The sequence below is a fragment of the Luteolibacter yonseiensis genome, assembly GCF_016595465.1.
In the GTDB taxonomy this organism is placed as follows: Bacteria; Verrucomicrobiota; Verrucomicrobiia; order Verrucomicrobiales; family Akkermansiaceae; genus Luteolibacter; species Luteolibacter yonseiensis.
On sequence record NZ_JAENIK010000008.1, the window covers coordinates 1 to 57,671 of the forward strand.

The 57,671-nt window shown below is 62.8% G+C and carries 38 protein-coding genes (1 of these 38 running past the window's edge); 17 read left to right on the plus strand and 21 right to left on the minus strand.

Translation table 11 applies throughout. The annotated features are described in order from the left end of the window. From JIN84_RS06345 to JIN84_RS06375, 7 genes are all read left to right on the plus strand, one after another. On the plus strand, positions 1 to 1,499 hold a 1,499-nt coding region (locus tag JIN84_RS06345), incomplete at its 5' end, for a ShlB/FhaC/HecB family hemolysin secretion/activation protein (protein ID WP_200350193.1). A gap of 52 nt (positions 1,500 to 1,551) precedes the next feature. Continuing rightward, positions 1,552 to 3,408: a MotA/TolQ/ExbB proton channel family protein gene (locus tag JIN84_RS06350; RefSeq protein WP_200350194.1), complete on the plus strand. Its 1,857-nt coding sequence runs from the start codon at positions 1,552 to 1,554 to the stop codon at positions 3,406 to 3,408. Between the two features lie 79 nt (positions 3,409 to 3,487). Continuing rightward, positions 3,488 to 3,892 (plus strand): ExbD/TolR family protein, encoded by a 405-nt coding sequence (locus JIN84_RS06355; protein WP_200350195.1) that lies wholly within the window; start codon positions 3,488 to 3,490, stop codon positions 3,890 to 3,892. A 101-nt stretch (positions 3,893 to 3,993) separates the two neighbouring features. After that, complete coding sequence (locus tag JIN84_RS06360; RefSeq protein WP_200350196.1) at positions 3,994 to 4,707, plus strand: energy transducer TonB family protein; 714 nt, start codon at positions 3,994 to 3,996, stop codon at positions 4,705 to 4,707. Between the two features lie 18 nt (positions 4,708 to 4,725). Then, positions 4,726 to 6,537, plus strand: coding sequence for a putative porin (locus JIN84_RS06365; protein ID WP_200350197.1), 1,812 nt, complete (start codon positions 4,726 to 4,728; stop codon positions 6,535 to 6,537). A gap of 9 nt (positions 6,538 to 6,546) precedes the next feature. After that, the gene (locus tag JIN84_RS06370) at positions 6,547 to 7,206 is read left to right on the plus strand and encodes a hypothetical protein (protein WP_200350198.1); all 660 of its coding nucleotides are present in this window, start codon (positions 6,547 to 6,549) and stop codon (positions 7,204 to 7,206) included. Between the two features lie 324 nt (positions 7,207 to 7,530). Next, complete coding sequence (locus JIN84_RS06375; protein WP_200350199.1) at positions 7,531 to 18,744, plus strand: filamentous haemagglutinin family protein; 11,214 nt, start codon at positions 7,531 to 7,533, stop codon at positions 18,742 to 18,744. 700 nt (positions 18,745 to 19,444) lie between these two features. Here JIN84_RS06375 and JIN84_RS06380 read toward each other — a convergent pair. The 6 genes from JIN84_RS06380 to proS form a co-directional block, all read right to left on the minus strand. Then, the gene (locus JIN84_RS06380; protein WP_200350200.1) at positions 19,445 to 20,743 is read right to left on the minus strand and encodes a hypothetical protein; all 1,299 of its coding nucleotides are present in this window, start codon (positions 20,741 to 20,743) and stop codon (positions 19,445 to 19,447) included. 66 nt (positions 20,744 to 20,809) lie between these two features. After that, positions 20,810 to 21,592, minus strand: a complete 783-nt coding sequence (locus tag JIN84_RS06385) for a hypothetical protein (protein ID WP_200350201.1) — start codon at positions 21,590 to 21,592, stop codon at positions 20,810 to 20,812. Between the two features lie 104 nt (positions 21,593 to 21,696). Continuing rightward, entirely contained in the window at positions 21,697 to 22,857 is a 1,161-nt protein-coding gene (locus JIN84_RS06390) for a hypothetical protein (RefSeq protein WP_200350202.1), read from the minus strand. 53 nt (positions 22,858 to 22,910) lie between these two features. Then, positions 22,911 to 23,783, minus strand: a complete 873-nt coding sequence (locus JIN84_RS06395) for a hypothetical protein (protein ID WP_200350203.1) — start codon at positions 23,781 to 23,783, stop codon at positions 22,911 to 22,913. 275 nt (positions 23,784 to 24,058) lie between these two features. After that, on the minus strand, positions 24,059 to 24,730 hold the full coding sequence (locus JIN84_RS06400; RefSeq protein ID WP_200350204.1) for an LURP-one-related family protein: 672 nt from the start codon (positions 24,728 to 24,730) through the stop codon (positions 24,059 to 24,061). A 140-nt stretch (positions 24,731 to 24,870) separates the two neighbouring features. Next, complete coding sequence (proS, locus tag JIN84_RS06405; RefSeq protein WP_200350205.1) at positions 24,871 to 26,394, minus strand: proline--tRNA ligase; 1,524 nt, start codon at positions 26,392 to 26,394, stop codon at positions 24,871 to 24,873. A 217-nt stretch (positions 26,395 to 26,611) separates the two neighbouring features. Here proS and JIN84_RS06410 point away from each other — a divergent pair, with 217 nt between their 5' ends. Then, positions 26,612 to 27,193, plus strand: coding sequence for a hypothetical protein (locus JIN84_RS06410; RefSeq protein WP_200350206.1), 582 nt, complete (start codon positions 26,612 to 26,614; stop codon positions 27,191 to 27,193). Between the two features lie 203 nt (positions 27,194 to 27,396). Continuing rightward, positions 27,397 to 27,717: a thioredoxin gene (gene trxA / locus JIN84_RS06415; protein WP_200350207.1), complete on the plus strand. Its 321-nt coding sequence runs from the start codon at positions 27,397 to 27,399 to the stop codon at positions 27,715 to 27,717. 81 nt (positions 27,718 to 27,798) lie between these two features. On the opposite strand, the gene JIN84_RS06420 is transcribed toward trxA, so the two are convergent. Genes JIN84_RS06420 through JIN84_RS06435 form a run of 4 tightly spaced genes read right to left on the minus strand, consistent with a single transcriptional unit; the run spans position 27,799 to position 31,913 of the window. Beyond that, positions 27,799 to 28,359: a hypothetical protein gene (locus tag JIN84_RS06420; RefSeq protein ID WP_200350208.1), complete on the minus strand. Its 561-nt coding sequence runs from the start codon at positions 28,357 to 28,359 to the stop codon at positions 27,799 to 27,801. A gap of 18 nt (positions 28,360 to 28,377) precedes the next feature. Beyond that, positions 28,378 to 28,848: a hypothetical protein gene (locus tag JIN84_RS06425; RefSeq protein WP_200350209.1), complete on the minus strand. Its 471-nt coding sequence runs from the start codon at positions 28,846 to 28,848 to the stop codon at positions 28,378 to 28,380. A 29-nt stretch (positions 28,849 to 28,877) separates the two neighbouring features. Then, entirely contained in the window at positions 28,878 to 31,463 is a 2,586-nt protein-coding gene (locus JIN84_RS06430; protein WP_200350210.1) for a VIT domain-containing protein, read from the minus strand. An 18-nt stretch (positions 31,464 to 31,481) separates the two neighbouring features. Beyond that, on the minus strand, positions 31,482 to 31,913 hold the full coding sequence (locus JIN84_RS06435; protein WP_200350211.1) for a PadR family transcriptional regulator: 432 nt from the start codon (positions 31,911 to 31,913) through the stop codon (positions 31,482 to 31,484). Between the two features lie 133 nt (positions 31,914 to 32,046). Between JIN84_RS06435 and JIN84_RS06440 the strand changes: the two genes are divergently transcribed. Continuing rightward, positions 32,047 to 32,544: a hypothetical protein gene (locus JIN84_RS06440; protein WP_200350212.1), complete on the plus strand. Its 498-nt coding sequence runs from the start codon at positions 32,047 to 32,049 to the stop codon at positions 32,542 to 32,544. Between the two features lie 52 nt (positions 32,545 to 32,596). Then, complete coding sequence (locus JIN84_RS06445; protein ID WP_200350213.1) at positions 32,597 to 35,104, plus strand: beta-L-arabinofuranosidase domain-containing protein; 2,508 nt, start codon at positions 32,597 to 32,599, stop codon at positions 35,102 to 35,104. A 21-nt stretch (positions 35,105 to 35,125) separates the two neighbouring features. Here the strand turns inward: JIN84_RS06445 and JIN84_RS06450 are convergent, their stop codons facing one another. From JIN84_RS06450 to JIN84_RS06475, 6 genes are all read right to left on the minus strand, one after another. Further along, complete coding sequence (locus JIN84_RS06450; protein ID WP_200350214.1) at positions 35,126 to 35,872, minus strand: hypothetical protein; 747 nt, start codon at positions 35,870 to 35,872, stop codon at positions 35,126 to 35,128. A gap of 82 nt (positions 35,873 to 35,954) precedes the next feature. Continuing rightward, positions 35,955 to 38,738 (minus strand): ABC transporter permease, encoded by a 2,784-nt coding sequence (locus JIN84_RS06455; protein ID WP_200350215.1) that lies wholly within the window; start codon positions 38,736 to 38,738, stop codon positions 35,955 to 35,957. Then, positions 38,735 to 39,487, minus strand: a complete 753-nt coding sequence (locus tag JIN84_RS06460; RefSeq protein ID WP_234043241.1) for an ABC transporter ATP-binding protein — start codon at positions 39,485 to 39,487, stop codon at positions 38,735 to 38,737. Before JIN84_RS06460 ends, JIN84_RS06455 begins: the two co-directional genes overlap by 4 nt. An 83-nt stretch (positions 39,488 to 39,570) precedes the next feature. Continuing rightward, a complete protein-coding gene (locus tag JIN84_RS06465) occupies positions 39,571 to 41,679 on the minus strand; it encodes a TonB-dependent siderophore receptor (RefSeq protein ID WP_200350217.1) in 2,109 nt (702 codons plus the stop codon). Next, on the minus strand, positions 41,676 to 42,866 hold the full coding sequence (locus JIN84_RS06470) for a PepSY-associated TM helix domain-containing protein (RefSeq protein WP_200350218.1): 1,191 nt from the start codon (positions 42,864 to 42,866) through the stop codon (positions 41,676 to 41,678). Before JIN84_RS06470 ends, JIN84_RS06465 begins: the two co-directional genes overlap by 4 nt. A 120-nt stretch (positions 42,867 to 42,986) precedes the next feature. Then, positions 42,987 to 43,676 (minus strand): GDSL-type esterase/lipase family protein, encoded by a 690-nt coding sequence (locus JIN84_RS06475; RefSeq protein ID WP_200350219.1) that lies wholly within the window; start codon positions 43,674 to 43,676, stop codon positions 42,987 to 42,989. 108 nt (positions 43,677 to 43,784) lie between these two features. On the opposite strand from JIN84_RS06475, the gene dprA reads away from it, so the two are divergent. The 5 genes from dprA (at position 43,785) to JIN84_RS06500 (ending at position 51,119) form a co-directional block, all read left to right on the plus strand. Next, positions 43,785 to 44,888 (plus strand): DNA-processing protein DprA, encoded by a 1,104-nt coding sequence (gene dprA / locus JIN84_RS06480; protein ID WP_234043242.1) that lies wholly within the window; start codon positions 43,785 to 43,787, stop codon positions 44,886 to 44,888. A 207-nt stretch (positions 44,889 to 45,095) separates the two neighbouring features. Further along, a complete protein-coding gene (locus JIN84_RS06485; RefSeq protein ID WP_200350220.1) occupies positions 45,096 to 45,281 on the plus strand; it encodes a CsbD family protein in 186 nt (61 codons plus the stop codon). Positions 45,282 to 45,295: 14 nt separating this feature from the next. Continuing rightward, positions 45,296 to 45,808 (plus strand): YciE/YciF ferroxidase family protein, encoded by a 513-nt coding sequence (locus tag JIN84_RS06490; RefSeq protein ID WP_200350221.1) that lies wholly within the window; start codon positions 45,296 to 45,298, stop codon positions 45,806 to 45,808. A gap of 223 nt (positions 45,809 to 46,031) precedes the next feature. Next, on the plus strand, positions 46,032 to 48,560 hold the full coding sequence (topB, locus tag JIN84_RS06495; RefSeq protein ID WP_200350222.1) for a DNA topoisomerase III: 2,529 nt from the start codon (positions 46,032 to 46,034) through the stop codon (positions 48,558 to 48,560). A gap of 120 nt (positions 48,561 to 48,680) precedes the next feature. Further along, a complete protein-coding gene (locus JIN84_RS06500; RefSeq protein WP_200350223.1) occupies positions 48,681 to 51,119 on the plus strand; it encodes a tetratricopeptide repeat protein in 2,439 nt (812 codons plus the stop codon). 148 nt (positions 51,120 to 51,267) lie between these two features. Here JIN84_RS06500 and JIN84_RS23215 read toward each other — a convergent pair whose 3' ends face one another. Both JIN84_RS23215 and JIN84_RS06505 read right to left on the minus strand, forming a co-directional pair. Then, positions 51,268 to 51,393: a hypothetical protein gene (locus tag JIN84_RS23215; protein WP_267908182.1), complete on the minus strand. Its 126-nt coding sequence runs from the start codon at positions 51,391 to 51,393 to the stop codon at positions 51,268 to 51,270. A gap of 310 nt (positions 51,394 to 51,703) precedes the next feature. After that, entirely contained in the window at positions 51,704 to 53,176 is a 1,473-nt protein-coding gene (locus JIN84_RS06505; protein WP_200350224.1) for a DUF1501 domain-containing protein, read from the minus strand. 62 nt (positions 53,177 to 53,238) lie between these two features. Between JIN84_RS06505 and JIN84_RS06510 the strand changes: the two genes are divergently transcribed. Next, entirely contained in the window at positions 53,239 to 53,454 is a 216-nt protein-coding gene (locus JIN84_RS06510) for a hypothetical protein (protein WP_200350225.1), read from the plus strand. 68 nt (positions 53,455 to 53,522) lie between these two features. Here JIN84_RS06510 and JIN84_RS06515 read toward each other — a convergent pair whose 3' ends face one another. The 3 genes from JIN84_RS06515 to JIN84_RS06525 all read right to left on the minus strand — a co-directional run. Next, the gene (locus JIN84_RS06515; RefSeq protein ID WP_200350226.1) at positions 53,523 to 56,117 is read right to left on the minus strand and encodes a DUF1800 domain-containing protein; all 2,595 of its coding nucleotides are present in this window, start codon (positions 56,115 to 56,117) and stop codon (positions 53,523 to 53,525) included. A 72-nt stretch (positions 56,118 to 56,189) separates the two neighbouring features. Beyond that, a complete protein-coding gene (locus JIN84_RS06520; RefSeq protein WP_200350227.1) occupies positions 56,190 to 56,660 on the minus strand; it encodes a Dps family protein in 471 nt (156 codons plus the stop codon). A gap of 154 nt (positions 56,661 to 56,814) precedes the next feature. Next, on the minus strand, positions 56,815 to 57,671 hold the final stretch of the coding sequence (locus tag JIN84_RS06525) for a phospho-sugar mutase (RefSeq protein ID WP_234043243.1). It continues 1,066 nt past the right edge of the window; only the last 857 of its 1,923 coding nucleotides appear in the window; its start codon lies off the right edge, out of view; the stop codon is at positions 56,815 to 56,817.

Here is a 57,671-nt window from a genome sequence, read left to right on the forward strand (position 1 = left end):
TCAACATCCGTGAATATCGCGTCACGGGCCCGGCGCGGCTGCCGCGGCTGGCGGTGGAGGAGGCGGTGTATCCGTATCTCGGGCCGGGGCGTTCGGCGGATGATGTGGAGGCGGCGCGGGTGGCCTTGGAAAAGGCGTATCACGACCGCGGTTTCCAGACGGTTTCGGTGGTGGTGCCGCAGCAGGATCCGCGGCGCGGGGTGATCCGGCTGGAGGTGGCGGAGGCGAGGGTGGGGCGCCTGCGGGTCAATGGCGCGCGGTTTTTCCTGCCGAGCCGGATCAAGGCGGACGCTCCGTCGCTGGCGGAGGGGAACGTGCCGGACATGAAGCGGGTGGAGAAGGAGATCGTGGCGCTCAACCGTCTGGCGGACCGCCGGGTGACGCCGGAGCTGCGCGCGGGGGTGGTGCCGGGGACGGTGGACATCGATCTGAACGTGGAGGACAAGAATCCGCTGCATGGTTCGCTGGAGCTCAACAACCGTTACAGTTCGAACACGACGCCGCTGCGGTTGAACGGGTCGCTGAGCCATGGCAATCTCTACCAGCTGGGGCATACGGGTGGTTTCAATTTCCAGGTGGCCCCGGAAAACACGGATGACGCGAAGGTGTTCTCGGGTTATTATCTGGCGCGGGTTTCGGACAGCGTGAGCCTGATGCTGCAGGGCACCAAGCAGGACAGCGATGTGGCCATCGTCGGCGGCTCGGCGAGCATCGGCCGCGGCCACACGGTGAGCCTGCAGGCGCTCATCGACCTGCCGTCACAGGACAAGTTTTACCAGACGCTGTCGCTGGGCCTCGACTACAAGCATTTCTCCGACGAGGTCGTTTCCCTGGGGAAGAAACAGTTCACCATCGATGAAACCGCCATCGAGTATTGGCCGCTTTCGGCGAATTACGGGGCGACGTGGCTGGCGGAGAAGGCGTTCACGGAGGCGAATACCTCGCTGAACCTGCACCTGCGGGGCATCGGCAGCGGGGAGAGGGATTATGCGAACAAGCGTTACAACGCGGACGGGAGTTATGTGTTCCTGCGCGGGGATGTGGCGCACACGCGCGATCTGCGGGATGATTCGCAGCTTTTCGGCAAGGTGCAGTACCAGCTGGCGGACAAGCCGCTGGTGAACAACGAGCAGATCTCCGGCGGCGGCCTGGGGACGGTGCGGGGTTACCTGGAGGCGACGTCGCTGGGTGACAACGGTGTCTTCGGCACGGTGGAGTACCGCACGCGGCCGCTCACCGGCGGGTCCGAAGCGAAGCCTGGGACGACGCCCAACGAGTGGCGGTTCCATGGTTTCGTGGATGCGGGGCTGGTGGGGATTTATGACCCGCTGCCGGGCCAGCGGAAGCGTTTCGGTCTGGCCAGCGCGGGCGCTGGGACGCGCTTCAAGTTCGCGGATCATTACAACGGCTCGGTGGACCTGGCCGTGCCTTTCATCAGCCAGACGGACACGGAGTCCGGAGACGTCCGGGTGACCTTCCGTGGCTGGGCGGACTTCTGACCACCCCTTGCCCGCATCCGCCGACCTCCTTCATTTTCCTCATTTTTCCCACATGAAACATCCCGCCCTCATTCTCCCCGTTTCGCTTCTGCTCGCCCATGCAGGCATCGCCGCCGGCGATGCCGGAGCCGCGTGGTGGAACCCCGCCTGGACGAAGCGCCAGACGCTCACGCTCGACACCTCGGGTGACGCCGCGGCTCTTCCCGGATCGCCCGGCACGGCCACGGTGCTGGTGCGTTTGTCGGACGGGAACTTCCCGTTCGCCAGCGCCCGCGAGGATGGCAGCGACCTGCGCTTCATCGCCGCGGACGGGAAGACGGCGCTCAGCCACCAGATCGAGAGTTATGACAACCTGCTCAACGAGGCGTTCGTGTGGGTGAAGGTGCCGGACATCGGGGCGTCGGGGAAGACGACGATCCATCTTTATTCCGGCAATCCGGCGCCGGACGCCGGCCCGAAGGCGGCCGAGGCGTATGACGCGGACACGGCGCTGGTCTGGCACTTCGCCGGACGTGGCGCGGCCCCGGCCGACACCACGGGGAACAACAACAGCGCGACGGCCCCGGCGACCACGGCGGAGGGCTCGCTCATCGGCAACGGCCTGCGCCTGCTGGCCACGCCGGTGACGCTGCCCCAGTCGCCGTCGCTCGAGTGGAAGGCCGGCCAGGCGCTGACGCTCTCCACCTGGATCAAGCCCGCCGCGCTGCAGGACAACGCGGTCCTGCTCAGCCGTGGCGAGGGTGCGTCCTCTTTCCAGCTCCTGCTCAACCAGGGGGTGCCGGTGATCAGGCTCGGCACGCAGGCCAGCGCCGCCGGAGCGCCTGTCGCGGCGAATACCTGGAGCCACCTTGCGCTCGTCGCGGATGGCGCGAAGCTGCAGCTTTTCGTCAACGGCGCGCCGTATGCCACGCTTGCCGCCGGCCTTCCCGCGCTGGCGGCGCCGATCACGCTCGGCGCGGAGAACTCCGGGTTCGCCGGCGAGGTCGACGAGTTCACGCTCTCCACCACCGCGCGTTCCGAGGCGTGGATCAAGCTGGCCGCGGTGAACCAGGGTTCCACGGACGCGGCCCAGCGGACCGTGGTGCTGGGAGCCGGCGAGGGCGGCGAGGGCGGCGAGGGCGGCGGCGAGCAGAGCCACCTCATGGAGCACCTCTCGCTGTTCGGCGACATCGCCAACAACATGATGTTCGACGGCTGGATCGCCATCGGCGTGTGCGCCATCATGATCGTCATCGGCTGGACGGTGGCCGTCCGGAAATTCCTTTATCTCAACTCGATTGAAAAAGGCACCAAGGTCTTCCTCGAGCGATGGAAGCACCTGTCCACCGACCTGACCGCGCTCGACCACGGCGACCGGTCCAGCATCAGCACGCTCGGCGGCAAGACCGGCGAGGACGAGCAGCACCTCATCGAGAGGTCGCCGCTCTACCACATCTACCAGATCGGTTCCGAGGAGATCCGCCACCGCCTCGACAAGGGCGACGCCCGCGGGCAGGGGCTCAACGGCCGCTCCATCCAGGCCATCCGCGCCAGTCTGGACGCGGGGCTGGTGCATGAGAGCCACCGCCTTTCCGACGGCCTGGTCTACCTGACCATCAGCATCGCCGGTGGTCCGTATGTCGGCCTGCTCGGCACCGTGGTGGGTGTGATGATCACCTTCGCGATCATCGCGAAGTCCGGCGAGGTGAACGTGAACTCGATCGCGCCGGGCATCGCCTCCGCGCTGCTGGCCACCGTGGTGGGCCTGGTGGTGGCCATCCCCGCGCTGTTCATCTACAGCTACCTGAACGGGCGGATCAAGAACTCGCTGGGCCTCATGCAGGTCTTCATCGACGAGTTCGTCGCCAAGATGGCCGAGTTCCACAGCCCCGCCGCCGGCGCGGACACCAACGGAGGTTCTTCTCACTGAGGACAGGTCCCATAGGACCCATGGGACCTATATCCTCCTCTTACCATCAACCATCAACTTCCAACCCTCAACCTCTTCCATGGCCTCCGCCGACGACAAAAGCTACGACGACATCAACGTCACCCCGATGGTGGACCTCTATCTGGTGCTGCTGCTCATCTTCATCATCATGACCACGGCGGGCGTGCAGGGGGTGAAGGTGAACCTGCCGAGCGCGAGCAAGGCGTCCTCGCCCAAGCTGGAGGCGCCCAAGACGCAGGCCATCACCATCGACAACCAGGGCAACATCAAGCTCAACACGTTCACCGTCACGCTGGCGGACCTGGAGACCAAGCTCGCCGCCATCAAGGCCGCCACGCCGGAGGTGCCCGTCGTCGTCCGCGGCGACCGCGCCAGCCAGTACCAGGGCGTCATGGACGTGCTCGACGTGCTCGGCCGCGTGGGCATCACCCAGATCGGCCTGGCCACCCAGCCGCCGAAGTAGAAGCACTGAATCACAAGCATTGAATTCGAAACGAAGAACAGGCCTCCGCCTTCTTCCTCCAACTCTCAACCATCAACCATCCACTCTCCACTTCCTCCCACATGTCCCCACGCCCGCCATTCCCGCCGCCCGCGCGCAAGCCGTCCAAGCACCGCTTGCTGATCGGCATCATGCTCGCCGTCGTGCTGGTGGGGGGGCTCTTCTCCTTTTTGCTCAACGGTGGGAAAAACACGCGCAAGGCCGTGCCGCGCCAGGAAGTGGTCACCATCACGCTGCCACCGCCGCCGCCGCCACCGCCGCCGCCGCCGCCACCGAAGGTCGAGCCCCCGCCACAGGAGGACAAGCCGGAGGAGGAGCTCGTCGAGGAACAGCCCGTCGACCTGACGCCGCCGGACGAACCGGCGGAGGCCCCGCCGTCCGAAGACCTCGGCACCAACATCACCGGCGGCAACGGTCCCGACATGGGGCTCACCGCCGGCGGGGGCGGCGGCCGCGCCGGAGGCGGCAAGGGCGGCCTCGGCGGCGGGAACAAGTACGCCCGCTACTCGCTCTCCGCCAAGACCTCCATCGAGAACGCCCTGAGGAACGACCCGGTCACCCGCAAGGCCGTCATCAGCGGACTGACCCTCGAGTTCTGGCCCGGCGCCGACGGCACCATCACCCGCGCCCGCATCATCGGCTCCTCCGCCGGTTCGGATCTCGACCAGGCCGTCAGGCGCGTCCTCACCGGCCTGCAAACACCGCCCGCGGCCAGCGCCGCCGAAATGCCACCCTCCGTCAAAATCCGCATCAAAGCCCGCAAGCCCGGCAACTGACACCTTTTCCCGTTCCCCATGTCTTCCATCCGCCCCATCGCCGCCACCCTTTTGCTCGCCCTCGGCACCCCGCTCCACGCGCAGGAACCCGACATCGGCAGCGCGCCCGCCAACCCCTCCGAAGACGTGCCAGCTACGGAAACTCCCGTACTTCCACCCGGAGCCGCGGAGGAGCAGCCCGCCGCCCCCTCCACCAACGTCACCGTCAACCTCATCGCCCGGCTCGTGGAAAAAGGCATCCTCGGCAAGGAGGAGGCCGCCGCCATGATCCAACAGGCCGAGGCCGAGGCACAGCAGGCGCTGCAAGCCCAGCAGGCCGCCGCGGCCGCCGCCGACATCGCCGCGCTGCCGCCCGAGCCCACCGCCGACGAGATGCGCGTCAGCTACATCCCCGAGGTGGTGAAGAACAACATGCGCGACGAGATCAAGCAGGAGCTCCTCGCCGAGGCCCGCGAACAGAAATGGAGCGAGAAACGCTACCCGGAATGGACCGATAAATTCCGCCCCTTCGGCGACCTGCGCGGCCGTTACGAAGGAGTCTATTTCGGCGAGGGCAACGACAACACCGGCGCCTTCCCCAACTTCAACGCCATCAACACCGGATCGCCCTTCGACACCTCCGGCACCCAGTTCTCCCCGCAATACAACGTCGACCAGGACCGCGAGCGCACCCGCCTGCGCGCCCGCGTCGGCACCGACATCATGCTCGGGGACGGCTTCAACGGCGGCCTGCGCGTCGCCACCGGCGACACCAACAGCCCGACCTCGCCCAACCAGACGCTCGGCGGCTCCGGCGGGAATTTTTCCAAATACGCCATCTGGCTCGACCGCGCCTTCCTCAGCTACGACGCCGGTCCGGGCGATGGCGAGGAGCTCGTCTTCCTGATGGGCCGTTTCGACAACCCCTTCCTCTCCAGCGAAGTCCAGTGGGACGACGACCTCGGCTTCGACGGCCTCGCCGTGCGCGGGAAAGTCAGGCTCAACGACAAGGCCGGCACCTTCTTCACCGCCGGCTACTTCCCCGTCTACAACACCGACTTCAACTTCGCCTCCAACCAGCCCTCCAAGTTCGAAAGCACCGACAAGTGGCTCACCGGCGCGCAGATCGGCATCGACTGGAAGATCACCGACGACCTCACCGCCAGGTTCGGCATCGCCTACTACGACTTCAGCAACATCTCGGGCAAGCTGTCCGACCCCTACACCCCGCTCACCGCCAGCGACGCCGGCAGCACCGACGGCACCCGGCCCGGCTTCGCCCAGCGCGGCAACACCTACATGGCCCTGCGCGACATCGTCCCCACCGCGGCCAACGACTTCGGCACCAAATACCAATACCAGTACTACGGCCTCGCCTCCGAATTCCGCAACCTCACCATCACCGGCAAGCTCGAATACGACGCCTACGACCCCGTCCGCCTCGCCCTCGCCGGAGAAGTCACCAAGAACATCGCCTTCGACAACGGCGCCATCGGCAAAAAGGCCGTCAACAACCGCGGTCCCGGCTCCGCCGGCAAGGCCGGCGAGTTCGAAGGCGGAGACACCGCCTGGAACCTCGCCTTCACCGTCGGCAAGCCCGCCATGGAACAATTCGGCGACTGGCAGGCCGGCTTCGGCTACCGCTACGTCGAGAGCGACGCGGTCGTCGACGGCTTCACCGACTCCGACTTCGGCGGCGGAGGCACCAACGTCCAGGGCTTCCTGCTCGGCGGCAGCATGGCCGTCAGCCCCGCCGTGCGCGTCGGCCTCAAATGGATGAGCAGCGACGAGATCATCGGCTCCCCGCTGAGCACCGACACCCTGCAGTTCGACATCAACGCCAAGTTCTAACAACCGGTCATGAAACTCCTCAAAGCCATCCTCCTCCTCGGCGCCGCGCTGCCCTCGCTCCTCCACGCCGCCGAAGAACCCGATCCGGGCCTCAAGCTGCGCGAGCAGCTCCGCGCCGTCACCCTCCAGCTGCGCACCGCCCAGACCGAGGGAGCCAACGCCCAGGCCGCCGCCGCCGCCGCCGACCAGAAATCCAAGGACCTCGCCGCGAAGATCGAGACGCTCGAGAAACGCGGCGCCGCCCTCGAAAAGAAAGCCCTCGCCGACAAGACCGCGTCCGAGCAATCCACCGCCGCGCTTGAAAAGAAGGTCGCCGACCGCGACGCCAGCCTCGCCCAGCACAAGGAAGCCCTCCTCAAATGGAAGGACGGCTACGAAAAAGCCGCCGCCACCGCCACCGCGAAGGAACAGGAACGCGCCCGCCTCGCCGGAGAACTCACCGCCGCGAAAAACACCCTCGCCGACCGCGAGCGCAAGAACATCGCCCTCTTCAACACCGCCACCGAGATCCTCGACAAGTTCGAGAACTACTCCCTCGGCAAGGCCCTCGCCGCGCGCGAGCCGTTCATCGGCACCACCCGCGTCAAGGTCGAGAACCTCGTCCAGGGCTACAAGGACCGGATCCTCGACAACCGCATCGCCGCCCCCGCCGCCGGCAAGGCCCCGTGACCGTGACATGCCGGAAAGCATATCTTAAAAACATATCATTAAAAGATGACATAAAGATGACAAAAACATGATGAAGGTGATCCAAGGCCGCCCCCGGCGGCGGATCATCCGAGTTATGGAAAGACAGGGCGCGCGCTCCCCCGCCGGAGCCCGCGCTCTTCCCGCCGGAAACAGGGAAAACCATCACACCCCGCCACCCGCCATCCGGCGGAAGCCCCTCCGCCGATCACCGGCCATAAGTCACCCGGCCACCGGCCACCCGGCACCCCTCCAACCACCGCCGCCCGACGGCACCCACTCTCCACCGCACCCCGGCCCACCAGCATGAAACCCCGCCGCCACCACCGCGCCACCGGCCTCTTCGGCACCACCTTCAAATACGGCGTCCCCGTCTTCATCGGCTTCACCTTCGCCATCACCGGGCTCACCGCGGACGCCGGAGACATCCTGCGGGGAGGCAGCCCGCGCTCCGGGAAATCCGCGCGCGCCACCGCCGGCGCGCCCACCCCCGCCGCCACCGACGCCGCGCGCGCCAGCGCGAAAGACACCCTCGCGCGCACCACCCGGACCCTCGCCGCCGTCCGCAACCTTCAGAACGCCGCGCGCGACGCCGCCATCCGCAACGGCGCCAACAACCTCGGCAAGAACCCCAACCGCCCCACCGTCACCCTGCCCAACGTCCCCAACGGCCTCGGCGCCGGCGGGCTCGACCTCGGCACCGTCACCGGCGCGCACAACCCCGTGCAGGCCGTCAAGGACGGCAGGACCACCGTCACCATCAAGCAGACCACCCAGCAGGCGCTGCTCGGATGGAAGACGATGAACGTCGGCAAGAAAACCACGCTGAACTTCGACCAGAAAGCCGGCGGGGCGGACGCGGGCAAATGGATCGCCTTCAACAAGATCACCGACCCCAGCGGCAACCCGACGCAGATCCTCGGCAACATCAAGGCGGACGGCCAGGTGTACATCATCAACCCGAACGGGATCATCTTCGGCGGCGGCAGCCAGGTCAACGCGCGGGCGCTGACGGCGTCGAGCCTTCCGATCAACGACAACCTCATCGGCCGCGGCCTGCTCAACAACCCGGACGCGCAGTTCCTTTTCAGCGGGCTCGCCATTCCCGCGGGCATCAACGGCACTCCCGGATTCACTCCGGACAAACCGCTGACCGCCGATGGAAAATACGGCGATGTCATCGTCCAGGCCGGAGCCATCCTGAAAAGCCCGAGCGGAGCGGAAAAGACCGGTGGCAGAATCACACTGGTCGGTCCCAATGTTTCCAACGCGGGCACCATCCTCACGCCTGACGGCCAGACGATCCTCGCGGCGGGTCTGCAGGTGGGATTCGAAGGCCACGCCACCTCGGACGCCAGCCTGCGCGGGCTGGATGTGTTCGTGGGTGCCGTCGCGGATCCGGTGGCGGGACGTTATGCGGGAACGGTGAGCCAGACCGGCATCATCGAATCCGAGCGCGGCGCCATCACCATCGGCGGGCGAGACATCCAGCTGGATGGCATGTTGCGAAGCACCACCTCCGTCGCGCTCAACGGCCGCATCGACATCCAGAGCTCCTACAACGCGGTTGCCAACCGTGCCACGGCCCTTTCCACCGGCGCGTTGTTCCTTCACAAGGACAGCGGCTCGCTGACCCTGGGAGAAAACAGCGTCATCAGCATCCTGCCCGAGTATGACAGCAAGGAGACGACCATCGGGACAGAGCTGGCGCTCAAGTCCCAGATCAACCTGTCAGGAAAAGTCATCCACCTCGGCGTCGACTCGCTGATCACCGCCCCCAGTGCGAACGTGTCCGTGACAGCAGGCACGTGGCATTATGACACGACAGGAGCATCCCCGACCTCCACCCTGGTAAAAGCGGGCGGGCAGGTATATCTTGACCGGGGTGCGGTGATCGACGTGGGCGGCTCCAGGGACGTGGAGGCACCCGTCTCCCAAAACATCATCTCGCTCGACCTGCGCGGTGCGGAACTCGCGGATTCACCGCTGCAGCGGGCCGGAAAACTGAGGAACCAAACGATCTATGTGGATATCCGGGATGCCGGAATCTACCAAGGCAAGCAATGGATCGGCACTCCGCTGGCGAATGTCGCGGGGTTCGCCAACATCATCCAACGGACGGTGGGCCAGCTGACGGTCGCAGGCGGCACGGTGAACCTGAGCGCGGGCGACTCGATCGTGACGGCGGCAGGCTCGAAAATCGACGTTTCCGGGGGTTCCACCTTTTTCAAGGGAGGCATGGTCCGCACCACCCAGCTCATGACCGGCGGGAGACTGGTGGACATCAGCCAAGCGACTCCGGATGTCGTCTACGACGGAATTTTCGACGGCACGTTCACGGATTCCAACACGAAGTTCGGAGTCTCCAAGGTCTACCATTCCCTGCTCGCACCCGCAGGCTACCGCTACGAGGCGGACTCCACCCAGGGAGCGGCGGGCGGAAAGCTGAAGATCACCGCGCCATCGATGGCGCTGGACGGCAGGTTCGACGGCAGCACGATCGTCGGCGAAAAACAACGGACCACCCCGCCGGTGGGAAGCTCGCTTTCCCTGGCATTCACTGCGACGGACACCAGCTACCCCACGCTGCCGACCCATGCCCCGGCGGCACCGCGGATCACCTTCTCCAACACTCCCGGACAGACCGCCGCGGCGGCGTTCGGTGTCGATTCCAACGGAGATCCGCTGGATCTCTCGGACGAGCGGAAATCCTCCGTGGTTCTCGCGGACGATCTGCTGACCGGACAAGGCTTCGGCACACTGGACATCAGCAACCGCGGCGGGGAGATCATCGTTCCTGAGAATGTGACGCTTGCCGCGCCGAACGGTGGCACCATCACGCTCGCGGCTTCGAACATCACCGTTGACGGCAGCATCCAGGCGAGAAGCGGCAATGTTTCCCTCACCACCCACGGATTGAGTTACGACGAGGTGAACGTGATCCAGAACTCCGTTCCATCCCCCACCCCGCCAAAGGTTCAGGAAGGACGGGGCGTCTTCAAGCTGGGCGGCAATGGCAGCATCATCGTTTCCGGACTGGTGGTGGATGACCGTGAGACCATCGGCATGCCCACCGTCTCGCCCGTGACCCTCGGCGGGGGTTCCGTCTCCATCACCGGATATTCCGTGGATCTCGCACAAGGCGGAACCATCGACGTCTCCGGAGGCGCGACGATCAGCGGCACCGGGTCGAAAAGCTATGGGAACGGAGGCACCCTCTCCATCACCGCAGGCAGAGAACCGGGATTCTCCTCCACGCTCGGCGGCGTATTGAACCTGGGAGCCACCCTGTCCGGACGCTCCGGCGCGAAGGCCGGCACCCTCCGCCTCACCGGCATGGCCCTGCAGATCGGCGGAACGACCACCGATCCGCGTGTGACACTGGTGGATCCCGAAGCCTACGCGCAAAGCGGGTTCGGCACCATCTCCCTCAGCGGTGTCGGGACCGAAGATGGCGCGAGCCCCGCCGTCCTGATCCACAAGGACGCCAAAGTGACTCCCCAGGTCTCGGGCTGGCTCGGGGAGATCAACAGCCGCGATGAATTCGTGCTCACCTCCCTGACCCGCGAGGAAACGGTCCGCACTCCCGTCGATCTCTCCATCACCGCGATCGGAGCCTCCTACGGAGGTGTCCCGTTCATCATCGGCGATGTGGTTTCCGAGGCGGGTTCCTCGATCACCACGGATGCGGGCGGCTCGATCAACATCAAGGGCCAGACCGTCAGTCTCGCGGGTTCGTTGGTTTCCCCAGGCGGCAGGATCACCGTGTCGGGGGACACCAGCTATCCGACCGTGGGAACCACCGTCCGGCCACGGACCACCGTGCATCTGGCCTCCACCGCCGTGATCTCCACCGCAGGGAAAACGGTGCTGGTCAGCGATCCTTTCGGCCGCCGTACCGGCAGCGTGACGGCGGGCGGCAACATCTCGCTCTCCGGAAATGTCCTGGCGGACAAGGGCTCGTTGCTGGACGTCTCCGGCACCAGCGGCGTGCTCGACTTGCCGAAGATCGGGGACGACGGCTCGTTCTCCGGAAAATCCTACGAGCCGGTCACCATCGAGAGCAACGGCGGCTCCATCACCCTGACCGGGTCGCAGATGTTGCTCGTCGGCTCCACGCTCAAGGGTTCCGCCGGAGGGGCTTCCGCCACGGGCGGAGAGCTGAACGTGTCCTCGAACCGCTTTTATCAGGAAGGCGAAACCTATACCACGGCGGATACCAATCTCATCGTCACCCGCGACGGTCCGGGCTTCATTTCATCCGGAGTGGGGGAAGTCGTGCTGGATTCGTCCGGAAACCCTATGGCAGGACTCGGTTACTTCGCGACCTCCAGTCTTGGATCCAGCGGTTTCGGCTCGCTTTCCCTTGGAGGCAACGTGCGTTTCGACGGGCCGATCACTCTGGCAATGTCCAATCGCCTGAGCGTCTCCAGCGGCGGTGTCATCCGGACCTCCGACACGGTGCGGCTGACCGCGGGACAGGTGGTGCTCGGCCAACCGTTCAGGACTCCCTCCCAGCAGGAACAACCGCGGAGATTCATCTCCGGCACGTCAGGCGGCAACAGCACCGCTCCCTACCAGCTCGCACCGGAACATGGCACCGGAGTCCTCCGGATCGAGGCGGATCTGGTCGATATCGGGGACGTGGCGTTGCAAGGCATCGGAAAAACCAACATCAATGCCAGCTCCGGAGACGTGCGGGGGAACGGCACGCTCCAGATGGCGGGCGAACTCAACATCCGGGCAGGCCAGGTCTACGCCACCACACAGCGCGCGCTGAACCTGTTCGTCTACGACTACGCCCAGGGCGGCGGAACCAAACAAGGGTCCGTCGTTTTCTCAGGAGGAAAAGCCCGCTCGCTGCCGTTCTCGGCAGGCGGAACGATTTCGGTTCATGCCTCGGACATCACCCAGGACGGCACCCTCCGCGCGCCTCTCGGACAAATCAATCTGGGCTGGGATGGCAGCGGCAAGGCACCGGTCAACGTTCTGGCCGGGACATCCGTCTCCGTCCCGATCACCTCGCGGCTCACGCTCACCGGCAGAAGCGTGACCTCGGTTTCCGCCATCGATCCGATCACCAAGCTTCCCGCCATCCTTCCCTACGGCATCAGCCTTGATGGGAAATCCTGGATCGATCCCGCTGGAAACGACATCACCAAGGGTGGTGCGCCGGAAAAGAAGATCAACCTGGCCGCCGTGAACCTCGTGACCGAAGAAGGTTCGACCGTGGACATCCGGGGCGGAGGGAATCTGCTCGCCTACCGCTGGATTTCAGGAAATGGAGGAACCAAGGACATTCTCAACTCGTCCGACAGCTTCGCCATCCTGCCCGGGTATGGCTTCGATTACAGTCCGTTCGCCCCGTTCAACAACGACTCTTCCGCAACCGCCCTCGATGGCGCGACCGGCTATGTGAACAGCAAGTTGAAAGCCGGAGACCAGATCACCCTCGCCGGCGGCGGCGATCTCCCCGCGGGCACCTACACGCTGCTGCCCGCCAGGTACGCCCTGCTGAAAGGTGCCTTCCTCGTCACCCCTTCGTCCGGATCTCCTGTCAAGGCGACGTCGCTGCCGGACGGAGGCAGCATCGTCTCCGGCTACATTTCCAACAATCTCGATGCGGGGCGTCACGGAGCCACCATCACCTCCCGCTTCGAGATCACTCCCGTGAAAACCGTGCGCGAGCGGGCGGAGTACCAGAAGCTCCTGGCAAACAGCTTCCTGAACCAGGCGGCCTTGGACAACAATCTCGCCGATCCGCGTCTGCCGATGGATTCCGGTTACCTGTCCTTCACATCGAATGCAGCCATGTCGCTGCAAGGCACCGTGCTTTCGCAAGCCGCGAAAAACGGACGGGGATCACTCATCGATGTCAACAGCTCCTCCGACATCCTCGTCAACAACACCGGCACCGGCGGGACCGGCGGACAACTGGTCTTGAAAAACTCCCAGCTCAATGCTTTCGGAGCGGAGAGCCTGCTCATCGGCGGCATCCGCAGCTTCAGCGCAAGCGGGGTTTCCGTCTCGGCGAACACCGGCAGCCTGACGCTCGACAATGCGGGCGGCACACTCACCGGTGACGACATCATCCTCGTTTCCAAGGACGATCTGGTTCTCGCCAAAAATTCCAGGATCACCTCCGCCGCGAATGCCAAAACGGATCTCGACACGCTCTCCACCGGCGAGGGCGCGCTGGTGCGCGTGAGTGCGAATGCCAGCGGCGGACTGATCCGCAAGAGTCCGGCGGGCGTCACCTCCCCCTCGCTGGTTCTCTCGTCAAAAGCTGAAATTTCCGGAGGATCCGTCATCCTCGACTCTTCGGCCGCGGCATCGCTCTCCACTTCCGCCACCATCCGGGCGACGGATCTGACGCTCGGGGCCGGGCGCATCAGCGTCCTGCTGGACCAGGCAGGAATCATCAATTCCAATCCCGGACTCGTGCTTTCGGGAAATGTCCTGTCCACCATCCAGGACTCCACCACGCGGCTCGCGCTCACGTCCTACTCCTCGTTCGACACCTACGGACGCGGCAGCATCGGCAATGCCGCGTTCGAGCAACTCACCATCCGCGCGGGTGCCATCCAAGGATACAATACCAACGGAGGCAACGTGACTTTCAGGGCCAGGACCCTCGCTCTCGCCAATCCATCCAACAGCAGTCCGGTCTCCACTCCCGGAACAGCGGACGGTGGCGTGGTCTTCTCCGCGGGAGAGATCCGCCTCGGCAACGGCGGAATGGCGGTCAACGGCTTCGCCAACACCACCCTGGACTCCTCCGGAAGAATCCTGACCTCCGGCACCGGCACTCTCAAGGTGGCCGGCGACCTGACATTGGAGTCGGCCTTCATCACCGGAGCCAGCGCCTCGGACTACCGGATCCAGGCATCGGGAAATCTCAGCGTGCTCAAGAACCGGGGGGCCGAATCCTCCTCCGCGGGCCTCGGCGCGAAGCTCACCCTCCAGGCGGCCAACGTCTCGGTCAATGGAGACATCTCGCTCGCAAGCGGCCATCTGGGCCTTCTCGCCACCAGCGGCAACCTCGTGATCGGAGACAAGCGGGACACCGTCCTCGACCTCACGGGAGCGAAAGTCCCGCTGGCGGATGTCTTCCGCTATACCAATGGCGGCAGCGTGAACCTCGGCGCGACTCAAGGTTCCATCTCCGTGGGAGAGCGGGGCCTCATCAACGTTTCCGCCAACAAGGACGGTGGCGACGCGGGACTCATCCAGATCTCCACCCCCAAGGGAGGTTTCGAACTGCTCGGAGAAATCGACGGCTCGGCGGGCGGCTCCGGAAGAAAAGGCAGCTTCATCCTGGACGCCGCCTCCATCCCGGGAGGCAACCTCGCCAACCTCGACACCATCCTCAACGAAGGAGACTTCACCGGATCGCGCGCCTACCGCATCCGCACAGGAGACGTGCGCGTGACAGGGCCGGTCATTTCCCACAGTTACTCCGTGTCCGCGGACGCCGGGGATCTCACGGTGAGCGGCACCATCGATGCGTCCGGCAAAAACGGCGGCACCATCTCGCTCTCCGCCCACGGCAGCCTGGTCCTGCGGGACGGCGCGGTTCTCGACGCTTCCGCGGAAGAGTTCAACTCCGCGGGCAAAGGCGGGGCGGTGATCCTCGAAGCCGGCGCCCAGGCGAATGGCACGGTGGACAGCACCGCCATGCTGGACCTCAGGAGCGGTTCCATCATCGACCTCGGCGTCGCCGAACGGAATTCCCGCAGCGCCTCGCTGGGACAATTCTCGGGCACCCTCCATCTGCGGGCACCCCGCAATGCGGCGAATACGGACCTCCAGGTGGAGGCCATCGGTTCCACCATCACCGGCGCCTCCTCCATATTGGTCGAGGGCGTGAAACTCTACGGAGTGACCGGCACGGGGACCATCACCACAGCGATCCAGACCAACATCAAGAACGACGCCACCGCCTTCCTCGGTGCGGCGGGCACCACCACCTCCGGCTATACCGCCATGCTGGCCCGGCTCACGGCGGCGCAACCGGGCCTCGATCTCATCCTCGCGCCCGGCGCGGAAATCTACAACACCAGCGGAGATCTGGTGCTTGGCACCACCTCCTCCACCTCCACCAGCGACTGGAACCTCCAAACCTTCCGCTTCGGACCCCTCTCCGCCGCCGGTGTCCTGACCCTGCGCGCGAAAGGAGACCTCACCTTCTACAACGCCCTCAGCGACGGATTCGCCGCCGTGACCGCGAACGCGAACAACGGCCAGTCCACCCTCTGGCTCGCCCCGCTCATGGCACGGAACAACCTGCTCCCCGCGAACGCCCAGTCCTGGTCATACCGCTTCACCTCCGGAGCGGACCTCACCGCCGCCGATTTCCGCTCGGTCCTGCCCGAGTCCGATCTCGCCGCCGGCAAAGGTTCCTTCCAGCTTGGGAAAAACTACGGAAACGCCGCATCCTATGGTTCCGGATCCACCCATACGACCGCACGATCCATCCTCAACCGCTACCAGGTCATCCGCACCGGTTCGGGTGACATCTCCATCAATTCCGGCAGGGATGTACTGCTGCTCAACCAGTTCGCCAGCATCTACTCCGCCGGAACCGTGGTCAGCGATCCCACCACCGTTGTCCGTCCGAATGATTTCGTGGTGCCCCTGCTGCTCAGCGCCGCCGGACGACATCCGAACCAGGGTGATCTCGGAGCCATCCAACAACCCTATTTCGTGCAATACAGCATGGCCGGTGGAAACGTCGACATCTCGGCGGAGAACAACATCGCCCGCATGACGCGCAACACGAACTCGGCCACCGGCGGAACCCTCATCGACGACTCCTCCCGCCAGTTGCCGAACCACTGGCTCTACCGCCGGGGCTACATCGATCCCGTCACCGGCGAGGCCGGAATTGCGGGAGCCGACGAAGGCACCCTTTCGCTGGTCGATCCGAGCGCCTCGACCACGTGGTGGGTGGACTATAGCAACTTCTTCGAAGGGGTCGGCACCCTCGGAGGCGGAAACATCACGCTCACCGCCGGGAACGATGTGAAGAACATCGACGCCCTCGCCCCCACCAACGCCCGCATGGCAGGCGGCAGGCCATCGCTTTCCAACATGGTGGAGCTCGGTGGCGGAGACATCACCATCACCGCCGGCCACAACATCGACGGCGGCGTCTACTACGTCGAGCGCGGCGACGGCCTGCTCAGGGCAGGCAATCAAATCACCACCAACGCCACCCGCTCGCCTTCCGCCGGCATCATCGAGTCTCTCACGAATCCATCGCTCCTCGACAGCAGGACCTGGCTTCCCACCACCTTCGTCGTCGGCAAGGGCGGCTTCCGGGTCGAGTCCGCGGGCGACATGCTGCTCGGACCCACCGTCAACACCTTCCTCCTTCCCCAGGGACTCAATAACAAGTTCTGGTACAAAACCTATTTCAACACCTATGGCAGCGACAGCTACCTGGATGTATCCTCCCTGGGTGGCGACATCACTCTGAGAACCGCGGCCACCCTGCCCTCCACCCCCGGCCAGACTCCGATTCTCTCCATCTGGTCCGCCTCCCAATATGACCTGCTCTCCACCGGCAGTCCGGCCAGCTACCAGCCGTGGCTCAGACTGGCGGAGACATTGGTGACCCCCTTCGAAACGCTCAGCAGCATCGGAGCCCCCCGCTTGACCGCCTACGCGCTCGGCGGCGACATCAACCTTGCCGGAAACATCACCACGTTCCCGTCCAAGGAAGGCCAGGTCGAACTCGTCGCCAGGAATTCCATAATCGGCCTGCAACCGAACGGTTCCATCAGTGGCTACGAATCGGATCACTGGGCCTCGTCCACCATCAACCTTTCCGACACCGATCCGAAAAACCTCCCATCCCTCACCAACCCCTACGCCTACATCTCCCTCGTCGGCCGCGTCGCCTCCGGTCAACGGTTGACCGACACCACCGGCTTCCTGCTCAACATCGACAACAGCTTCGTCGAAACCGGATCCACCAACGGCGTCCTTCAGGAGGAGCAGAAGCGCCACACCAGCGGCAACCTCCACGCGGACGATCGCGAACCGCTGCGCCTCTATGCCGAGACCGGCAACATCGAGGGAATCACCCTGTTCTCGCCCAAGGTCTCGATAATCATCGCCGGGAACGACATCGGGGATGTCTCTTTCTATCTGCAAAACCTCTCCTCCGGGGACGTCAGCCTGATCAGCGCCGGGCGGGACATCACGCTTTATAACGAAAACACATCCTCCCGCCTCGCCGCCCTCCAGTCGCTGAATCTGAGCAGGGATCTCGTCACGCCATCGCTCGCGGGAGATCTCCAGATCGCCGGTCCGGGGCAGCTCGTCGTGCTGGCGGGACACAACCTGGATCTCGGCATCGGCAACTCGAACGCCGACGGCACCGGTTCCGGCATCACCAGCATCGGCAACGGCCGGAATCCCTATCTGCCGTTCACCGGCGCGGATATCACCGTCGGTGCCGGCATAGGCGGCTCACTCGGCCTGAATTCCGGCAAAATGGATTTTGCCGGCTTCATTGAAAAATTCGTCCTGACCGAAAAAGGAGAGGATTATCTCAAAAAACTCGCACCCGGTGTGGACTTCGCCTCATTGGACGGGGATGAACAGGCGCGGCTCGCCCTGGAGATCTTCTATCTCACCCTGCGGGACACCGGCCGGGATTACAACAATCCCGAGAGCCCCGGCTACCGGGAATACAAACGCGGCTTCGACGCCATCTCCGCCCTCTTCCCCAAATCCACCAGTTGGGAAGGTGACGTGCTCACCCAGAGCCGCGACATCCGCACCCGCAGTGGTGGAAACATCCGGATCTTCGCCCCCGGCGGAGGATTGGAAATGGCGGACACCACCATCGGCAACCCGCTCACCCCACCCGGCATCGTCACCGAAGCAGGCGGAGGAATTTCCATCTTCACTAATGGCGATGTGAGCATCGGCATCGGCCGGATCTTCACTCTCAAGGGTGGGGACGCCGTCATCTGGTCCTCCGCAGGGGACATCGCCGCCGGTTCCTCCTCCCGCACCGTCTCCGCCGCGCCACCCACCCGGGTCATCATCGATCCCCAAAGCGCGGAGGTCGCCACCGACCTCGCCGGACTCGCCACCGGCGGCGGCATCGGCGTGCTCGCCAGCGTCAAGGACGCCAAACCGGGCAACGTCGACCTCATCGCCCCGACCGGTGTCATCGATGCCGGAGACGCGGGCATCCGGGTCAGCGGGAATATCAACCTCGCCGCCCTCACCGTGGTCAACGCCGGGAACATCTCCGCCGGAGGCAGCAGCACGGGGGCACCCGCCGCAGCCGCCAGCGCACCCAGCATCGGCACCGTCACCGCGGCCTCCAACGCCACTGCCGCGACCGACAACGCTGTCGCAGCCCCTCAGGAAAACAAGACGACGCAACCCGCCCCGGTCGTGGAAGACCAACCGTCCCTCATCACGGTGGACGTCATCGGCTACGGTGATGGTGGAAGCGACGACGAGGAGGATGAGGAAAAGGAAGAGGGCCAGTGAGGGATGAGGCATTGAATCATCACACCACAACCCTCCGGGGCGCGGACATCCCGTCCTGACACCTGGAGGCGATGAACACCACGCGGAAGGCCTTGCCGGACGATGGATCGTGGCGGCGGCTGTCAACCGCCGGGCCACTTCCATCGATCCATGGCCAGTCCCTTTCACATGACGCGTTGGTTTCCGTGTAGTATACGGAGTGGTCCGTGGTTCGATTTCCCAAACACGACGAACGCCGGACCACCTCAAGTCTACGCCCGTAGGTGATGCCCGGGAAACAGAGCTTTCTGCCGTTTCAAGATCCTCGGAACTTTCCGCCGGGCAGGATGTCCCGCCGGGCAGTCGTAAGAATGACGACACCCCCGCCAACTGCCGCTGAAAGGAGCGCGTTCATCCTGAACACCGCGTGCCGGGGACATCCTGTCCGGCGGCAGAAAACGTGATCAGGATACGATGGATCCCATAAATCCAAGTAGACGGTTCCGGTGTCCACCATCATTCCACCCCAGGTCCTGGCAGGACATATCCAAGCTCGTTTCCCTGGCTGCTGAATCACCGCGAACCTAAAAACAGCGGCAGGCGCGACTTCCCGATTTTCAAAGCAGATGTCCAGGACACGTTCCACCACGAAAAAACCCATGAAGCACGTTCCGCGCTTCATGGGCTGTTGCGTTTGTTCTCCAGGGGGGAAATCGACCGCTCAGGGGACCTTGTTGACCACCAATCTCACGAACTTCTTCGGGCTGCCGCCGGGAAGCGTGTAGCTGATCTGGCCGGGCGTGTTGGCGGTGGGGGTCACCGTCTGCCATGGATCGGTGATGCCGAGGTCGTCGGATTCCTGGATGGCGTAGGTGACGTCATTGTTGGTCACCGCCTCGGCACGCTTGTTGAAGCTGACGGTGCCACCGGTGAAGGTTCCCGCGGCTCCGTCGGAAGCGGCGGGATTGAGGGCGAGCGCATATTCGACCAGGTTGATGATGCCGTCGTTATCCGAGTCGCCGGTGGTTCCTCCGGTCACGTTGTTGGTCGTGGCCCATGAAGCGAAACCACCTGTCGGAGCAGGAACGCCAACCGCCTGCACCTTCAGGTTCCCAGCGGAATCAAGCGTGATGGCCCCGATGTATTGCCCAAGGCCTACTTCGGCATTCGCGGCGGAAGAGCCCGAGGTGAGGGTTGCTCCCGTGGTGGTTCTGAGCACACGAAAAATATCCACGGCTGCTTCCACATTCGCGGTGCCGGGCAATTTACCCTGGCCGAGGATTGCGACGGGATTGTATCCCAGTTTGAAGAAACCTCCGCTCTGGGGAGGGATGAACCCGGAGAGTCCGTTCAAATGATTTTCGGGCAGAAGCACTCCGGAGGGATTGGCTCCTGACACCGCGCCGGGAATGGCAACGTTCACACCATTATAGATGAAACTCGTGATGTCGTTGTTGACTTGACCGAGAGTCGACGAGGAGAGGGCATCGTCGTTGGTATTTCCCTGGTAAGGAGCAAACGGCGTCTCCGGGTCAAAGCCTTTTTGATTGGAATCCAGACTGGCTCTCGCACCGGAGAAATAAACGGTGCGGGCAGGATCTCCCGCGACGGGAGGGTGGGTGACGGGCGGATTACCAGTGGATGCGATAATCGTGGTGATGGCCATCATCCGCACGTTGGTGGTTTTCAGTCCTTCCGGAACTTCCTCCACCGTGCCGTCCGCCCAGTCTGCGCCGAAAATGGCTTCGAGATCCGCGGCGATGTTGCTGCTGCTGATCGAGGGATTCACTGCCGTGACAGGCACATTGTTCTGGGTGTTCGCCCGAAAGGCGGAGGCAGGACCGAGGTTCACCACATAGTAGGTGCTTCCAAAAACCGTCGGAGCAAGCGGTTGTGAGGTGAGGGAATAAAAGACAAGGGCGAGATCTCCTTGGGCGAAGTCATCCGAGGCGTGGGACATGCCCGGTGTGAGCGCCAGGACGGCGGTGGTCAGGAGCGCGAGGCTGATTTTGTTTTTCATAATCATATATCTGTAAAATTCAGGTTTGGGGGTTGATCGGGGGTATGATTGCGGGATCGGAGAACGTCAGGGGGAAGGAACGGGATCGGAGGAGGACACCAGACCGGACGCCAGCGCGGAGAGTTGGTTGAAACGCGCGAATCCGAGCGTGGCCCTGAGATAGGCGTCGGCTTCCGACCAGATGCGGGCGGCTCGTGCCGGAGGCGTTTCTTCCCACACGGGACCTTCGTCAGGCGATTGCGGCGAGGTTTCCGGATTTTCCACCGCGTCCTTGGCGTAGTTTCCAAGTTCGGTGATCGCAAGTTGCTCGTGGGCGGTCAGCGAATCGAAAACCTCGGGAGGCAGCCGGTCGAGCAGCACGGTGGCGATGGCGGGTTTCACCTCGGCAGGAGAGGCGGCGGTTCGTGTGATGCCGGCGACCCTGGCGTGATCGGGCCGGGTCTCCCGGAGTTCACCCGCGTCCTGTGGAAACGCGTTGAATGATTCGGCATGGCTGTCCGCTTGCGAGCCAACTCCGGATCGCCGGGTGGAACGTACTGATGCGGGACTTCCGTCCGCCACCGTTCCGGAGGAAATCCCCGCGACATGGGATGGCGATGACGGGCGTGCCGGCCGCGAATTCCTGTGGGTCTCCACGGCGGACGTTCCTTGTCGCCGGGGAAGGGTGGAGTTTTCCACCTCGATCATCGGACCGGATGACGGAGGCGCGGCACCGGCCCGCACGTCGTCCGAATGAAGCGAGGAAGATCGGCCGGACGGCGCGGTGGCGTCATCCATCCGGTAGAGTGTGATGGAAACAGCCGCGGTGAGGCACGCGATGGCAGCGGCGTTGGCGAGCAATGATTTCATCTGAAAATACAGTGGCTGATAAGGAGATGTCGCTAAATGCAAAGGCTGGTAAGGGGGTGGGACCCTTACCAGCATGTTTGAATATCCGGGATCGTGATCGGGAATTACTTCGGCAGCACGTCGGCTCCGTCGAATTGACGGGTGACCCTCATCTCCGTGAGCTTGACCGTCGAACCGTTGCCAGCCGTTGGGGCGGCGACCAATGCGGTCTTGAGCGAGGCGAACAGGCTGGCGGAAGCTCCGCTGAGAGCTTGCTTGCGGATCGCCTGGTATTTGCTCCAGAAGGTGTAGTTGCCGTTCTTCACGTTATCGACGGAGAAGGGAACTCCGTTGAAGTTGAGTCCGACAGCGCCATTGCCGATGGAGGTGGCCGCATCCGAGGCACCGAGGTAGCCGATCGCATTGAGGCCCGTGCCGCTGAGCACGTTGCCGAGAGTGCCGCCGCTTGCGTAGCCGCTGTTGAACACTTCCACCGGCGCACTGATGGCCACGTCCGCACCTGTTCCGGTGACCGTTCCGGGCTGCCACTGGCTGACGGAGGCGAAAGATCCCGCGCCGGTTTCGGCAAGCGCGGTGATACGGGTGCCGGAGTCGGCGTCACGGCCGAAGGCATACACGAACTCACCCTCGTGCGCGGGGTTGCCGGTGAAGAGGGATTTCTTGGTCTCACCGGTCGCGGTGTAGTGGGCGCGCACCATCTGGTCGGTGATGTTGGTGATGCCGACGTCGGCGGTCGCCACCCAGCGGAAAGGGAGGACGAACATGTCCGTTTGTTCGGCAAGCGGGCTGCTCTGGTGGGTGGTGGCGGATTGCTTCACGTCGGAAAAGCCGAACTCGGCGACGGTTTCAGCACTCGCGGGTGCGAGGGCGAGCGCGCCGCCGGAGAAGACCTGGACACCTGCGATGGTGCCGGTGACCGAGGTCGCGATGAGCTTGTTGTCGAGCGGGGTCAGGTTGGAAACATAGTCCACTCCCGAGGCGGAACCGGCCCAGAAGGTACGGATGATGACGGCCGTCGGGACGCCACCGACGGTCAGGTTGCCTTTGTAAATGACACCGTCCGCGCTGGCGGCATTGCCTTGGGTGCTGCCGTTGACCATGTAGTAGGCGAAGGTCCTGTTGGCATCGAGGAGCGACAGGATCTGGCTGTGCACGGTCGAGCGGCCTGCGGTGGATCCGGTGATGTCGATGACGGTCTGACCATTCGCCGCGCCGAAAAGGGCGAGAGTGGCGGCGGTGGCGAGTAATGCGGTTTTGGATTTCATGATGTTGCTGATTGGATGAATATTGGGGTGTTTGGATGAGGGCGGGGGTCGGATCAGGCGGAACGGCGGCGGTGGAAGAAAGTCACCACGCCGAGCAGGCCGAGAAGAGCTGCGGACGGCTCCGGGATGACACTGAGGTTGCCAAGGGAGTCCAAGGCCAGGGTGCCGATGTATTGCGGGCTGCCGACGGCGGCATTCCCATTGGAGTAGCTGGCGGTCAGATCCGCGCCGGTGGTGGTGTTGATCAGGCGGTAGATGTCCAGCGCACCTTCAAAAACAAGACCATGCGGGCCGTTTGCGATGGTCCCGGCACCGAGGGTTTGGGTGATGTCGTGGCCGAGGGTGAAATACCCTCCGCCGGTCACGAACTCATCGATGGACGACGCGTCCGAGATGGGAAGCTGCGCGGCATCCGCATTTCCGACAGTGGCGGTCTCGTTCTGCACGCTGCCAAAAAATTGGGTGATCTGGCCGCTCACCTGGCTGCGGTTCGAACTGCTCAGGTCGGAAGGGAAGGTGGTGCCGACGTTGAAGTCGGACACGCCGGTTGACAAATAGCTTGTCCGGCTCGGGTCGCCCGAGACTCCGGTGGGCCCTGCGGCCACTCCGCCGACGACCATCCAGCGCACGGTGCCGCTGTCCGCCCAGGTCGAACCGAACGCATTGGAGAGCGCGCCGCCGATGTTCGAGTTGGCGATTCCGGGATTCACCGTGGAAACGGAGACGTTGTAGCCGGTATTTTCACGGTAGAGACTCGCTTGGCCGAGGTCCACAACAAGCGTGTTGTTCTGGACCACACCGCCGATCACTTGGTAGAAAGCGACGGCAAGACTTCCATTTTCCAAAGAGACAGCACCCGACGCCGGCAGAGCGAAGAGACCGGCTCCCGCAATGGCGAGCAATGATGATTTGATGACTGATTTCATGGTAGGTTTAAGATGAGGAACGAGTGACACCGCCGACAGAGGCGTTCCCACTCGGCGAATGACTACCGGCACCCCCTAGGCAGTCAAAGGGCACGATGGTGACAGATCGGTCACAATCACCCCTCCTCGTTTATGGTGACAAATAAGTCACAATCATCTCCTCCCCGTTCACACGCAACGGTTCCCAAACAGGCCCGACGCCGCGTCCGGACACGAAAAACGGCGTGAAGCCCGCACTTCACGCCGTTTCCCTGGTTTGCCAAAACACGCGGCGGTCACCCGCGCTGGCGCTCCAGCATGACGAGCATCATGAAGGAGAGGAACAGGTTCAGTTCCTCGCGCGGGGTCATTTCACCCAGCTTGTCCAAGCGGAACTTTCCTTCCCAGAAGGCGGGCTGCTTGGTCATCCGCATGGCGGGCGTTCCGTCGGCCCGCGTCGCCAGGAAGCTCGGGTGGAACAGATAGCCGCTGAACATGCCCACGATCGGGATGTCGCTGAAAAAGGAGTCCGCCACCTTGGTCCAGACGTTTTCCTCCTGGATCGAGAAGTCCGGATTGTCGTCCCCCGGGTTGAAGGTTTCGTAGTGCGCCTTCCAGATCGAACGCCACCCCCGGCGTCCCACGCTGCCGATCTCGCGACCGGCGGCATCCGTCGCGTAATAGCGTGCGGACCAGTCGATGACCTTGTTCGCCTTGATGTCCGCCAGGCGGGTGCCCTGCGAGCTGTCCGTCCAGATTTCCACGTGCTCGCGGAACTTGAACATCTTCTGCTTGGTGTAGAGCACCGTGCGCCCGGTGGCGTCCGTCACCGTCGCCTGGCTGGCGAGCGCGAGCACCTTGAAGGAAAGCGTCAGGGGATATTGGATCCCCTGGAGCTGGCGGGAGATGTCGTCCGTCGCGGGGTGGGAAGGGAGCGGCGGCGGAGAATAGGGGTTCGGCATGTTCATGGGCGCAAGCTAAAGGGCGGGCTTTTCACCGGCAAGTTGGATACCGGAAGAAAATTCCAATCGTCCGCCCCGCCCCCGCATCCCGCAAAAAACAAGGCCGGACGAACCGGCCTTGTTTCAGGATATCGGAAGGGTTCCGCTCAATAGCTCCGGCCCCACAGCGCGCGGACCGTGGTTTCACCACCCGTGAGGATGCACTTGCCGCCGGTGGCGGGAAGCTTCACCCCGTCGATGGGCAGGCAGCGGATGGTGATCTTGTGCTGCTTGGAAAGCACCTCCTCCTGCTCCGGCGTCCCGGCCCATGGGGTGTACAGCCAGCCGGGATTTTCCTTTTCCCAATGCGCGTGGAATGTTTCAAGATCGTCACAAACCGTGATGTTCTCATCGCGGAAGGCGGTGGCTCGGGCGAGCAGGTTGTTGTGGATCTCGCCCAGGATGTCGGAAGCACGCTGGATGAATTCGTCCTTTTCGGAAAACTGCTTTTCGGAAACCGCCTGGTCACGCCGCTGCACGCAGACCTTGCGGGTCTCGATGTCACGGGGGCCGATCTCGATGCGGATCGGCACGCCTTTCTTGATCCACTCCCATTTCTTCACGCCGCCGTTCAGGTCGCGGGTGTCGACATGCACGCGGAGCGCGTCTCCCTGGTAGGACTGGTTCCGCAGGGTGGAGGCGAGCGCCTGGCAGGCGTCGAGCACGGCCTGGCGGGTGTCCTCCTTGGGAGTGATCGGCAGGATGACGATCTGCTGGGTGGCGACGCGGGGCGGCAGGACCAGCCCGTCATCGTCCGAGTGCGCCATGATGATTGTGCCGATCATGCGGGTGGAAACACCCCATGAGGTGGTGTGGGCGTGCTGTACCGTGCCATCGCGACCGGTGAAGGAGATGTTCTGGGCTTTGGAAAAATTCTGCCCGAGGTAGTGCGAGGTGCCCGCTTGGATCGCCTTCTTGTCCTGCACCATCGCCTCGACGGTCAGGGTCATGTCAGCACCCGGGAACCGTTCGTTCTCGGTTTTTTCGCCGGGAATGACAGGGATGGCGAGGTGGTCGCGGAGGAATTCCTCATACTGCCCGTGCATCAGGCGGGTTTCGTCAATGGCCTCCTCCTTGGTTTCGTGCGCGGTGTGGCCTTCCTGCCAGAGGAACTCGGCGGTGCGGAGGAAAAGACGTGGCCGCATTTCCCAGCGCATCACGTTCGCCCACTGGTTGATCAGCAGAGGCAGATCCCGGTAGGATTCCACCCAACGCGCGAACGCCGCGCCGATGATGGTCTCGGAGGTGGGACGGATGACGTAAGGCTCGGCGAGCTCGCCGGAGGGAATCATCTTCGTTTTCCCGGTGACCGGATCTTTCACCGCTTCGAGGCGGTGATGCGTGACCACCGCGCACTCGGTGGCGAAGCCCTCGGCGTGTTCCGCCTCTTTCTCAAGATAGGCAAGCGGGATGAGCAGCGGGAAATACGCGTTCTGGTGCCCGGTCGCCTTGAACCGGCGGTCGAGCTGCTGCTGGATGAGTTCCCAGATGCCGTAGCCCCACGGCTTGATGACCATGCAGCCGCGTGTCTCCGAGTTCTCGGCGAGGTCGGCGGCTTTGATGACTTGCTGGTACCACTCGGGGAAATCCTGGGCACGGGTGGGGCTGATGGCGGTCTTTTCTGCGGACATGGTTGCGGCGGAAATAGGAATCACGAATCGCGCTAAAAAACATCAAAAATCGGTGCCAACGCGCCGGATCCGCCGGAGATGCCCCTTATTTCCCCGTGAATGTCATTGAAAATCCGGGGCTCGGATTTTTTCGTGCGATTCCCGAGCTGGGGGTTTGACAGGGGGGGGCCGAGTTGTCTTACTGGCGGCACTAAGCAGTAAAAAACCTAGCGAGCGCATGAGCGAACACGAAAACCAACCACCAGCTCCGTCCAAGCAGACGTCGAGCGTGCCCCTTAAAAAGGAAACCGTCCGCGTCACTCTGAAAGCTGCCGACGCACCTCCAGCGGTTCCTTCCGCCACGGTGCCGGTGAAGCCTCCCGTACCAGGCGGTCCACCGACAGCGGTCGGCGGCCCTCCAACAGCGGTCGGCGGCCCACCACGTCCGCCAGCTCCGGCACCAACCATCCCTCTCCGCACCGCCGGTGCCCCGACGATGGCTCCGGCTCCGACCATCCGCCTCGCGACCACCGCGGCTCCCACCAGCCCGGCACGTCCCGGTGGTGTCCCGCAGCAGACGATGGCGCTGCCGAAGGCGACCGTCCAGCTCCAGGCTCCCACCCAGCCTCTCGGCACCTCGTTCTCCTCGACATCCGCTTCCACGCTCTCATCGAGCGATGACGATGATGAGGTCGAAGAAAACGAAGGCCTCGCCAACATCCTTTCCGGTGTCGGCCTCGCCGCCGCCCTCATCGTGCTCGTCCTGCAGGTGATGACCGCCAATGCATGGACCGGCGGCGAATGGGGACAACTTTTCTAATACCGGAAACCCACCCTCACCAACATCATGGCACTTCCCATCATCAACATCCTCCTTGCCGGCGTGGTTCTCTTCCTCGCCTTCTCCGCTGCGAATCTGCCGCTCGGCTGATCTCCCGGATTGACAAGCAAACTTCACAAGAGCCGCCCCGCATCCCGCAGGGCGGCTCTTGACGTTTCGGCAATCTGGTCCAGACTCTCCGCATGGCTCTCAACCTAACTGACGCAAATTTCCAATCCGAAGTGATCGACTCCGAACTGCCCGTCCTCGTGGACTTCTGGGCGGAATGGTGCGGCCCTTGCAAAATGATCGGCCCCGTCATCGATCAAGTCGCCACCGATCTCGAAGGCGTCGCCAAAGTGGCCAAGGTCAACGTCGATGACTCCCGCGAGCTTGCGGTGAAATACAACGTGCGCTCGATCCCGCTTCTCCTGTTCTTCAAGAACGGCGAGGTGAAGGACCAGATCGTCGGAGCCAGCGTCACCAAGGACCAGCTCAAGGCGAAGCTTCAGGCGCTTGCCTGAGGCGTTTCTTCCGGTCTTTCGAAAAGCCGTCCCCGTCCGCGGGGACGGCTTTTTTCGCGCATGCTCCGGAGGTGGCATGGGTCAACCCGGGCCGCCGATCCATGCCATGCGTCCGTTACGGGTCAGGCAGATTTCCCCAAAGTCGCTTTCCGGATAGCGGACGATCCAGCGGCCTTTGGAAAACACCGCCTCTTCCGGTCCCACGATTTGATAACCACGCTCCGACAACTCCCTGCCGGCTTCCACCACGGCGCGGTCCCGGCTCATCCAGCCCAGCATGCCCCATGACATGATCACCAGGGAGATGATCGACACATGACGGAAAACCACTCCGCCCAGATGCCGCCTGAGCGGGAGCCTGCTCGACCTCATCCATATCCTCTGGATGATTGAATCCACGGACAACAGCAGCCACAGAGGCGGCAACATCCAGAACCAGCCCATCACGAAAGTCACAAAATTGGCAAGGCCGTTGTCGGGAGGATAAAGGAACATGGCGGTATTGGAAAACAGCCAGGACAATGCGGCACATGCCACGCTGGACCACACCCAACCCACCGCATTCCGCCAGTGGAATGCCACGATGGCTACGGGTATCAACAGATAGAGGGACAGGAGGATTTCAGAAGGGAGAAGATACATTTCCAACCTGTTCAGGATTCATGGTCCGGCACCGGACTTCGCTTCCTTACGCCATAGCCATATCTCCCTCGCCACGAAAACCAGACAGACCGACATCCACAGTCCTACGGCGGCGATCATCGCCATGCCCTCGCAGTAGAACTCACCATCCACATTTCCCGCCACCATATCGTAGATCATCCGCGGAGCGACCACCGGCGCGTACAATATCACCGGGCCGATGGTGAGAACGGGCACGAGAAACGCACCCGCCATCACGCCAAGACGCACCCGCCACGAATGATGGATTGAATGAAAAACCACCCCGATGACCGCGGCGGCGAAGACGAGTTGGAACTCGCTCCCCCGGCGGTCCGGCAGCGCCCGCTCCCAACGGACGCTCGCCACCGCTTCGGAAAAGTGCACGGACGGATCATTGAAATCCACCCTCACCGCGGCTCCGAAAGCGAAGATGACGGCGACCACGAGGGCCGGGATCCAGAGCCCCAACCTCCAACGATGATTGCGGGCGGACGGATTCATGCGGCCCTCTTTCTCCTCATGAGTGCGGCGGCGGTCGTCAGGATGACTAGCAATCCGGTCGAAGGTTCCGGCACGCTGGGGATGCTTGGAGTCGCGCTGCCGTCCACCGGAGTGAGTCCGTGTTCCCTGTATTGCTGCTGGGTTTCCAGCACCACCGCGCCGGACACCGGTGTGACGAGCTGGTATCCTGCGGCAAGCTCCGAACGCGCGGCGTCATCCATCCCCGTCTTCGGGTTTTCCGCCGTGGCGGCGGCCCACTGGCGTGCCAGATGATCCCATACCCGGCTGCCGGGCAAACCTTCCGAAGTTTCCGTGCGCTTCCAGTTCCACGAAAACTCGCGGCGCTCGGTCTGCAAGCCGTCGAGGAACCCCCGCAGATCCTTTTCCGGTGAAACCAATGCCGGGCCACGGTGCAGGCATCCGGAGCGGAACAACGCTTCTCCCAGCCGGTTGGGCCCGGACACGGCCTCCACATCATGGATCACCGGCAGGACCGTCCCGCGTTCGAGCAGTTGGAGCAATGCCTCGGGCTGCGACAGCCTGACGGACTGCGGACCGTGGATCCAGACCACCGGACTGTTGGATTCCTTGGCAAGGCGTATGCCTTCGCGCAACGCGGGTTCGTTGTCCCTGCCACCGGTGAAATCGTAGTTTTCCAGTTCCTCCGGGGTGACCCGGCGCGAGCGGTCGTCGGCAATCATCAGCGAAACTTTCTCCCGATCGATTTTCCCGAGGGATTTCACGAGCCAGTCCTTCGCGACCGCCATGGAGGACGACCCATCGATGACCACCACCACCCGCGAAGCCGCCGGACGGGTGACGGTCACCGGCTCCCTTGTTAGAAATCTCCCGCCGGGTTTTGCGAAGCGGTCCTCGCACCACACGACTCCGGGATCCTCAGGCAGCGGTGCGGTGGCCAGCGTCACGCCGGATGCCATGAGGCTTTCCTTCCCGAGGGAAGCCGCGAGCGAATGCCCTTCACCATCACGCCCGGCGGCTTGCGTCTTGCCGGAAGCGGCCAGATCGAAGGTTCCGCCTCCCTGGAGCCAGACGGCGTGTTCGAGGTTTTCCTTCAGTCCGAAATTCCGCTCCACCACATACGGCATCTCCCAACGGATGCCATCCAAGGGAGCGGTGATGCCGAAACGGATCTTCATGCTGCCATGCGCCGGCACGGGGAAGCACTGCACCAGCACCGTGTCCGGACCCACCATGTTCACCAGCACCGGATCGCGCCGCTGGACGACGGCGACGGACTTGTAGGCGGCCTTCACTTTGGAAACCGTGCTGAACGCGGCCTCCCGTGGCTCACCATTCACCCACAACGTCAGGCGGGACACCCTTCCATCGCGAGGCAGCCTCACCTGGCACCGGGCTTCCTGAGCGTTCGCCGAATCGTTTTTGAAAACCATGGTCCACTCGCCATAGCCCAGCCGCGAGACCGCATCCACGTGACCGTCGAAACGGGATTCCGCCAGATTGAGGTTTTTCAACCTGACAGCCACGTCATCCCCGCCGATGTGGTCGTCGAACTCGAATTCATCCGTCGCCCGGGCCCGCCCCATCAGGGCGATTCCCCGGAGGTTCCCGGGTGGTTTCATGGAATTGAACGGCTTGCCCGTGATCCGGAAAAACGCGTCACGCGTGGTTTCCGAATTCGTTCCCCAGGCTCCTCTTTCGTCGAATCCTCCGCTTAAAAAGAAAGGAAGACGGCAGATCCACCCCGAGATGTCGGTGCCGGCTCCCACTCCGCGATTTCCTTCGTAGCACGCCATCAGCAACGTGCGTTCCGAGTGAAAGGCGCGAAGCCGCCCGATGCCGGCTTCGGAAGAAATGGAGTCCTTCCCGATGTCAGCCAGATTGACGCGGGTCCACAGCGCCGGACCTTCCAACGAGACAATCACCAGCAGCGCCGCCAGCGCACCGGTCCGCCAGCCGGATCGAAACCGGACGGGTTCCGCGGCATCGCGCCTCGCGGCCCGGCCGATCCTCCACGTCATCACCGCTGCAAGGACCGGCGTCAGGGGAATGATACCGAACCCCAGATACAGCACGCCAACCAGCGCGAAAGGACTCAACGGAAGGAACAACAATCCGTAAAACAACGCGGTGAACAGCACGAATCCCGCCGCCGCGCCACGCGTTTTATTTCCGCCGCGCGGCCGCATCAGCCAGATGTTCAGGACCGGGACCAGGGCGATCCATGCCGCATGCCACCACGTCGCCACCGGATTGAATATCAGGCTGCCACACATTGAGGTCAGCAATTCCAGGCCTAGAACGACCAACGGCATGACCACACCGAAGGTCCAGTTCCAGAAGCCGCCGCGTTTCGGTTGCTTGGGAAGCGATGCCTGCGGATCAGGCGCGGGCCGGTATCCCGCGTCCAGACGCCCGATGATGTTTTCCAGATGCATCAGGCCGATGGTCCCGGCGGGAGACTGCTCGGCCTCTTCGTAAATGTGGCATCGCAGGTCCTCCTTGAGCTCCGAAGCATCTTCCAGATACAGCCCTTCACGCCTCGCCCGTTCGTCGAGATATTCCGTGAGCCGCTGCTCCGCCTGTGTCGTCCAGTTTTTCATGATGAAATTGATTTGAGTTCAGCCTCTTTCCGCTCCCGAGTTTTCCTGCGATCCATGATTTTTTGATGAAGCCGCCGTGAAATCCACGCCCGCCTGCAAGCCACCCACTCCGCGCAGCATCTCCGCGAAGTAGAGTTCCATCTCCTTCGCCAAGGCCTTGCCCTCGGCGGTGGCCGAGTAGTATTTCCGGGCCGGACCTTCCGACGATTCCTCCAGCCGGGTCGTCACCAGCCCTTGGCGCTTGAGCCGCGAAAGCAACGGGTAAATGGAACCCTCCGCCACGCCCACGCCCGGCACCGCGACCAGCGCTTTCACCAGGGCGTAGCCATACCACTCGGCTCCCGCCAGCGCCTGCAGGATGCAAAGGTCCAGCACCCCCTTGCGCATCTGCACGGTCCAGTTCTCGAACAATTCCTTCGAGAACCCGGATTCTGGTTTCGGATCAGCCATTGCGAATACCTATCTTGCGTCGCAAGGTAGCTGTCAATCGAAAACCTTTTCCCAACCCGACCCATCGTGATTCCGGCGGCTTCCCGTTCCGTTTCATGCGTGGACGGAACCAGACGACGTGTCATGTTCCGGCATGAGTCTGATGGTGCGCCTGCTTCCGCTCGTCCTGCCCGTCGCGTCCGGCTGGGTCGCGTGGCACGAAAGGAGGATCCTGCGTCTGGGCGTGCCGCTTTCCGCCGGGGAAATCGCGGACGCGGCACGGATGGGGGTCAGACATCCGGAAAAAATCCGTCTGTTGAAAACCGATGACATCACGGTGCTGAATGGCGTGTGGGTCAGAACCGCCGCCCGCTGGATTCCCTCCGTTTCCCCGCACACCGTGGGGCTTTCCCTGCGCTATGGCATCTATGTCCGCTCGCGCCATTGGCGTGACCGCCGCCTCATCGCCCACGAGTGCGTCCATACCGCGCAGTACGAGCGCTTGGGCGGCATCCGGGCGTTTCTCCGCGCCTATTTCACCGAATGCATCCTGAGCGGCTACCCCGGTGCGCCGTTGGAGCAGGAGGCGATCATGCGGTCTTCGGGATTGCAGCCCGACCAGACCGACCCGTTCGGGTGGATCGAAGGTTAGCTCTTGAATTGGCGGAAGCGCATACCGATTCTGCGCATTAGCCTTTTTCGTCATGAACTTTTCAAACGTCAGCCTCTTTTCCCTGCCCCTGATTTTCACCGCCTCACTGGCCGCCGCTCCCGTGACTCCGGCATTTCCTAACAAGGCCCCGCTGGCGGAGGCGAAGTTCACCGCGCTTCCTCTCGGCAGCGTGAAACCCGCGGGCTGGCTGCGCAACGAACTGGAACTCCAGCGCGACGGACTGACCGGCCACGCCCATGAACTGCTGGACGCGGCGAAGTCCGACAGCGCGTGGCTCGGCGGAAAAGGCGAGGACTGGGAAAAAGGACCGTATTATCTCAAGGGACTCATCCCCCTCGCCTGGACCCTGGGCGACGAAGACCTCCAGAAGCGCGCCCGCACCTGGACGGACGCCATCCTCGCCGGCCAGCGTGACGATGGCTTCTACGGCCCTCCATCCAACGACGACTGGTGGCCGCGCATGGTGGTGAACTATCTGCTGCGGGATTTCCAAGAGGCGACCGGCGACGCACGCGTGATCCCGTTCCTCACGAAATACTTCCGCCACATGCATGGAGCCATCGACGCGCGTCCGCTGAAGGACTGGGGGAAAGCCCGCGCCGGGGATGAGATCGACACGATTTTCTGGCTCTACAACCGCACCGGGGATCCGTTCCTGCTCACACTCGCCGACAAGCTCGCGAAGCAGGCCTACCCATGGACGGACATCTTCACGAACAACCGCTTCATGGAGTTCGGCGACGATTTCCAAACCAAGCACAACGTGAACGTGCCGGAAGCCCTCAAGATGCCCGCCGTCTACTCGCAACGCTCGAACTCCGCAGCCGACCGGAACGCCTACGCCGCCGGACTGGCGAATCTCGACAGGGACCACGGCCTTGCGGTGGGGATCAATTCCGGCACCGAGTTCCTCGCCGGCCCGTCCACCACGCAGGGCATCGAGCTGTGTTCGGTGGTGGAGCGCATGCTCAGCGACGTGACGGTACTGCGGGTGCTGGGCAACGCGGCGGCCGGGGACAGTCTGGAGCGCATGGCCTACAACGCGCTGCCCGGCTCGCTCTCGCCGGACATCCACCAGCACGTCTACTACTGCATCCCGAACAACGTGGCCGCCATCCGCGGTGGCAAGGGATACAACCAGGACTACGGGAACGGCTCCACGCCGTCCCACGTTTCCGGTTTCCCGTGCTGCTGTTACAACTTCCACCAAGGCTGGCCGAAGTTCGTGCAGAACTCGTGGGCGGCGACAGCGGATGGCGGACTGGCGGTCCTCGCCTACGGCCCCAGCGAAGTGACCACCACCGCGGGGAAATCCCAGGTCACCATTTCAGAAGAAACGGACTATCCCTTCGGCGAGACGATCACTCTCAAAATCAAGGCGGCGGAGGAAAGCGCCTTCCCCCTTTCCCTGCGCATCCCGGGATGGTGTGAAAAAGCCTCCATCAGTGTGAACGGAGAATCACAGCCCGCCCCGGCCGCAGGAAGTTTCGCGGTCATCCGCCGCACTTGGCAAGCGGGCGACGAGGTGAAACTCACGCTCCCCATGCTGCCGCAGGTCCATCAAGGCGTGAACCACAGCGCCTCCGTCACCAGGGGGCCGCTGGTCTTTTCCTACGGCGTCACCGAGCGCCGGGAGAATTATGCAAACGCCCCGCTGCCGGGCTTCGAGTCGTATGAGCTCCATCCCGAGTCATCCTGGAACTACGGGCTTGTCTCCCCCACCCCGGACGCTTTCGCGGTGGAGACCGGCAAGATGCCCAAGCATCCGTTCCACCGTGGCGAGACACCGGTGAAGCTCGTGACCAAGGCGAAAAAGGTCCCGGGCTGGACGATCGCCGCCGGCGGACTGGTCGCGAACGATCCACCCGTCAGCCCTGTGGCGAGTGATGCGGCGGAGGAGAAAATCACTCTTGTTCCTTTCGGCGCGGGCATGCTGCGCGTCACCAGCTTTCCCGTCATCGGCAAGCCCGCCGCACACCCCGGCAGCTTCGCGGATGATTTCAAGGACGGCGACTTCAAGGACTGGATCCTCTACGGCGGCGGTTGGTTCGTGCGTGACGGCGTGTTCCATTCCGCATCGAACGCCCACTCCGGCAGCCACGGTCTGGCGGGGGTGAAGGCGGTCGCCCCTGCGGCGGTTTTCAAGGATCTCGCCTATCAGGCCACGGTCTCCATCAACGACACGGGCGACGCGGGCCTGATCTTCCGGGTATCGGACGCCTCCATCGGCGCCGACGCGTATCGCGGTTACTATGCCGGGATCAGCGCGGAGAAAAACGAGATCACCCTCGGGAAAGCCGACCAAAAGTGGACCGCCCTCAAGGTTGTGCCGATGGACATCGACGCCTCGCGCCCCCATGACATCCGCATCGAGGCGAAGGGGAAAACGATCCGTGTCTTCGTGGACGACATGGCGGCTCCGAAGATCCAACTCGATGACGAGAGCTTCACCGAAGGCTCCATCGGCGTGCGCCGCTACACCACCAAGCCCGAAAAGAATCCCGCGGGATTTTCCAAGATCAAGGCGAGCGCGCTTTGATCGGAACCGGCTCCCGCCACATCACCTCATCCCCATGTCCTTGCGCATCGCCTGGACCATCTTGATGTGGCGGAGGTCGTTCTCCTTGCTGGACTCGCTGTCCTGATTCAGACCGTAGGGCCAGAAATGCTGGCGATCGGCATGGAGCACGGCGTCCTTGCCATCGAACTCCTGGAGCTGGGCGATGGCGTGTTTCCCGGTCCACCTGCCCTCCTTGATGTTTTCCATCCACTTGTCACCGGTGCCGATGCCGAGGGTGTGGGCGATCTCATGAATGGCCACCCGGCGGCTGATGCTGCCGCCCCAGTTGATCCAGCCGCCGATGTTCGCGTCGGCGGTCGGCGTGCCGGGCGAGTTGTTGGCGATGACCTCCTTTTTGAAGTCGCCGTGCTTGTTGAGGAACCCGATGGCCTGCTCCATGGCATCGACGATCCGCTTTTTCCGATCCTCCGGCCACTTTTCCGAACCATCGGAGAGTTTGTAGGTGATGGAGCCCTTCGGTTTTTTCGCCGCCTCCTCGGCGGCGGCCTTCCCGGCCTCCAGTTCGGCGAGCCGGGTGGTCACGAATTTCTGATCGTCCGCCGTGAGCTGGGTGAGCGGGATGGTCACGGACTTTCCGTTGTCCCGCGTCACGGTGACGGTCGTGGCGTCGGCCTTCACAAATGTGCCGGTGAGCTCGCGCCCGTCCGTGGAGGTCCACACGCGCGGGGCGGCCATGGCATTTCCGGCGGCGAGGGTCAGAAAAAGGACAAGGAGTTTCGTCGGCATGTGACTTCCCTCCATCAAAGACCCGGCGGCACGACCCGAAGCAATGGCAAAAAGGGAAACTCCCCAATACGGGGGATGATGTTCAGAACGATCCACGTCCCTGCCGCAGCAGGTCTAGAGGCCTGGTCTTGCCGAGGGAGAAAGCGGGCCACGCGGCCGCCAGCGACGAGAGGAGCAGCACCGCTCCGAGTCCCGCCAGGACCGGCAACCACGGAATCACCAGCTCCTGGGTCATCCCGCCGAAGAAGCTGACATGGCGGGAAATGCCCGCGCCGCACCACCCGGCGAGGATGCCGAAGGAAAGGCTCACCACGCAGGCGACCAGCCCGATCAGGATGCCTTCCGCGATGACCAGCCGCACGATGGTGCCGCGCGTGATGCCGATGGAGCGGAGGATGCCGGTTTCCCAGCGGCTGGAGCGGACGGAGGCGAGCAAGGCGTTCAGCACACCGACGGCGGTGATCGCCAGCACGACGAGCGGCAGGCGGCTGAGCCCCCACAGCCAGGCGGTGCCGTGGCCGTGGACCAGCGCGCGGATGTCCGCGATGGTATGGATCAGCACGTGGGGTTCCGCGTTTTTCGCCTCGCCGGTGACGACCTCGCGACCGAGGGAGCTGGCGTAAAGCCCGCGGGCCCGTTCCACGAGAACGCCCGCATTGGTACTAGATTCGTCGTAGTCGATCCAGACATGCGAGGCGGACCGGAAGCGGAAATCCTCCGCCACCCGTGGCAGGTCGGCGAACACCAGCGCGGCGGAACGGTGGGTGCGGGTGCGCATGCCCGTCGGTTTGGTCTGCCAGTGCCAGCCCGGCATCCTCACCGCCCCGGCAATGGTGTAGCGGACCGGAGTTTCCGGATTTTCCGGGGGGACCAGCTCGAATGAATCCCCGACTTTCAGATCCGCCTCGCGCAGGAAATGGTCCGGCACGATGCAGGCGCGAGAGGTCGCCATGAGCCGGATGGCTTCCTCCTTGTCGCCCGCCACCCACTCGAAGGGGATCAGCGGATCACCTCCGCCGAATGCCTTGGCGGGATCGATGCCGACGAGGACGACATTGTCCTGCCGCACGACGGTGGCGCGGTCCGCGCTGTGGGTGAGGTCTTCTTTCAGGCGCGGTTGCTCGACGATGACCGGCAGGCTTTTCAGCACCCCGGGAAAGCCGGCGACCTTCTCCGCGTCCGCGAAGGGGATACCTTCGGGACGGAAACCGATCAAAGCGTCCGGCGCCCACGGACCGGGAAGAAAACCACTGAGCATGGTATGCCCCCACACCTGGATGCCGGTGTAGAGGCCGAGCCCCACCGTCATGGCGAAGGCGGTGGACACGGTGCGTCCGAGATGGCCGGAAATCCTGCTGGCCAGCAGTTCGCGCGGCACCCCCAGCAGCCGGGCCACCATGGGGCCGCCGAGCCGGTCCACCGCCCGGACAATGGTGGGAGCCAGCAACAGGCAGCCCGCCGCCAGCGTGGCGAGGCCGATGAACATGAAGGTGACGAAAGGACGGTCATCGTGATGATCGAGACCAAAAGCGAGAAATGGATACACGCCGACCAGCAGCAGGCCCGCGATGACCGGCTTCCAGGAAACGCCATGCCGCGCCACGGCGGGCGGAGGGGCCATGGCATCCACCGGTCGCACCCGCATCGCGCGGATCGCAGGCCATAGCGAGGCGAGCAGCGCGCCGCCGTAGGAGCACACCCCGGCGAGCAGGAGGCTGTTCCGCCCCACCACCGCTCCATCCTCCAGAAGCTCCGGCGCGTTGCGCACGGCAAGGTCCATCAGGACTTTCCCCACCCCGCAACCTACGACGAATCCGATGGTGCCGAGCAGCAGTCCCTCGAAAACGACGATGACTCCGACCTCTGCCCGCGTGAGCGCGACAGCACGCAGGATGGCAAGCTGCCGCACCCGCTCGCCCACTCCCATGTTCAGCGTGCTGAAGATGATGAAAAGCGCGGCGAGCATCGAGACGACCGTCGCCATGTGCGCCTGCATGCGGACATTGTCGGCGGACGCGCTTTCATCGAGAGCCTCCTCGATGTCGTGGGCTTCCTGGAACTGGCCCGGCGTTGGAAGCGCGGCAAGCCTCGGCGACCACGCGTAGCGGAATCTCGTGAAGTCAGCCCCCTCCCGCATGCTCACACCGATGAAACTGATCTCCGCTTTCCTGCCCGCGATCTTTTCCGCAAGTCCGGTCGGCACGAAAACCCCGCCGACGGATGGCGTGAGAAGCTGGGATCCGGCGACCGTCGCGCTCCATCCTTCCACACCGGGCGTCGCGACAAGTCCCACGACGGTGAGCGTGCGGGCTTTTTCTCCGCTGCCGATGACGACCTGCCCGCCGATGCCAAGATTCATTCCTCGCGCGGCCTCCACGCTCATCGCCGCTTCGGGCAGATCCGGGCGGGCGGGGTCGATCCAGCGGCCTTCCGCGAGATCGAAGGGAGGAGCGGGTGCGTCCGTGGCGAGCAGCCGGGCGTCCGGCATGCGTTTCCATGGGATGACCTCGCCGCCCTCCGGGACCACCGGCACGACTTTTTCCCGCAGCGCCCACATCGCATCGGCGGCGGCCACGGCGGGATCCGCCTTCAGTTCCGCGAGGAGTTCCACCGGAACGTGCTTCTCGGCGTGGGAAGGGATCGCTCCGGGAGCTTGTTGGCTGAAGTGCTGGATCGGCGCGACGGAGAGCGGATAACGGCCGAGCGCGAGATCGGAGTATTTGTCAAAGGTGCCGAGCATCGCGTCATAACCGCTCACCACCCAAACCACCATGGCGGCCGCGGCGGCGGTGGCCAGCGAGGTAAGGGTGAGCCGCATGGGATGTTCCCGGATCCAGGCGGCGGCGAGGCGGAGCGAGGTTCTCATGATCCATGCAGCGCGTTCTGGTAGGCGAGAGCCACGGCCTCGGGGTCGTGGCCGGCGGGAGTCGGGAATTCGGTGAGCAGGCGGCCGTCTTTCAGCACCACCACCCGGTCCGCCCACATCGCGACGGCGGGCTCGTGGGTGACCATCACGATCGTCCGTCCTTCGTCGGAACAAAGCCCACGCAACAACCCACAGAGATCCTGCCCCGTGGAGGAGTCCAGGCTGCCTGTCGGTTCGTCCGCCAGCACGATGGCGGGATCCGCGATGAGCGCGCGGGCGATGGCGACGCGCTGTTGTTCGCCACCGGACAGGGCGTCCGGCTTGTGCTTGCGGCGGGCGAGCAGGCCCAGCCGATCCAAAAGCGCCTTCGCCCGCAGGCCCGAGTCCGCACGATCCATCACCGGCAGGCGGACATTGTCCTCTGCGGTGAGCACCGGGATCAGGTTGAAGGCCTGGAACACCAGGCCGATGCGGTCGCGGCGGAAGCGGGTGAGCGCGGCGTCGTTGAAAGAGGCGAGGTTTTTCCCCTCCACCGTCACGCTGCCGGAGTCCACGTCGGTCAATCCGGCCATCACGTGGAGCAGCGTGCTCTTCCCCGAACCGGACGCGCCCATGATCGCGACAAACTCGCCCGCCTTGATCCGCAGGTCGATGCCATCGAGCGCGCGCACCCGGACGGGCCCTTGGTTGAAGGTTTTCACCACCGAGGAAATCTCAAGCGGAAAGGGAATCGGATCGGAAGGGGTCATGAGAGGGTTTTGATAAAGCCGCGGCAGCCGGGGCGAACCGGCTGCCGCAGGGAGTTTTAGGAACATCCGTTCCCAGGGACCATTCAGAAATCCACCTGCAGGGACAGCGTGGCCGCAACCGGCGAGCCGTATGCCAGATAGCCGGCATCTCCCTTGTAGTATTCGCCGGATTCGTAGTAACGCTCGTCCAGAACGTTCTCCACTTTCAACCGCACGGTCCAATCCGCGTCCGCCGCTTGGAAACGATAGCGGGCGCCGAGATCAACCACGGTATAATTGTCCGTGGCGAACTCTTCCTGCTGGTCGAGGTACTGGCTGTCCACGAAGCGGACGTTGGCGGTCAGGGCGAGACCCGGCACTTGCGGGATCTCCAGCACGGACCAGAGGTTCACCTGGTATTCCGGCACATACTGCGGCGTCTTTCCATCGCTCTCGGGAATTCCCGTGTCCACCTGCTCTGCGTCCAAGAGCATCGCGGCGAAGCCCGCCTGAAGCTGGTCGGTGACCTTGCCACGGACGGAAAGCTCCACGCCGCGGTGACGCTGGAGGCCGTTGAACGCGTCGATCCCATCGGGACCGATGATCGACAGGTCCTGCTCGATCTGGAACAGGGCGAGTTCGGCGGCGAGGCGGCCGTCGAATTGTTCCGTCTTCACGCCCACCTCCCACTGCTCCGACTCCTGCACGCCGAGAGGCGCGAAGGCGTTCGCCGCGGTACGGTCGGCGAACCCGCCATCCTGCATCCCCTTGGCATAGGTCACGTAGGTATGGACGTTCCTGACCGGCTCATACATGAGGGCGGCCGTGGGAGACCACTCGCTGACCGAATCATCGGAGGTGGGATCCCCGGCGAACGTGTTCTCATACTTGCCATAACGGACTCCCGCCAGGGCCGACCATTGCTCGGTGAACTCCACGGTGTCGGTCAGGAAAAACGAGGTTTCCTCATACTCGGCATCGATCACCCGGGACGGTCCCGGAGCGGGCTTGGGAAGATCGACCGGGTCGAAGGCGTCGTTGTCTCCGACGTCCGGGAAACTACGTTCACCGTAGGAATCATAGGTCCGGTATTCGGAACCCGCCACCACGTTGTGTTTCAAGAATCCCGTGTCGAAGACGCCCTCGACATGGGCGTGGGCACCCCAGGAATCCCACTCGAACGGCTCGTTCGTCAACAGCGCGCCTTCGGTATAACTTCCGTCGTCCGCCACCGAATACGGATAGCTCAGCGCGGAGTCCCGGCTCGTGTCCTGATAGTTGAAGGAGGTGCGGAGTTTCCAATCCTCGTTGAATTTGATATCCGCGCCGATGGCGGCATCGAGGATCTCCTGGTCGTTGAACGCCCAGTCCTGCATGATGTTGGTCTTATATCCGGTATCCAGGACCTTGCCGTTTGCGGTGATCATCGGTCCATAGTAACCGTTGCGTTCGGACTTCTGCCCGCCGAACGAAGCCCAGATGTCCACGGCTTCCGTCGGCTTCCAGTCGAGGAAGATCGAGCCCATCCTGCGCTCGCCATCCGCGTTGTCATAGAAGCTGTCGTATTCCTCGTCGGCCAGCACCACGCGGTAGCCGAACTTGCCGTCAGCCGAGGAATCGCTGGCATCCACCTGCGAATAAAAGCTGCCGAAGGTGTTGATGTCGGCGCTCAGGCTGGTGGCGAACTCCTGCGTGGGACGCTTGCGGACCAGATTGATGGCACCGCCCGGAGGCATGAAGCCGAAGCGCAGGGCGGCGGGTCCTTTCAGCAGCTCCACCCGGGATTTGTCATCAAGGTAAGGACTCACCGTCTGGATCATCGGCAGCCCGTCCACCCGGTAGCCGTTGAAGTTGTCCACCTGGAAGCCACGGAGCGCCAGGTTCTGGGTGCCGTAGAATCCGCCCGGCATCTGGATGGCCACGCTCGGGTCGTTCTCAAGGACTTCCTTGAGCGTGAACGCCCGCTGGTCTTCGATCAGTTGCTCGCCATACACGCTGACGCTGAACGGAGTTTCGATCAGCGGGACGTCGGAGAACAACGCGGCGGACGACGACTGCGTCTGATAAAGAATCGGAGAAGCCGCTTCGCCGACAACCACCATGCTGGGCAGGGTGGTTGGGTTCGTCTGTGCCATGAGGCTGGTCGCCGCCAGGCAGTAACTGAAAATCACCGCTTTCGTGGTGTGGAGTGGGATGGTTTGTTTTCTTTTCATGGTGATGGGAAATCCGGGGAAGATGCGGAGGGCACGCTGCGGCGGCGCTTGCCGAAAAACCGCCGCCAGCTCAGGGCGAAGCCGGTCCACACGAGGACCAGCGAGGCGGCGCAGGCGAGCGAGGCGATGATTTTGCCCGGCAGCCCGAAGGCACCGCCGGTATGCAGGAAGCGCATCCAAACCCGCGCCTGCAATCCGGGGCTGCGGTCCTGGAAGCGGACCGCCTGCAGGATCCCACCGGTGAAGGGATCGGATTTCACCGGAATGTAGGCCCTGCTGGGCATGTGGTCCGGAAGCGTCACTCCGAAATCAAGCGGCTCGATCGCTGGTCCCGAAACGGCGGGAAACTGTTCCAGCGAGATGGATTTCCAATCGGGAAACGCCGTGGCCACCCGGGCGAAGGCCTCATCCAGCGGCAGGCGTGCCGCTCCTTCCGATGGCACCGGCACGACCGGCGGCGGCACAAACATCATTCCATAGTTCCGGGACTTCGGCGCCTCCTCGCCCGCCACGGTGAACACCAGACGGTGGCCCCACTCGAAGGAAATCGCCACCGCCGTCCCCCCCAGCACCAGCAGCACGGGCAACGACCAGAAACCGAAAACATTGTGCAGGTTGAAATCCCGCGCCTTGCCCTTGTAGCCGAATTTCAAACCGACCAACGGACGCAGCGCCCGCCGTCCCCAACTGCGTGGAAACCACAGGTAGAGCCCGCTCACGCAGACCACCACGAACATGAGATTGCTGACACCGGTGACGAGCCTCCCGACCGATGCCTGGCCATCCTTGTCACCTAGCCAGCGGTGCCACTCCTCCAGCTTGTGGATGACTTCATGCGCCCCGTGGGATCGGGTGTCGTTCGTCGCTCCGCTATAGGGATCGACATAAAGCGGCCCATCGCCATCCGCGTGAAACTCCCAGGCCAGGGTCGGATCCCGGTGGATCACCACCGAAGTCACTCGGAACCCCGGGCGGGCGGACTCCACGCGCTGCTTCAGCTCCATCAATGGCAGCTTCTCCCCAGATGCCGGTCGTACCTCGATCCTGCTGACCTTGCGGTCGAACCATTTGAGAATCTCCTCTTCGAACGCGATGCCGATTCCCGTCACCGACATGACGGCGATGACCGCCCCCGCGATCAAACCCGCGATCAAATGGAGCCAGAAGATGATTTTACGGAAAGGCATTCAGATCTAGCGCGGCATCGCAATTGAGACTCAATCGCAATAAACGCAAAGACCAGCCGTTTCTTTCAAAAAGTGCGGAAAATTTACAGGCCTCAGGGCAATCCCGCCAAGGCACTCCGGTCAGAGCACTCCCGCTTTCGCCCACTCCTCGCGGAGCACCGGATCGAGAATCGATTTCCATTGGGCGTAACCGGCGTCGCTCAGGTGGAGGCGGTCGTCACGGTAGAAGGATACCATGGGCTGGCCTTGTGGATCGGCGAGATAGGACGTGCAGTCGATGTAGCGCAGCCAGTTCTTGTCGGTGCACCATGCTTGAAGGCGGACGTTGAGGGCGTGGACGCTGGGGATTTCCAAATCGCGGCTGGGGGCGATTTTCACGGAGGTGAGGATGATGCGGGTCTGCGGGAAGCGGTCGTGCACCATTTTGAGGAACGAGGTGTAATCGTTGAGCGCCTCATCGACGGAGAGCTTTTCGTGGAGGTCGTTGCCCCCTGTGTAAACAACGACGAGCTTGGGTGCGTGGCGGGTGATGACGGTCTCGAAGTAAACGATGAGGTCGTTCGCCACACTGCCGCCGAAACCTCGGTTGACGATGGGCAGTCCCGGAAAATCCTCGTTCAAACGCGGCCAGAGCCGGATGCTCGAGCTGCCCGTGAAAACGATGCCTCCCGTGTCCGCGGGCTGCTTGGCGAAGGCGGTGATCTCACCGACGAAGCGCGCGGGATTCGGCCTCGGAGTTGGTGCTTGGGAGAAGGCGGAGGAAATGCCGAGTGAGAGGACGAGAAGGCTGCGGAGAAGGACGGATTTCATCGGTGGAAAATGACATACGTGGAGGCCGCCGCCGATCATAGCGGAATCCCCGCATGAATGAAGGAATGTGGTTTTGACGAAGGTGGAAGTTCCCTTCAGCGTGGCGGCATGATGACCGACCGTGAGGCGATTGTAGCGCTGAACCTGCTGCCGAAAATCGGCCCCGTGCGGGTCCGGCGGTTGCTCGCGGCCTTCGATGACAAGCCCGCGAACATCCTTGGCGCGGCCAAGGACCGGCTCATGCGGGTGGACGGCATCGGCGAGGAAACGGCGAAGATCCTCCACAACTGGCAGGATCACGCGGATCCGCTGGCCGAGATCCGCGAGGCGGAGGAGCGTGGCATTTCCATCATCATCCAGACGGATGACGATTACCCGACACCGCTGCGGGACGCCTACGATCCTCCGCTGCTGTTATATGTCTGGGGCAAACTGGAGCCCCGCGACAAACACGCCATCAGCGTGGTCGGTTCGCGGCGGACGACGAACTACGGCGTGCAGGCGGCGAAGAAACTTTCCTACCAGCTCGCGCAGTCCGGATTCACCATCGTTTCCGGACTGGCCCGCGGCATCGACACCGCGGCGCACGAGGCCGCCGTCGCCGCGAAGGGGCGCACCATCGCCGTGCTGGGGTCCGGACTCGGGAAATTGTTTCCACCGGAAAACCTCGCGCTGGCGGAAAGAATCGCCAACGGCCACGGCGCGGTCGTCTCGGAATTCTCCATCCACACCTCCCCCGACAAGCAGACATTCCCCATGCGGAACCGCATCGTCGCCGCGTGGGCCCGCGCGGTCCTCGTCGTCGAGTGTCCGGCGTGGTCCGGCTCCCTGATCACCGCGAACCTCGCCTCCGAATACGGAAAACCGATTTTCGCCGTGCCGGGTCCGATCGACAAACCAAGTTCCGCCGGTTGCAACCAACTCATCCGCGACGGGGCCACGCTGGTCGCCGATGCCTCGCACATCCTCGACGACCTCGGCGAACTCCCCTTCGCCCGCAAGGCGGGCATGACAGAGCCCGCTGGAGAATTCCCGGAACTGCCGGAAGAAGAAGCCGCTGTTTTTGCCGGAGTCACGGCGGACGAGTCCCCGGTGGATCTCATCATCGAGCGGACCGGCCTGCCCGCGCACACGGTCACGGCGACGCTGATGAAGCTGGAAATGCGACGGCTGGTCCGGGCCTTTCCCGGGTTCCGGTATGCGCGGCGCTAGGGCGTAAATGCACGAACCCTTCTTTCCCCCACTGCATTCTGCGCGAATGGAGGCGGGAAAACACGTGAAGCCCCTTCCCTCTGATCGCAACAACTCCTTGATTCAAAGATCTTTAAATCGAACCAGCAACCTTGGCAGATTTCGTGCGATGGAGTCGTCCGCCACTCCATCGGATGGGGTGGCTTCACCCAATAACCAATCACGACCATGACAAAACTTGAAATCAAAGGCACCTGGAACGAAACCAAAGGCAAGCTGAAGCAAAAATACGCGGACCTCACCGACGACGATCTCCTCTTCGAAGAAGGCAAGGAGGACGAACTCCTCGGCCGCCTCCAGAAGAAAACCGGTCAGACGAAGGAAGAGATCCGGGATGCCATCTCGAAACTCTAACCAGAGCCACCTCCATGAAGACCAGCCAACTTCCGAATTCCGACACCGAACTCCACGACCTGCTCGTGGACCAGCTCCGTGACATCCTGTGGGCGGAGAAACAATTGGTGAAAGCCCTGCCGAAGATGGCCAAGGCCGCTCAGGACGAGCAGCTCTCCGCCGCCTTCGTCACCCACACCGGGGAAACCAAGAACCACGTCGCACGCCTCGAAGCCATCTTCAAGGGACTCGGCCTCACCGCCCGGGCGAAAAAGTGTCCGGCGATGGAAGGCCTCCTCAAGGAAGCCGACGAACTCGCCGAAGAGTATGCCGACTCCACCGCACTGGACGCCGCGCTCATCACCGCCGCCCAGAAGGTGGAGCACTATGAGATCGCCAGCTACGGCACGATACGGGCCTTCGCCCAGCGCCTCGGGTACCAGGAAGCGGTGAAATTGCTCACCGAAACCCTTGATGAAGAGGGCAACGCGGACCATCTGCTGACAAAGATCGCCACCAGTGGCGTCAATCAGACGGCCGCCGCCTGATTGCCGGGCACCGGCCGATCGATCATCACGCACCCGCCGGGAAAATTGTCCTGGCGGGTGCGTTTTTTGCTTTTGGAGACACATGCTCCGGCGGGCGTCGTTATCAAAAAACAGGACCACCCTCCCCACCCCCATTGCAAAAAAGCTAACCTATCGGCTTGCCAAATCCGCCCGTGCCAGCCTAGTCCCTCACCCAACAGCCGCCGGACGGCACATTTTCACCATGGGAAAAACACTCATCATTGCCGAAAAACCGAGCGTCATGACCGACCTCAGCAAGGTCCTCACCAAGGTCCTCGGTAAGTTCGAAAAGAACGGCTCGGGACGGGATGTTTTTTTCGAAAACGACTCAGCCGTCATCACTTCCGCCGTCGGCCACCTCGTCGAGCTCCGCATGCCGATGGGACCGAACGGCAAGAAACTCCCATGGAATTTCGGCGTCTTGCCTGCCATTCCGGACAAATTCGAGCTGGATCCCATCCCGGATTCCGAGGCCCGCCTCAAGCAGGTGCTCAAGCTCGCCAAGCGCAAGGACGTGGATCTCATCGTCAATGCCTGCGACGCCGGCCGCGAGGGTGAGCTGATTTTCCGCTACATCATGGAAATCGGCAAGATCGACAAGCCCGTCAAACGGCTGTGGATGCAGTCGATGACCAGCGACTCCATCCTCGAGGCATGGAAAAACCTCCGCACCGGCGAGCAGATGAAGCCGCTCGCCGACGCCGCGAAGTGCCGCTCCGAGTCCGACTGGCTCGTCGGCCTGAACGCCACCCGCGCGCTCACCTGTTTCAATTCCCGCCACGGTGGATTCAACATCACCGCCGCCGGCCGCGTCCAGACGCCGACGCTCGCCATCCTCGCCCAGCGCGAGGCGGAGATCCAGGCGTTCAAGCCGACCCCGTATTTCGAGGTCCACGGCACCTTCGGCGTCGATTCCGGGGAATACCTCGGCAAATGGATCGACGAGGCGTGGAAGAAGGACGAGACCAAGCCTCTCGCCAAGGCCGAGCGCATCTGGGACCGCCAGACCGCCGAGGACATCCAGGCGCGTTGCCAGGGCAAGACCGCCAAGGTGACGGAAGAAAAGAAGGCGGCGACCCAGATTTCCCCACAGCTCTACGATCTCACCACGCTGCAACGCGAAGCCCCCTTTTCCGCGAAGGGCACGCTCCAGCTCGCACAGGCGCTTTACGAAAAGCACAAGATGATCACCTACCCGCGGACCGATTCGCGGTATCTGCCGGAGGACTACACCGGCAACGTCCGCGAAACGATGCAGGACATCGGCAACAGCGACCTGGACGTGGCGAAATACGCGAAAGCCGTGCTCTCCGGCAGCGACGAAAAAGGCCCGCGCCTTCACAAATCCCGCCGTGTCTTCGACAGCAAGAAGGTCTCGGACCACTTTGCCATCATCCCGACCGGAAAATTCGCCAAGCTCAGCGACGCGGAGCAGAAGCTCTACGACATGATCGTGAAGCGCTTCATCGCCGTTTTCTATCCTTCCGCCGAGTTCGAGCAGACGACGCGCCTCAGCCGCATCGCACAGGATTGCTTCAAGACGGAAGGCCGCGTGCTGGTGAAACCCGGCTGGCTGGAGGTCTACGGCCGCCGCCCCGGCGTCGCCGCGGGCAAGGACGAGCTCGTTCCCGTCCGCGAGGGAGAAACCGCCCATGCGGATCCGGTGGAAGTCCTCGCCGAGGAAACCAAGCCACCCGCCCGCATGACCGAGTCCACCCTCCTTTCCGCAATGGAAGGGGCTGGCAAGCTGATCGATGACGAAGCCCTCCGCGAGGCCATGGCCGAGCGCGGCCTCGGCACTCCGGCCACCCGCGCGGCCACCATCGAGGGACTCATTTCCCAGAAATACCTCGCCCGCGAAGGCCGCGACCTCTTCGTCTCCGGCAGCGGCATGCGCCTCATCTCCCTCGTCCGCGAGATGGAGATCGAGGGACTCTACTCACCGAAGCTCACCGGCGACTGGGAGTTCAAGCTCCGCCAGATGGAGCAGGGCCTGCTCAAGCGCAGCGACTTCATGAAGGAGATCATCTCCTACACCAACGAGATCTGCGCCAAGGCCCGCCACGCAGCGGATCTGGCGAAGAGCGAGGTCTTCCCCGACCTGCAGGTCCCCTGCCCCATGTGCGGCGCGGCCTCGCTCAAGCAGACCGAGGCCACCTACGAATGCCGCGAGCCGGAGTGCAAGTTCAAGGCGAAGAAACACATCGCCGGCCGCCTCCTCACCGAGGAAGAGGCCATCCAGCTCTTCACCACCAAACACGTCGGGCCCCTCACCGGCTTCCGCTCGAAGTTCAACAAACCCTTCGACGCGGCGCTGGAAATGGACGCCAAGTTCAAGATCAACTTCGTCTTCGAAGGCGACGACCGCGACGGCCCGCCGGAGCTCACCGAAGAACAATTCATCGGTGAGGCGAAGACCGCGGATGGCCAAAGCTACAAGGTCTACGCCACGGACAAGGCCTACCACGTCCCCGAGATCGTCACCAAGAAGGACCCCCACGGCATCCGCATCGGCAAGGCCATCCTCCAGTGCGAGATCCCGACCGAGCAGGTCCTCAAGCTCATCTCCACCGGCAAGACCGACGTCCTCAAGGGCTTCGTCTCGAACCGCACCAAACGCAAGTTCGACGCCCACCTCACCTTCGACCCCAAAGACGGAAAGATCGGCTTCGATTTCCCGCCAAGGCCCGTGAAGAAGGTGGCCGCGAAGAAGGTGGCGAAGGAGGCTTGAGGAGGGTGGGACTACGGCCCACCCATTTGCCCTGCTTCGCCATCAAGGAGAGGCGATCTCCGGATCGCTCTAACCAATGAGTAATCTTGCCATCTTTTAGACGGCTTGCTTCATTCCGGCATGTCTGGAGTTCCTTCCCCTGGTGATGCCAAGCGCTTTCGTATCGCTTTCTCATTTGCCGGAGAGAAACGGGATTTCGTCAAACAGGTTGCGGACCTACTCTCTTCCCGCTTCACCAAGGCGAAGATCCTTTATGACAAATATCACGAGGCCGAGTTCGCAAGAAATGACTTAAGCATCTACCTGCCGAATCTTTACAACCGCGATTCTGATCTCATCGTCGTGGTATTCTGCCCAGACTACGATACGAAAGAATGGACGGGTTTGGAGTGGCTGGCGATTCACGATCTCCTACAACAACGACGTCGCGAGGAAGTTCTGCTCTCTCGGTTCTCTCGCGCTCAAGTCGACGGCTTGTTCCGTGGAGCCGGATTCATCGAACTTGATGACAAAAGTCCAGAGCAAACCGCCAAACTGATTCTCGAACGCCTCGCTCTCAACGAAGGAAAGCCCAAAGAGCACTATACAAAATCCACATCCGCCGCCCCCATACTAAAAACATCCATCCCCCACAATCTCCCTTCTCTTCAACCCTTCTTCGGTCGTGAGGACGAGTTGAAAAAAATCGCCGATGCTCTCGATCCCGATACCCGCACTTATGGTGCGCTCATTGATGGACCAGGCGGGATGGGCAAGACATCCCTCGCCGTTCGCGCCGCTCATAATGTCTCGCCGGATGTATTTAAAAGGATCATCTTCATCTCCCTGAAAACCCGCGAACTCGACGACGATGGCGTGCGCGACCTCAGCGGATTCATCCTCTCCGGCCTCGTCGAACTTCTCAACGAACTCGCCCGTGAACTCAATCGCGATGAAATCCTCAAACTCCCCGAAGACCAACGCCCGCGACTGCTGCTTGACGCCTTGCGCGGCACGCAAACCCTCCTCGTCCTCGACAACCTTGAAAGCCTGACCAAGAGCGAGCGGGACACTCTTTTCACTTTCGTCAAAAAACTCCCAACCGGCTGCAAGGCGATCCTCACCAGTCGTGGCCGTATCGGCTCCGGTGCGGAGGAACTGATCCTTGAAAAACTCAGCGAGAACGCAGCCCTTGAAACCCTCGCCGAACTCGCCACCCGCAACCCGCTTCTTGCGCAAACCGGCGAAGCCGAGCGTCTCGTCCTCTACCGCGAGACCGCGGGCAAACCTCTCCTCCTCCGCTGGACCGCAGGCCAACTCGGACGCGGCCACTGCCTCACCTTCACCGATGCGTTACATTTCATCCGCTCCTGCCCGGAAGGAAATGACCCGCTCGAATTCATCTTCGGCGATCTCGTCGAGGACTTCGACGACGACGAAACAAAAGCCCTCTGTGCCCTTACCTACTTCACGCTTCCGGTCAAAGTAGAGCACGTCTCCGCTATCGCCGGGCTGCCGGAAACGAAAATCGACCGCGCGCTGCGCAAGCTCACCGTCCGCTCCCTCGCAGTCCCCACCGATGAGCTAAGCACCTTCGCCCTCGTGCCCATGGTCGCGGACTTCCTGCGGAAGAAAAAACCCGAGGCAGTGGCGGAAACCGGCGACCGTTTGGAAAAGCACGCCTATGCGTTAATCGTAGAAAACGGCTCCTATGACCATAACCGCTTTCCCATCCTCGAAGCAGGTTGGCCCATCATTGCCCCCGCCTTGCCTCTCTTCTTCGCTGGCGATAACACGCGCATCCTGACTGTCGGCATTGCACTTCGAAACTTTTTATATTTTCAGAACCGCTGGGATGAATGGTTGGCTATATGCGAAAAAGGCGAAACCAAGGCAATGGCCGGCGGCGATCACGCCAAGGCGGGCTGGTGTGCCTATTTTATAGGCTATGTGCATCATAAGCGTCAACAAACCAATGCCGTGCTCACCTGCGCCGACCGCGCGAACGCGCACTGGGTGCGGGCGAAGGCAGGTGCCCGAGAGTTCGCATTCGCCAAATATTTGCATGGCCTACACTATGACTTGAAACAGGACTACGCTGCCGCCATCACCGCCTACTACGATGCTGTTGAACTGTGGCGTGGTCTGGCACCCAAAAGTGTAGATGTGGCCCTGGGACTAAACGCTCTCGCCGATGCTGAGAAAGACTTCGGCGACCTGGCGGCGGCAGAGGGACATTATCGCGAGGCGCTGTGCGTAGCGTTGGGCGTCGGCGCAGCGCCGAACGTGGCGATCATCACTGGCAATCTGGCAACGTTGCACCTAAGCCGGGAAGATTGGCCGACAGCCGAAACCCTTGCGCGCAAGTCCCTATCTCTATCTGAAACCGTCAACCGCCACGAATTGATCGCGCGCGATAACCGCGTGCTCGCCCACGCCCTCCTTCGACAGGGTAAGGCCGCCGATGCTCTGCCCCACGCCCGGCGTGCGAAGGAAATCTACACCCGCCTTGGATCGCCCGATCTCAGCGCCGCCCAAACCACCCTCGCGGAGTGTGAGGTTAGTTTGGCGGCCGAGTAGTTTTTACAGATCACACAGTCGGAGGCGCAGGTGACGTGCCGCCAGACATAGCGGCTTCTTTCGGTTTCGGATCGTAAGTCGTCGGAATCGTCCTGCGCATCATGTTACCTTCCGACGCTCCTCCGGAGAAAACGCGTATGGTGTTGGCTTACCAAGCTTCGTTGGTGTCTTCCTGTTCAACGGCGAGGGTTCCGAGGTTGTCCGCGACTTTTCTCCAGTTCGCGCGGACACCCGAGTAGGTGGCTCTCAGAGACTCGTTCGCGAATTTCCGCAAGGCCGAAAAGGTGGCTATTGGACAGAGCGCAGCGCCTACACCGCTTTCGATAAACCGGAGCACCAGGCGAATCACCCACGATGATGAACATCCAAGTTGTGGCACGCCAAAGGCATGAATAAAAACCAGAATCTCTGCGGCACTGCGCCTCCGCGCGAACAACTCTTGAACAACTCGCAAAGGGATCGCGAGAAATCCGTGAGTGGCTGAGGTAATTTCATGCCCGGAGACAGTCTGGATGATTGCCCCGTCCTCAATCGCGAGAGACGTGGTCAAAAACCTTCGCGGAATGAATTCCGCGCTCCAGTTTTCAGCCTAGGAATCCCAGTGGGGGATTGCTGCTGTTGGCCGCATAAAAGTTTCCGATGTTCGGCAGGATGAGCGGCAGGCTGGATTGCGGGACGCCGAGCCAGAGCGCTAGTTCGGCGAAGTATTGGTCGCAGCTGGTGGTGGGGATGAGCCGGCCGCGGCCGGTGTCGAGCGGGTTGGTTTCCGGGCCGGTCTCGGGATTGAGGGCGAGGCTGGGGTAGCTGCCGTAGATTTTCCTGCCGACGACGCTGCCACCCATGACGAAGTGGTTTCCGCCCCATGCGTGGTCGGAGCCTTGGTCGTTGCTGGTGAGGGTGCGGCCGAAATCGGAACCGGTGAAGAGCGTGATCTGGTTCTCCACCCCGAGCGCGACAAGCTGGGCCCAGAACGCGTCGATGGCGTCATCGACCTCTTCCAACATCCCGAGCTGGAGCGCGCGCGTGTCGCTGTGGTGGTCCCACCCTCCACGGTTCACGAAGAAGGTCTGGCGCACGGCACCGAGGGCGCTACGGCCCATGATGGCCTTGCACACCTGCCGGAGCTGGCGGCCGAGCGAGGTGTTCGGGAAAATGACATTTCCCGGCAGATCGCCGGAGGTCGCTTCGTGGTAGAGCGCGTAGGCTTCCTGTGCGGTACGGCGCTTCTCCTGATAAGTCTGCTGGAGCAGGTTGCTGTAATTCCTCGCGAGCATCCCATCAACCGCCGCGCTGGCGGCATTGGTGAATCCCTTGTCCACGAGGTAGTTCTCCGCATAGCCTTCGAGCGCCACCGCACCGCCTTCGGGTTCGTTGTTGTTTCCCGGATCGACGGCGTATTCGGCACCGGTGACGCCGCTTTGGAAGACGTTGCTGCCGTCCATCGAGATGTTCATGGAGACGGCCTGGTTCGGATTGATGTCCTTGATGAGGTCCATCATTTTTCCCGCCCAGCCGATGCCGGAGCGGCTGTGGGGCACGCTGGTCTGCCATTGCTCGATCTGGTCGGAGTGGGAATAAAGTCCGAGCGGAAGATGCTTGGACGCGGCGATGACCTGGCCGCGGTTCGCCACCGGTTCGATGAGCGTGCCGACGTTCGCGATGAACGCCGCGTCACCCGCCTCGAACCGTGCCGCGAGCTTCGGCATGGAAGGGTGCACGCCGAAGGTCCGTCCGGGCGTGTTCAGCGGATGGATCTCATGCAGGTGGTCATCATCCTCCTCCGGGTCCTTGCTCAGGGCGAGGTTGCCACGGCTGTCCGCGTATTCCTGATAGGAGTCCGCGTGGGTGGACGAGGGGCCGCTGAAGGGTGCGAGCATGTTGAAGCTGTCATTCCCTCCGCTCAGGAAAAGACAGACGATCGCCCGATACTCCCCGGCGACCGGCGGCGCGGCATTGGCGATGGAACCCGCGAGCCGGAGATTGATGAGCGTGTTCAGCAAGGGAATCGAGCTGACAGCGGCGCAACTGGTGGAACCGAGAAATGAACGGCGTTTCATGAGGCGGAGACGGGTTGGGGAAATGAACTTGAGGAAAACCGGCTTTCGGTTAAGTTTGCGACGTGATCGCTGAGAAAACCGCAACTCCGGTGGAAGCTCTTCAGGAGAGAATCCTGAAGCTGGAACAGGATCTCGCACGTGTGCAGGCGGAATTCCAGGACGTGAAGAATGATCTGGCGGAGGTTCTTCCCGTCATCCGACGAAAAGCTGCTTTTAGAAAAGCGGCAGATGAGGTATTCACTGAATACTCTGATCTTCTCCAACGTCTGGCTGATTAACTTTGGCGACGACCGCGCCGCTTGATATAGCCCGCCGCGCTTTTCAGAGAAATTTTCCACTAGAGCATTCATTTCTGTACAGAGAACTCGGGACTCGAAACAATCAGATAGATGGCGAGCTTCAGCCGGTTTCTCGGCCAGTCCCAACCGCTTCCCGGCCCGATGCGGTTCAGGGCCTCGCGGATGATTTGGAAACTATCGGGAGAAAGAGTGCCGCCAGTCAGAACGAGATCGAGGCGGCGGATGAGGGCATCCGGATCAAGCGGCTCCACATCAGGTTCCGGATCGTCCACGGCCTCCGCAGGGACGTTCAGGAGCATTTCCTGATCGATGTTCAACCTCACGTTCTTCGACGCGCTCGCACCCCACCGGTGCAGGCCGTCCAGGATTCGCCAGAAGTAGTTGGGCGCGGTGGTGCCGGAAGAGGCGTTCACGATCTGCAGTTCCGGCGAAACCAGCCCGGCCTGCGCGAGCAATCCCGGCGGTGAATAGCCGGGCAGATAGAAATTGAAGACACTCGGCGACTTCATGGGCTCCTGCACGTGGTCCAGCGAGAAGGCATCCAGATAATACCAGCCGTCCGGCGAAGACGCGTTGAACGCGCGGGCGACATTCACCGTGCGGAGGAACGGCTCGCGGAGCTTTCCGTAGGTGGGATCGTCCATCCTCGCGGGGTCGCGGGCCTCCGGGTCCATCAGGATGGCCTTCACCGTCCGCCCCATGTCACCCCGTGGCGCGGCATTGAATGCGGCGGTCACCCGTGAAATGTAGGCGGGCGACGGGTTGGAGGTCACCAACCGCTGGATGAGCTGGCGTCCGATGAAGGGTCCGACGTTCGGATGATTGAAAAGATTGTCCATCAGCGCGTCCACATCTGCCGCGGTCGCCTGGCCATCGTCCGCCACCCGCTGCGGAGTGGTGACACCCAGCAGAAGCGTCTTCGGCGCGAGATCATGATGTTCGTCGAAGCCCTTCATCAAGGAGGTGAAGTCACCTTCGTATTCGCCGAAATTGTCATTATCGGTGCCGTTGTTTTTCCTGCCGAAACTCAATCCGGTGAAAACCCGCGCGAGTTCGGTGATGGTGGCGTTGTTATAGGTCGGGACCGGCTGGCCGTTGGTGTCGAGCTGGCGGGACCCGTCGGGATTGAGCATCCACAGGCCGATGCTGAAAAGCTGCATCACCTCGCGGGCATAATTCTCGTCCGGAAACGTGTGGGCCTCGGGATCGGCCTTCTTGTTTCCCATATGGCTCAGATAGATGCCCATGCAGGGGTGCAGGGAGACATCATGCAGGAGATTCCTATAATTGCCGAAACTGTGATCCAGCAGCGTATCATAGAAATCCGCCATGCCCTCGGCCTGCACGCCGATGCGTTCCATGCGGTCCGAGATTACGAATATCTGGCTCAACGCGAAGCCCACGCGCTGCCGCAGGGGATCGGCAAGCTGGGTGGTGGTGGAATCCGGACGGAGTTTCGGCAACCCCATCGCCCGACCCCACCAGGCGTTTTGCTTCCGGTCATTGTAGATCTCGGGATCAATGTCCGTTTCCTCATTGATATATGCCTGCTGCTGTTCCGTCTGCCACCGGACCATCGGCACAAGATGCCCCACGGGTCGCGTGAGCTGTTCGTCGATCCAGCCGCTGATGCCCGTGGCCATGACTTCCTCGACATTTTCCGGGATATGATCCGCGTCGTCCGCCGCATCCTGATCCGGCCCGAACGCCGCCTGGATGAGGAACCTGGCAGCCTCCTTGGCGTAGGGGCCGCCGCCCTCGGGTTGGTTCAGGATGGAGACCGTCGCCGCATTGGCGGATCCCACGGTATAGGCGGCACCGGGATTGACAGTGAGCGTCACGGTTTCGATTGGTTCCGCGTCCAGCGCATCTGGCAGGGGCTTGATTTCAACAAAGGCCTCACGCTGCCCCGCCGCGAAATCCACCGAGGTGCCGGCTATGGATTTCTGATAATCCACATCCCCCACCGCCGTGCCGCCCAAGGTGAAATCCACCTTCAATGGCCTCAAACCATCCGCACGGCGCAGCACGAATACCGCGGGGTCCGGCCAGCGCTCGCTGCAACCGTCGTCATAGACCGAGACACTGACGGTGCTGGTGGCGGAAAGCCCGGCGACGACACGCTCCGCATCCGTCCCGGGATGACGATCCGTGTGTTCGCGGAACGGGTCGAACCCCAGTGCGAATTCCTCCCAATCGCTCACCAAATCCCCATCGGAATCCACATCCGAAATCGCCATGCGGAAAAATCCACTCCCATCCGCCGGCGGCAGTTGGAAATGCATTTCCCCGCCGGTTCCTGCCGCCACGTCGCCCGTCGGGGCAAAGGACGTCAGACTGTCCGAGGCGAGCAGGACATAATGCTTTCCCTTCAATCCTTGCCACGAAACCGTCGGCAGGCCCGCGACCAGGGCCATTTCCATATCCGGATGGGAAGCGGCGGACCTGGGATCAGTGCCCGCACCGCTCTCGGCGGCGTTGCTCCATCCGTCCGCATCGAAATCCCCGGCGGCGGGCAACCCGGAGAACTGGAACAACATTTCCCAGACATCGCTCTGCCCGTTGCTGTTTTCGTCCACCGCTCCGGCGACGGGAGCGGCGGCCAGCAACACGACGACAATCCTGCCAACGATCCCTTTCATCAGGATCGCATCCTGCACAAGAGGCCCGTTCCTCACAAGGATCGTTTTCCCCACCCGCCGCGACCTCGGACCTCAGGTCGTCTTGAGGAACGAGCGCAGCATCCAGATGGTCTTCTCGTGGATCTGGATGCGCTTGATGGCGAGATCCTGCGTCTCGGCGTCGCCGGATTTTTCCGCGAGATCACGCAGCGCCTTCGCGGTGTCCACCAGGATCTCATGAGCGGCGAGGAGGTGCGCCACCAGATCCTTCGCGGGATGGGCCTTCACATCCAGTTCGGTGATGGCGGAGAGCGACGCCAGTGTTTTCAAACCACCCGGTGAAATGACATCCAGCGCGCGCAGCCGCTCGGCGATCTCATCCACGGCGAGAAAAAGCTCCTCATACTGGGTCTGCAAGAAGGTGTGGAGGCTGAAAAAGGCGGGTCCCTGCACATTCCAGTGGGCGAACTGGGTCTGGCCAAGCAAGGCATAGGAATCCGCCAGCAGGTGGGCGAGTTTCGTCTCGGTGGTGTCGGAGGATTTTGCTTTAGGTTTGGTTTTCATATCTAACAGATTTCAGGTTCGATCCGATGGACACGTTCAATCTGCCCGATGAAACGGCCGGTGCAATTGGAAAAACAAAACGCCCGGGGAAAAGCGCTGGGACTTTCCTCGGGCGTGGGAATCCGCACCACCTTACGGGCGGACGAAGTTCGGCTCAGCGGGTCTTGGCGTCGGTTTCGATCCAGCTCCACAGGGTGGCGAGGCCGGATTTCACCAGTTCCTTCGCCTCGGAAAGATCACCGCCGGGAGCGTGCTTGCCGAAGAGGTAATACTTGATCTTCGGCTCGGTGCCGGAGGGTCTCACAGCGAAGGAGCGGCCGTCTTCGAGGTCCACGAAAAGCATCTTTTCCTTCGGGATGAGATCGCCTTCCTGGTCGAAGAGATCCTGCTTGGCGAAATCCCGCACGCGCAGGACGGCGGAGCCATCCACTTCCGTCGGAGGATTCTCCGCATAGGAGTTCGCGAGCGACTGGATCTTCGCCGCGCCATCCGCGCCTTCCATGACGAGGGACTTGCCGATTTCCAGATAGTATCCGTATTCGGTGTAAACATCGTCCATCAGCTCCGTCAGGGTTTTGCCAACGGATTTCGCATAAGCGGCGACTTCCGCGAACATGAGGGTCGCGCCGTTCGCATCCTTGTCGCGGATGGCATCGGATCCGAGATAGCCATAACTTTCCTCACCACCGAAGACGAAGAAGCGGGAGTATTCCAAACGCAGGGCGCGGGTCTGCGCCTCGGTGAGCGAACGGTAGTCGCCCTTCTTGTCGGCGGGGATCGCCTCCTCATACTTGCGCAGCTTGCCGGCGATGTATTTGAAGCCGGTGAGCGTGTCCACGACACCCACGCCGAATCCATCCGCGATGGAGTGCTGGAGCTCCGTGGTGACGAAGGTCTTCACCAGCACGGCGCGGCTGCGGTTCGCATTGGTGAGCACGCCGAGCTCGAAGGAGGTCTTCAAACGATACCACGCCATCAGCGAGCCGATCTGGTTTCCGGTGAGCAGCACCA

What these genes read in the sequence shown, in the direction of transcription:
- JIN84_RS06350 (WP_200350194.1), top strand. Translation starts at nt 1,552, where the DNA reads ATGAAACATCCCGCCCTCATTCTCCCCGTTTCGCTTCTGCTCGCCCAT.
- JIN84_RS06355 (WP_200350195.1), top strand. Translation starts at nt 3,488, where the DNA reads ATGGCCTCCGCCGACGACAAAAGCTACGACGACATCAACGTCACCCCG.
- JIN84_RS06360 (WP_200350196.1), top strand. Translation starts at nt 3,994, where the DNA reads ATGTCCCCACGCCCGCCATTCCCGCCGCCCGCGCGCAAGCCGTCCAAG.
- JIN84_RS06365 (WP_200350197.1), top strand. Translation starts at nt 4,726, where the DNA reads ATGTCTTCCATCCGCCCCATCGCCGCCACCCTTTTGCTCGCCCTCGGC.
- JIN84_RS06370 (WP_200350198.1), top strand. Translation starts at nt 6,547, where the DNA reads ATGAAACTCCTCAAAGCCATCCTCCTCCTCGGCGCCGCGCTGCCCTCG.
- JIN84_RS06375 (WP_200350199.1), top strand. Translation starts at nt 7,531, where the DNA reads ATGAAACCCCGCCGCCACCACCGCGCCACCGGCCTCTTCGGCACCACC.
- JIN84_RS06380 (WP_200350200.1), bottom strand. Translation starts at nt 20,743, where the DNA reads ATGAAAAACAAAATCAGCCTCGCGCTCCTGACCACCGCCGTCCTGGCG.
- JIN84_RS06385 (WP_200350201.1), bottom strand. Translation starts at nt 21,592, where the DNA reads ATGAAATCATTGCTCGCCAACGCCGCTGCCATCGCGTGCCTCACCGCG.
- JIN84_RS06390 (WP_200350202.1), bottom strand. Translation starts at nt 22,857, where the DNA reads ATGAAATCCAAAACCGCATTACTCGCCACCGCCGCCACTCTCGCCCTT.
- JIN84_RS06395 (WP_200350203.1), bottom strand. Translation starts at nt 23,783, where the DNA reads ATGAAATCAGTCATCAAATCATCATTGCTCGCCATTGCGGGAGCCGGT.
- JIN84_RS06400 (WP_200350204.1), bottom strand. Translation starts at nt 24,730, where the DNA reads ATGAACATGCCGAACCCCTATTCTCCGCCGCCGCTCCCTTCCCACCCC.
- proS (WP_200350205.1), bottom strand. Translation starts at nt 26,394, where the DNA reads ATGTCCGCAGAAAAGACCGCCATCAGCCCCACCCGTGCCCAGGATTTC.
- JIN84_RS06410 (WP_200350206.1), top strand. Translation starts at nt 26,612, where the DNA reads ATGAGCGAACACGAAAACCAACCACCAGCTCCGTCCAAGCAGACGTCG.
- trxA (WP_200350207.1), top strand. Translation starts at nt 27,397, where the DNA reads ATGGCTCTCAACCTAACTGACGCAAATTTCCAATCCGAAGTGATCGAC.
- JIN84_RS06420 (WP_200350208.1), bottom strand. Translation starts at nt 28,359, where the DNA reads ATGTATCTTCTCCCTTCTGAAATCCTCCTGTCCCTCTATCTGTTGATA.
- JIN84_RS06430 (WP_200350210.1), bottom strand. Translation starts at nt 31,463, where the DNA reads ATGAAAAACTGGACGACACAGGCGGAGCAGCGGCTCACGGAATATCTC.
- JIN84_RS06435 (WP_200350211.1), bottom strand. Translation starts at nt 31,913, where the DNA reads ATGGCTGATCCGAAACCAGAATCCGGGTTCTCGAAGGAATTGTTCGAG.
- JIN84_RS06440 (WP_200350212.1), top strand. Translation starts at nt 32,047, where the DNA reads ATGAGTCTGATGGTGCGCCTGCTTCCGCTCGTCCTGCCCGTCGCGTCC.
- JIN84_RS06445 (WP_200350213.1), top strand. Translation starts at nt 32,597, where the DNA reads ATGAACTTTTCAAACGTCAGCCTCTTTTCCCTGCCCCTGATTTTCACC.
- JIN84_RS06450 (WP_200350214.1), bottom strand. Translation starts at nt 35,872, where the DNA reads ATGCCGACGAAACTCCTTGTCCTTTTTCTGACCCTCGCCGCCGGAAAT.
- JIN84_RS06455 (WP_200350215.1), bottom strand. Translation starts at nt 38,738, where the DNA reads ATGAGAACCTCGCTCCGCCTCGCCGCCGCCTGGATCCGGGAACATCCC.
- JIN84_RS06460 (WP_234043241.1), bottom strand. Translation starts at nt 39,487, where the DNA reads ATGACCCCTTCCGATCCGATTCCCTTTCCGCTTGAGATTTCCTCGGTG.
- JIN84_RS06465 (WP_200350217.1), bottom strand. Translation starts at nt 41,679, where the DNA reads ATGAAAAGAAAACAAACCATCCCACTCCACACCACGAAAGCGGTGATT.
- JIN84_RS06470 (WP_200350218.1), bottom strand. Translation starts at nt 42,866, where the DNA reads ATGCCTTTCCGTAAAATCATCTTCTGGCTCCATTTGATCGCGGGTTTG.
- JIN84_RS06475 (WP_200350219.1), bottom strand. Translation starts at nt 43,676, where the DNA reads ATGAAATCCGTCCTTCTCCGCAGCCTTCTCGTCCTCTCACTCGGCATT.
- dprA (WP_234043242.1), top strand. Translation starts at nt 43,785, where the DNA reads ATGATGACCGACCGTGAGGCGATTGTAGCGCTGAACCTGCTGCCGAAA.
- JIN84_RS06485 (WP_200350220.1), top strand. Translation starts at nt 45,096, where the DNA reads ATGACAAAACTTGAAATCAAAGGCACCTGGAACGAAACCAAAGGCAAG.
- JIN84_RS06490 (WP_200350221.1), top strand. Translation starts at nt 45,296, where the DNA reads ATGAAGACCAGCCAACTTCCGAATTCCGACACCGAACTCCACGACCTG.
- topB (WP_200350222.1), top strand. Translation starts at nt 46,032, where the DNA reads ATGGGAAAAACACTCATCATTGCCGAAAAACCGAGCGTCATGACCGAC.
- JIN84_RS06500 (WP_200350223.1), top strand. Translation starts at nt 48,681, where the DNA reads ATGTCTGGAGTTCCTTCCCCTGGTGATGCCAAGCGCTTTCGTATCGCT.
- JIN84_RS06505 (WP_200350224.1), bottom strand. Translation starts at nt 53,176, where the DNA reads ATGAAACGCCGTTCATTTCTCGGTTCCACCAGTTGCGCCGCTGTCAGC.
- JIN84_RS06515 (WP_200350226.1), bottom strand. Translation starts at nt 56,117, where the DNA reads ATGAAAGGGATCGTTGGCAGGATTGTCGTCGTGTTGCTGGCCGCCGCT.
- JIN84_RS06520 (WP_200350227.1), bottom strand. Translation starts at nt 56,660, where the DNA reads ATGAAAACCAAACCTAAAGCAAAATCCTCCGACACCACCGAGACGAAA.